At 41.8% G+C, this 57,671-nt stretch carries 38 protein-coding genes, 1 tRNA gene and 1 pseudogene (1 of these 40 running past the window's edge); 27 read left to right on the forward strand and 13 right to left on the reverse strand.

All coding sequences use genetic code 11. The features are described from left to right. The 5 genes from zipA to KO512_RS05870 form a co-directional block, all read left to right on the forward strand. On the forward strand, positions 1-1,068 hold a 1,068-nt coding region (zipA, locus tag KO512_RS05850), incomplete at its 5' end, for a cell division protein ZipA (RefSeq protein ID WP_215951399.1). A gap of 19 nt (positions 1,069-1,087) precedes the next feature. Next, the gene (ligA, locus tag KO512_RS05855; protein ID WP_215951400.1) at positions 1,088-3,118 is read left to right on the forward strand and encodes an NAD-dependent DNA ligase LigA; all 2,031 of its coding nucleotides are present in this window, start codon (positions 1,088-1,090) and stop codon (positions 3,116-3,118) included. 13 nt (positions 3,119-3,131) lie between these two features. Beyond that, positions 3,132-3,719: a hypothetical protein gene (locus KO512_RS05860; RefSeq protein WP_215951401.1), complete on the forward strand. Its 588-nt coding sequence runs from the start codon at positions 3,132-3,134 to the stop codon at positions 3,717-3,719. Between the two features lie 2 nt (positions 3,720-3,721). Next, positions 3,722-3,934: a YheU family protein gene (locus KO512_RS05865; RefSeq protein WP_215951402.1), complete on the forward strand. Its 213-nt coding sequence runs from the start codon at positions 3,722-3,724 to the stop codon at positions 3,932-3,934. A gap of 17 nt (positions 3,935-3,951) precedes the next feature. Then, positions 3,952-4,611, forward strand: a complete 660-nt coding sequence (locus KO512_RS05870) for a DUF4126 domain-containing protein (RefSeq protein ID WP_215951403.1) — start codon at positions 3,952-3,954, stop codon at positions 4,609-4,611. A 13-nt stretch (positions 4,612-4,624) separates the two neighbouring features. Here the strand turns inward: KO512_RS05870 and KO512_RS05875 are convergent, their stop codons facing one another. The 7 genes from KO512_RS05875 to KO512_RS05905 all read right to left on the reverse strand — a co-directional run bounded on the left by KO512_RS05875 (position 4,625) and on the right by KO512_RS05905 (position 13,671). After that, positions 4,625-5,302 carry a CBS domain-containing protein gene (locus KO512_RS05875; RefSeq protein ID WP_215951404.1) on the reverse strand — a complete coding sequence of 226 codons (678 nt, stop codon included), beginning with the start codon at positions 5,300-5,302 and terminating at the stop codon, positions 4,625-4,627. 35 nt (positions 5,303-5,337) lie between these two features. Then, positions 5,338-7,314, reverse strand: coding sequence for a bifunctional tRNA (5-methylaminomethyl-2-thiouridine)(34)-methyltransferase MnmD/FAD-dependent 5-carboxymethylaminomethyl-2-thiouridine(34) oxidoreductase MnmC (gene mnmC, locus KO512_RS05880; RefSeq protein WP_215951405.1), 1,977 nt, complete (start codon positions 7,312-7,314; stop codon positions 5,338-5,340). A gap of 65 nt (positions 7,315-7,379) precedes the next feature. Beyond that, positions 7,380-8,345 carry a glycosyltransferase family 2 protein gene (locus tag KO512_RS05885; RefSeq protein WP_215951406.1) on the reverse strand — a complete coding sequence of 322 codons (966 nt, stop codon included), beginning with the start codon at positions 8,343-8,345 and terminating at the stop codon, positions 7,380-7,382. After that, the gene (locus KO512_RS05890; RefSeq protein ID WP_215951407.1) at positions 8,338-9,393 is read right to left on the reverse strand and encodes a polysaccharide pyruvyl transferase family protein; all 1,056 of its coding nucleotides are present in this window, start codon (positions 9,391-9,393) and stop codon (positions 8,338-8,340) included. Before KO512_RS05890 ends, KO512_RS05885 begins: the two co-directional genes overlap by 8 nt. Positions 9,394-9,398: 5 nt before the next feature. Next, positions 9,399-11,138 carry a thiamine pyrophosphate-binding protein gene (locus KO512_RS05895; protein ID WP_215951408.1) on the reverse strand — a complete coding sequence of 580 codons (1,740 nt, stop codon included), beginning with the start codon at positions 11,136-11,138 and terminating at the stop codon, positions 9,399-9,401. Between the two features lie 97 nt (positions 11,139-11,235). Continuing rightward, positions 11,236-12,114, reverse strand: a complete 879-nt coding sequence (locus KO512_RS05900; protein WP_215951409.1) for an SDR family NAD(P)-dependent oxidoreductase — start codon at positions 12,112-12,114, stop codon at positions 11,236-11,238. A 30-nt stretch (positions 12,115-12,144) separates the two neighbouring features. After that, positions 12,145-13,671, reverse strand: coding sequence for a hypothetical protein (locus KO512_RS05905; RefSeq protein ID WP_215951410.1), 1,527 nt, complete (start codon positions 13,669-13,671; stop codon positions 12,145-12,147). Positions 13,672-14,036: 365 nt separating this feature from the next. Here KO512_RS05905 and KO512_RS05910 point away from each other — a divergent pair, with 365 nt between their 5' ends. The 22 genes and pseudogenes from KO512_RS05910 (at position 14,037) to KO512_RS06015 (ending at position 43,323) form a co-directional block, all read left to right on the forward strand. Beyond that, complete coding sequence (locus KO512_RS05910; protein WP_215951411.1) at positions 14,037-15,152, forward strand: glycosyltransferase; 1,116 nt, start codon at positions 14,037-14,039, stop codon at positions 15,150-15,152. A 39-nt stretch (positions 15,153-15,191) separates the two neighbouring features. Then, the gene (locus KO512_RS05915) at positions 15,192-15,965 is read left to right on the forward strand and encodes a glycosyltransferase family 2 protein (protein ID WP_215951412.1); all 774 of its coding nucleotides are present in this window, start codon (positions 15,192-15,194) and stop codon (positions 15,963-15,965) included. After that, a complete protein-coding gene (locus tag KO512_RS05920) occupies positions 15,965-16,930 on the forward strand; it encodes a UDP-glucose 4-epimerase family protein (protein ID WP_252734870.1) in 966 nt (321 codons plus the stop codon). The genes KO512_RS05915 and KO512_RS05920 overlap by 1 nt, the downstream gene beginning before the upstream one ends. Next, positions 16,927-17,475: a sugar transferase gene (locus KO512_RS05925; RefSeq protein ID WP_215951413.1), complete on the forward strand. Its 549-nt coding sequence runs from the start codon at positions 16,927-16,929 to the stop codon at positions 17,473-17,475. The genes KO512_RS05920 and KO512_RS05925 overlap by 4 nt, the downstream gene beginning before the upstream one ends. A gap of 22 nt (positions 17,476-17,497) precedes the next feature. Next, entirely contained in the window at positions 17,498-19,405 is a 1,908-nt protein-coding gene (locus KO512_RS05930) for a polysaccharide biosynthesis protein (RefSeq protein WP_215951414.1), read from the forward strand. A 493-nt stretch (positions 19,406-19,898) separates the two neighbouring features. Beyond that, positions 19,899-20,309: a DVU3141 family protein gene (locus KO512_RS05935; RefSeq protein WP_215951415.1), complete on the forward strand. Its 411-nt coding sequence runs from the start codon at positions 19,899-19,901 to the stop codon at positions 20,307-20,309. Positions 20,310-20,523: 214 nt separating this feature from the next. Continuing rightward, positions 20,524-22,131 (forward strand): polysaccharide biosynthesis/export family protein, encoded by a 1,608-nt coding sequence (locus tag KO512_RS05940; RefSeq protein ID WP_252734857.1) that lies wholly within the window; start codon positions 20,524-20,526, stop codon positions 22,129-22,131. Continuing rightward, on the forward strand, positions 22,131-22,925 hold the full coding sequence (locus tag KO512_RS05945; protein WP_215951417.1) for an ABC transporter permease: 795 nt from the start codon (positions 22,131-22,133) through the stop codon (positions 22,923-22,925). The genes KO512_RS05940 and KO512_RS05945 overlap by 1 nt, the downstream gene beginning before the upstream one ends. Continuing rightward, positions 22,922-24,043, forward strand: a complete 1,122-nt coding sequence (locus KO512_RS05950; RefSeq protein WP_252734858.1) for a chain-length determining protein — start codon at positions 22,922-22,924, stop codon at positions 24,041-24,043. Before KO512_RS05945 ends, KO512_RS05950 begins: the two co-directional genes overlap by 4 nt. A gap of 19 nt (positions 24,044-24,062) precedes the next feature. Next, positions 24,063-24,896 carry an ABC transporter ATP-binding protein gene (locus tag KO512_RS05955; protein WP_215951418.1) on the forward strand — a complete coding sequence of 278 codons (834 nt, stop codon included), beginning with the start codon at positions 24,063-24,065 and terminating at the stop codon, positions 24,894-24,896. After that, positions 24,880-29,559 carry a glycosyltransferase family 29 protein gene (locus KO512_RS05960; protein WP_215951419.1) on the forward strand — a complete coding sequence of 1,560 codons (4,680 nt, stop codon included), beginning with the start codon at positions 24,880-24,882 and terminating at the stop codon, positions 29,557-29,559. Before KO512_RS05955 ends, KO512_RS05960 begins: the two co-directional genes overlap by 17 nt. After that, complete coding sequence (locus KO512_RS05965; protein ID WP_215951420.1) at positions 29,552-31,168, forward strand: aldolase catalytic domain-containing protein; 1,617 nt, start codon at positions 29,552-29,554, stop codon at positions 31,166-31,168. The genes KO512_RS05960 and KO512_RS05965 overlap by 8 nt, the downstream gene beginning before the upstream one ends. After that, on the forward strand, positions 31,165-31,917 hold the full coding sequence (locus KO512_RS05970; RefSeq protein WP_215951421.1) for a 3-deoxy-manno-octulosonate cytidylyltransferase: 753 nt from the start codon (positions 31,165-31,167) through the stop codon (positions 31,915-31,917). The genes KO512_RS05965 and KO512_RS05970 overlap by 4 nt, the downstream gene beginning before the upstream one ends. Then, positions 31,907-32,542, forward strand: coding sequence for an HAD family hydrolase (locus KO512_RS05975; RefSeq protein WP_215951422.1), 636 nt, complete (start codon positions 31,907-31,909; stop codon positions 32,540-32,542). Before KO512_RS05970 ends, KO512_RS05975 begins: the two co-directional genes overlap by 11 nt. Positions 32,543-32,935: 393 nt before the next feature. Continuing rightward, positions 32,936-33,095: pseudogene (locus KO512_RS20625) on the forward strand (DapH/DapD/GlmU-related protein); the annotation flags it as partial. Between the two features lie 228 nt (positions 33,096-33,323). Next, positions 33,324-35,498, forward strand: coding sequence for a tetratricopeptide repeat protein (locus KO512_RS05985; RefSeq protein WP_215951424.1), 2,175 nt, complete (start codon positions 33,324-33,326; stop codon positions 35,496-35,498). A gap of 55 nt (positions 35,499-35,553) precedes the next feature. After that, entirely contained in the window at positions 35,554-36,258 is a 705-nt protein-coding gene (locus KO512_RS05990; RefSeq protein WP_215951425.1) for an acyltransferase, read from the forward strand. Between the two features lie 82 nt (positions 36,259-36,340). After that, entirely contained in the window at positions 36,341-37,270 is a 930-nt protein-coding gene (locus KO512_RS05995) for a KpsF/GutQ family sugar-phosphate isomerase (RefSeq protein ID WP_215951426.1), read from the forward strand. Positions 37,271-37,556: 286 nt separating this feature from the next. Beyond that, entirely contained in the window at positions 37,557-38,831 is a 1,275-nt protein-coding gene (gene kdsB / locus KO512_RS20455) for a 3-deoxy-manno-octulosonate cytidylyltransferase (RefSeq protein ID WP_215951427.1), read from the forward strand. Positions 38,832-38,856: 25 nt separating this feature from the next. Then, a complete protein-coding gene (locus tag KO512_RS06005) occupies positions 38,857-40,863 on the forward strand; it encodes a capsular polysaccharide biosynthesis protein (RefSeq protein WP_215951428.1) in 2,007 nt (668 codons plus the stop codon). 143 nt (positions 40,864-41,006) lie between these two features. Then, a complete protein-coding gene (locus KO512_RS06010; protein WP_354667737.1) occupies positions 41,007-41,753 on the forward strand; it encodes an SDR family NAD(P)-dependent oxidoreductase in 747 nt (248 codons plus the stop codon). Beyond that, on the forward strand, positions 41,743-43,323 hold the full coding sequence (locus KO512_RS06015) for an LTA synthase family protein (RefSeq protein ID WP_215951429.1): 1,581 nt from the start codon (positions 41,743-41,745) through the stop codon (positions 43,321-43,323). Before KO512_RS06010 ends, KO512_RS06015 begins: the two co-directional genes overlap by 11 nt. A gap of 8 nt (positions 43,324-43,331) precedes the next feature. On the opposite strand, the gene KO512_RS06020 is transcribed toward KO512_RS06015, so the two are convergent. From KO512_RS06020 to dnaG, 6 genes are all read right to left on the reverse strand, one after another. Continuing rightward, positions 43,332-44,582 carry a capsule biosynthesis protein gene (locus KO512_RS06020; RefSeq protein WP_215951430.1) on the reverse strand — a complete coding sequence of 417 codons (1,251 nt, stop codon included), beginning with the start codon at positions 44,580-44,582 and terminating at the stop codon, positions 43,332-43,334. Between the two features lie 20 nt (positions 44,583-44,602). Next, positions 44,603-45,925, reverse strand: a complete 1,323-nt coding sequence (locus KO512_RS06025; RefSeq protein WP_215951431.1) for an aminotransferase class I/II-fold pyridoxal phosphate-dependent enzyme — start codon at positions 45,923-45,925, stop codon at positions 44,603-44,605. Next, positions 45,922-53,457 (reverse strand): type I polyketide synthase, encoded by a 7,536-nt coding sequence (locus tag KO512_RS06030; RefSeq protein WP_215951432.1) that lies wholly within the window; start codon positions 53,455-53,457, stop codon positions 45,922-45,924. The genes KO512_RS06025 and KO512_RS06030 overlap by 4 nt, the downstream gene beginning before the upstream one ends. 896 nt (positions 53,458-54,353) lie before the next feature. Beyond that, positions 54,354-54,430, reverse strand: a tRNA-Ile gene (locus KO512_RS06035). Positions 54,431-54,573: 143 nt separating this feature from the next. Next, positions 54,574-56,379 (reverse strand): RNA polymerase sigma factor RpoD, encoded by a 1,806-nt coding sequence (gene rpoD, locus KO512_RS06040; RefSeq protein ID WP_215951433.1) that lies wholly within the window; start codon positions 56,377-56,379, stop codon positions 54,574-54,576. Positions 56,380-56,593: 214 nt separating this feature from the next. Next, a protein-coding gene (gene dnaG / locus KO512_RS06045; protein ID WP_215951434.1) for a DNA primase crosses the window boundary here: on the reverse strand, positions 56,594-57,671 show its 3' portion. Its footprint extends 869 nt past the window's final position; the window shows 1,078 of its 1,947 coding nt (coding positions 870-1,947); the start codon falls outside the window, past its right edge; it ends in the stop codon at positions 56,594-56,596.

Here is a 57,671-nt window from a genome sequence, read left to right on the forward strand (position 1 = left end):
GAGCCAGAGCCAGAGCCAGAGCCAGAGCCAGAGCCAGAGCCAGAGCCAGAGCCAGAGCCAGCACCATTAGTCAGACCGGTTGAAGCAAAGCATCAGCCTGATATTGATGATATGTTCTCTGCAGAGCCCGTTGTTGAGCGTAATCGTTCTGCATCCTACTCCGTAGAGGAGGACGATCTGATCGATTCGTTGCCGGATGGTTTTCGTCTCGACACTCGAGAAGATATCGCAGTTGATGAAGATGAGCATGAATTTGATTATACCCGCCCAGTAAGCGAGCTTATGCGGCCGAAACGGGATGATAATCATCAGTTGCAACAGACCATGATGGATCTACCAGAGCATCAGGATCAAACCGCCTTAAGAGAGGCGGAGTCTTCTGCTCGGCCGAAAACTGCCTATACACAACCGTTAGAACCCGCTCATTTTTCGGCTATCGATGATGAGCAAACTGAGCTGACCGGCCTGTTTACGGATGAGCAACCTGTTGCAGCGTCAGCACCAGCGCCTACAGCAAAACCGATACCTCAGCCGCCTGCGGCTAAAGCTAAAGAAACGGTCGATGCAGACAGTAAGGCCGATCCGGCTATTGGCATCAAAGGCCAATCGCTTCAGAAAATCCCAGAAGCCGATAAAGTGTTGGTGATCTCTGTCGTAGCAACCGAGGGAGAGCAAAGTTTTTCTGGTCGTAGCCTGCTGCAAATTTTACTGGCCTGCGGTATGCGCTATGGCGATATGAAAATCTTTCATCGCTATGAAGACGGCATCGATAAAGGGGCAATTCAGTTCAGTATGACCAACGCACTGGAGCCGGGCTATTTCGATATCGAGACGATGGACAGCATAGAAACCCGCGGTGTTACCTTCTTTATGTCGATGGAAGAGCCTCGCGATGTGATGAACGCTTACGAATGTATGTTAGCGACGGCTTCGGCGGTTGCGACTAATCTAAACGGTGTTCTTCTGGATGAAAATCGTTCCACCATGCGTGACCAAACCAAAGAACATTATCGTGAACGTATTCGTAAATTTGAAATGCGTAAGCTGAAAAAAACGACAACCGCCTGATAGTCCCAGATAAAAGCCGATGAAACCTGATACCTCTATGACGCAGTTGCTTGAGCAGCTGCGCGATCAATTGCGTCACTACAACTATCAATATTATGTACTCGATGATCCTCAGGTGCCTGATGCTGAATATGATCGAGCCTTTCGTCAGCTCAAAGCGCTTGAGGATGAGCATCCGGAACTGATCACCTCAGATTCTCCTACCCAGCGGGTGGGCGCAGAACCTCTGGCGGCCTTTACTCAAGTGCGGCATGAGATGCCGATGCTGTCACTGGATAATGCTTTTTCTGCCGACGATATGTATAGCTTTGAAAAGCGACTGCGTGATCGCCTCAAACTGAGCGATGAGATACCGCTGGAGTTCGCTTGTGAGCCGAAACTGGATGGTATTGCCGTCAGTCTGTTGTATGAAAATGGCCAGCTAATCCGTGGTGCAACCCGTGGTGATGGCAGCACCGGTGAAGATATTACCCTCAATGTCAGAACCGTTGAGTCGATTCCGCTACGGTTGATAGGCTCCGGTTATCCTGAGCGGCTGGAAGTCCGGGGTGAGATCTATATGCCCCGAAGAAGCTTTACGCGGCTCAACGAAGAAGCGTTGAAACGTGGTGACAAACCCTTTGTGAATCCCCGTAATGCCGCCGCGGGCAGTCTGCGTCAGTTAGACCCTAAGATTACTGCGCAGCGGTCATTAGAGATGTGTTGTTACTCGGTGGGTATTGTCAGTGGTGGAGAACTGCCGAATAGCCATGAAGCGATCTTGCGTAAACTGGCGACCTGGGGATTGAAAATCAATGCGGAAATGGCGGTGGTGCAAGGTGCTGAAGGTTGTCTGGAGTATTTCGAGGCGCTCTCAGTGCGGCGTAACCAGCTTGCTTATGAAATCGATGGGATAGTATTCAAGGTTAATGATATTGAGCTACAGCAGCGCTTAGGCTTCGTCTCAAGGGCGCCTCGCTGGGCGATTGCCCATAAGTTTCCGGCACAGGAAGAGATTACCATCGTGAATGCGATTGAGTTTCAGGTGGGACGCACCGGTGCGATCACGCCCGTGGCTCGCTTGGAACCGGTCTTTGTCGGTGGTGTTACCGTGAGTAATGCCACACTGCACAATATGGATGAGGTGGAGCGTCTCGATATTAGAGCCGGTGACAGCGTGATTATTCGTCGGGCCGGTGATGTGATCCCGCAAGTGGTATCGGTGGTGTTGGAACGTCGCCCCGCCGACACAGAGGCCGTTCAACTACCGCAACGCTGCCCTGTGTGTGATTCTGAAATTATTCGTGTGGACAGTGAGGCCGTAGCGCGTTGTTCGGGAGGGCTGAGTTGTGCCGCCCAGCGTAAAGAAGCCCTCAAACATTATGTGTCACGTAAAGCGATGGATATCGATGGGCTGGGGGAAAAACTGATCGATGGCTTAGTCGAGAAAGAGTTAGTTCATAGCCCTGCGGATCTTTATCGGTTACACCATCTGCAATTAGCCAGCATGGAGCGGATGGGGGATAAGTCAGCCGCTAAACTGTTGCAGAGTATCGAGAAGAGCAAGGCGACCGAACTAGCCAACTTTATCTATGCCTTGGGCATTCGTGAAGTAGGCGAGGCCACCGCAAGAACCTTAGCCATGCATTTTGGCTCGCTTGAAGCGGTAATGAGTGCCGACGAAGAGCAGCTACAGGCAGCACCGGACATCGGCCCAATTGTGGCGCAGTATATCGTTAGTTTTTTCCATCAGGTGCATAACCGAGAAGTAATCGAGGCGCTGCGTGCTGCGGGCGTTCATTGGCAGGATGTTGAGGTAGATCATCATGAGCTGCCATTAGCGGGGCAAACTTGGGTGCTGACGGGTACACTCGAGCAGATGCCACGCAGCGAAGCTAAAAAACAGTTGCTGGCGTTAGGGGCCAAAGTGGCCGGCAGCGTCTCGAAGAAAACCGATTGTGTGGTGGCAGGTCCCGGGGCCGGCTCTAAGTTACAGAAAGCCGAAGAGCTTAATATTCCAGTAATGGATGAGCAGCAACTAATAGCATTGTTGGCGGAATATAACCAATAAGAGAGATAGACCCATGCGCAGATCGACGTTTAACCGATCAATCCCTTTGTGTTTGCTGAGTGCCTTGTTGTTGCAGGGCTGTAGTCAGATTGCTGACGTCGTGCCGGAGCGGTTTGCAAAGCCCGATAATCCATTTTGTCGCGGGCTCTATCAGGATAATGATTGGCTCGATGCTGCGGTGGCTACTGAAAGCCGCTGGGGGTTACCACTGCATATTGCCTTGGCCGAGTTAAATATGCCGGTGGGTACCGTTGCGAGTGAATATATCCACCCGCCCTATGCCGATTGGGAAGAGTATCGTCTAGCGAGCGAGAACTGGTCAGGATCGGTTGCCGAGATCGATACTGCGCTGGATTATCTCGGCTGGCATGCGCAGATGGCCAGTCAGCGCAACGATCTAGCAATGAACGAAGCGGGTAAGCTCTATATCGCCTCAAGAATTGGTCATGGCGGGCTACGTCGGTTGGAATATCACCCTGACCCTGTGTTGATCCATCAGGCTGAACAGGTGGAGCAACGGGCCGAGCAATACCGAGAAGACTTGAAGTCTTGCCCCCGTATACGAGAGCGTGCCGATAGCTTCTTTCGCTGGCCTTGGTAAGCATGATTATTCCTTGGGAACAACTACAGCCCGACACCTTAACTAGCCTGATAAAAGAGTTTGTTACCCGTGACGGGACAGACTATGGCTTTAATGAAACCAGTATTGATACGCGCATCGATCAGGTGAGAGCTAAACTGAGAAGCGGTGAAGCCGTGGTTTTGTTCAGTCAGAGTACAGGCCTGTGCAATATAGTGGCTCGTGAACGTTTATAGTTGAACGAGGTATCGTCATGGATCAGTTAGAACAGATTACCGCATTGATCGCGCTGACCATGGGGGTCGGCTGGGCCAGTGGTATCAATCTTTATGCCACCATTTTGATGCTTGGGTTAGCGGCGAATATGGGCCATTTTCAACTGCCTAGTGGGTTGGAGATCGTTGCCGATCCTATGGTGTTGATGGCGGCTGGTTTTATGTACTGTGTTGAGTTCTTTGCCGATAAGATTCCCGGCGTTGATACCGGCTGGGACACCTTACACACCTTCATTCGTATCCCCGCAGGGGCTGCATTAGCCGCCGGTGCGATGGGTGATATGAACCCCGCGGTGATCGTTGCCGCAGCCTTAGTCGGTGGCTCTCTGTCGGCGACCAGCCACGCATTCAAAGCGGGCGGACGGGTCATGATCAATACTTCACCTGAACCGGTGAGCAACTGGGCCGCATCAATCACCGAAGATCTAGCCGTTTTTGGTGGTTTATGGGCTGCGCTAAACTATCCCATTGCCTTTCTTATCGCACTGGTATTGTTTATTGCGCTAGTGATCTGGCTACTGCCGAAGATTTGGAGAGGTATTAAAAAGGTTTTTGCCTTTTTAGCCGGTTTGTTCGGTGGCCGAGATGATGCTATCCAGCTCAATGAGGAAAGTGCCTTACCCCATCGTAAACCGTAATAGAAGGGGGTTGTTAGCGGCTGTCTAGCCACTCGTTGTTAATCAGCGATTGGAGTAGATCGGTACGGGTGATAATGCCTTTCAAATTACCGTTATCCTCCACAATAGGAATGCAACTCAGGTGGTGTTCCACGCAGCTGACCGCCAGTTGTCGAATATTGGTATCGGGAGTAGCGGTGATCACTTGAGTGGAATAGCAGCGTTCGATGGTGTCCTCAATGGTATGTTCTTGCGCCCCTTGATAGCTCAGGTATTGCAGCAGAAGTTTTTCCGTCACCACTCCCATGAGCCGTCCTGTCCCAGATAGCACCAGCAGGTGACTGATCGAATACTGCTTCATTTTGTATAGCGCCGACTGAATTTTACTGCCCTCTAAGACCGTTTGTATCGGATAGGACATGATCAGCGAGGCCGGTATATAGGCGCGCGGATGTTCTAGGCTGGTGCTGCCACCACCGGTTTGGCTATAAACAGACGCAGCTTTACGGGCATTTCCCTGAGAATGTCCTTGGACGGTTGGCCCGATCTCATGATGTTGTGACTGGTCGATCATCTCTTTCTCGTGATCTCGCTCACCACCGGCAGGGGCCGTATGGGTAGACGCACCGAGTTGTTCTACTCCGCGAGGAGCAAACAACGATTTAACCGGTGTCTTGATGCGGTATCCCTGGTCGTAAATAACCAATGCCATGACAGTTCACTACGCCTTATACTGAATGATTCATATTATATCGCCCGCCTGATCAAATTCTTGATGATAAATCGTGCTGGATTGAGTTTATCGATGAGTTCTTTTTCCAGCGGTAACGGTTCGTTTTCAAGCATAGTAGCGATAAGCTCTCCACTAATAGGACAACTAATCAGCCCTTTAGATCCGTGGGCGAGGTTAACGAACAGTCCAGGGTAGTGTTGTGGTGCGGTATCGATTACGGTTTTTGCATCGTGCCGTAGCCGAGCATAATCCTCTATGAAAGTGCTAAAAACTGGGGCTGGGCCGACAATCGGCAACTTATCCGGCGATGCGCAACGAAAACCCACACGACCGCTTAGAGGGTTGTGTACATGATACTGTGCCAGTGCTTCGCCGAGATTGGGCGCCATATTGGTGATTTTTGTAAGGTTATGCTGGTGGCCAGATTCGCGGATATCCGTTGCTGGGTCTTTAAGTTCGAAGGTCGCGCCGAAGCAATAGCGCCCTTGTTGGGTGGGGGAGATATAACCCTCACTACATAGGACGGTATCGAGCGCAGGTAAGTCAGCATTTTTAGCGGTGATAGACACCTGGCCGCGAATATTCTGTACCGGAAGATGGTTGGTCTGCTCAAAGGCCACACTATCGGCGGCTGAGGCGATGATTGTCACCGCTGCAGTCAGTGCTTGCCCATGTTGGGTATAGCAGTGCCACTGGTGATCATCCCGAACGAGTCGCTTGATCTGAGTGCTAGTTATGACTGTAATGTTAGGGTGTTCGCATAACCACTCACACAGCAATGGTGGCGTCACCCAGCCAGCTTCAGGAAAAAACAAACCACTGTTGCTAACGGCAGTGCCTGCAATCTTAGATGCTTCGGTTTGCTCGACATAGCGGACCACTGAGCGAGGGTAGTTACCGGATTCAGCCAGTTTTTGATGCTTCGTTTTTTCTTTGTCATGGGCAGCCAACTGTAATAGGCCACAGGGTGACCAGATATCGTTGCGATCAGCTAAGTTTTGCGTAAGAAAATGACTGCTATAAAGAAAGCCCGACAGATGGATGCGACTGGTGGGGATTGGCTCTATCGGCAGCTTTGCATACAGAGCACCTTGATGATTGCCTGATCCTTCAGCGGCAATCTTTGAATTCTTATCCACAAGGGTCACTTTCCAACCACGCTTAGCCAGTGAGTGGGCTGTCGAACACCCTGCGATACCCGCACCAATCACGATAGCCGTTTTGTCACCCGTATGTTTGTAGGGTAGTTGAAACCAGCTAGGGCCCTCTGCAGGTGCCGATCGAGTTTCGACCTCAGGGGAATAGGTGCCAACGAGCATTTCACGTTTGCGCCCAAAGCCCGCCACCTTCTTGACCGGAAAACCGACATCCCGTAAGCCGCGTTTAACAATCCCTGCACAGGTAAAGGTGGCAAAGGTTGTATCCGTGTGACTCAAACGGCCAATCTGTTGAAACAGCTCGGCACACCACATTTCCGGATTTTTTGATGGAGCAAAACCATCGAGAAACCAGGCATCGACTCGAGCTTCCAACTGACGATAGCAATCAATCGCATCGCCCAGCATTAAGGTAAGCATTATACGACCGTCATCAAAAGAAAGTTGATGAAACCCCGGCGAATGACATGGATACTGGACAATCAGTTGCTCCGAGAACATGCTAAGCTCTGGCCATAGAGCGAGGGCTTTAATCAGATCATCTAATGCGATAGGGTATTTCTCAACACTGATGAAATGTAGCTTGGCCGATGCAGGTGCTTGTTCACGAAACAGCTTCCAAGTGGCGAGAAAGTTAAGGCCCGTACCAAAACCTGTTTCGGCAATGGTAAAGGTGCTGGCTGTGGCAAAACGCTCTGGCAATTGATTGCTATCGAGAAATACGTGGTTGGTTTCGGCCAAGCCGTCATCGATAGAGAAGTAGATGTCTTCGAAGAGGGGAGATGTCGGGGTGTCAGACAGCCAATTGAGGGTAGATGAGGAAAATTTAGGCATAATGATCATTGCTGATGGGTTTGGGTGTTATTATAATGATTTTGACTGCATTATTGTAATTATTATTAATACCTAAAAATCTTTTTTATTAACCTTGTTATTAGCTCTTTTATTTCTGTTTTTGAAGCAGTTAAGATTGGTAATGCTATAGGATAGTTTTTTAAAATAAGAATTGATGCTTTTTTTAGTTCAGCATCATATTGTTTTAATAGAGCTTTGTTATTTACATGATAGCAACTCCAAGAAAACTGTTTTTGATACATTTTTATTATTTCATATAAAATATAGTCATCATTTTTGTTAAAAATACTGACAGCTAGGGATAGTGATTTATATAATTCGACGTATGCTTTTACTTTGTTGATCTGTGATGTAATGCTTTTTCTATTATAGACGTACTCATGTAATGAGTCACTTAATAGGTAAATACTTTTGGCCTGATAATAGCAGCCAATGTTTAAAATTAAATCTTCGTTAATGCTCTGTCGCCAAGGGAATTTTAGATTGAAATAAGGTTCTATAACTTTTCGATTATATAACTTATTCCAAAGCATTCCCGTACCGAATTCAAAAGCACAAAATTTCTTGAATATATCATTTTCAATTTTCTTTGATTTTCGAAATTTAATTTTTGACGCTATAACTTTACGTTTTTCTGTTACTCTATCTGAACCACAGACGACAATGTCAACATTGTTTTCTTCTGCAGCAGATAGTAATGTAGAGAACATTTTAGGACGAGCAAAATCATCTGCGTCCAAAAAACCAATCCAAGGTGCGGATGATATTTTTAAGCCTGCTAATCTTGCTTCATGAACACCTTTATTTTCACTGAAATTAACAGTGACTATGTTTTTATGTTTTTCAGCTAATAGTTTGATTATGTCGCCTGAGTTATCCGTGGATGCATCATTAATAATAATGATTTCTAAGGTTTTTAATGTTTGATGTAAGAGTGAGTTAATAGTTTTTGTTAATCGTTCGCCCATGTTATAAACGGGAACTATTACTGATACTTGTGGCTTATTCATTGTTATTATTCATGAGAGAGTTGCATTTGATTAAGAAATTTCGGCTTTGGGTTAGTAAAGGTTCCAATGTTTTTTCAATATTAGTGTAATCCGTTCTTGGGGTATGACCTGCGGATAAATAACCTTTGTCAACTAGGCAGCCTGATAAATCGAGGGATTTAAGTAGGTGCTTAACTTTTTGCTTATGTCTACCATAACAAATGAAATTCTTTTTATACTTGATTGAAAAAATAGAGCCATGAAAAGTATCTGTAATTACGTATTTAGCATTCTTTATAAGTGAAAGAAACTCAAACGGTGAACAAGGTTCGTTTATATCAACCCATGAGTGATAAAATCCAGCAGAAACTAAGATAAGATTGTTGTCAAGGGCGAATTTTTTTATTTCTTCTGTAATGCCTGTTTCAAAACCATATGTATAAATAAGAATATAAGATTTTTCTATATGGAAATCTACTTCGTGAGGCGAAAAGTCATGTAAAAAGGTTGGGTCAAGTACAACGGTCACATCATTGCTAGTAGAGTTTTTAACAATATTCAGTGACTCTCTATCTCTAACACTTATCAGGTCAAAACTATTAATGCCTGCTATATAATCAGGATGACGTAGCATGTCTTTAACTTCAGAATTTCCCACACTAGGAGCATAAGAAAATGTTAATAATCCTGGAAGGTTCAGGCCGAAGAATTCAGGGACACTGTTAAATGTTCCATTAGTAACACTCCATATTTCATCGGATCCAATAAAAGCTACTTTAAAACTTGAAATGTTACCTCGACGAACCATTTTAAGTTTTTTTTCTGCAGACCTAAATGAAAATATTTTTTTAATATTAAAGAAAATGCTCATAAAGTTTTTTCGTAAACCTCGGAAAAAAAACTTGTATCGTTTAATGTTATTTTCTATGTCATATATATCTAAAAATCTTACTTTATATCCATACTCACTCAGTATTTCTTTTAATGCAAAAGCCTGAAGGTATGCACCATAGTTCGGAGATTTGCAAAGTGTGACTATAATGCAGGGTGTTGTTGATTTTTTATTCATAATATTTACTCAGAAAACAACCTTTTAATGATATTTAATTTATTTTTTCTAAGTAGTCGTTTAATGATGACTTTGAGATGCTGTTTTTTTTCTTTTTTTATATTTCGAATGACTTCCAATGCTTTGCTTTCTTCTTCACTGTCCGTAAATACTTCAAATACGATTGAGCCGTTCTCAACCCCCTTAGCAAGAAACTGATTATAAACAGATTCATACTCCTCTTTTGAAGAAGCGCTAATATAATTAAAGCCGAGATTTTGTGCATAATGTTTGATTAAGGTAGTAGATTTATTGCCGTAATGGCCTGATGCTGCGATAAACTCATCAGCTTGATCTCCAACTTGAGCAGCAACACTATTGTATTGCCTAAACTCGGTTCCTTTACCGTTATTGACCACCATAATCCGCAGATTGTTACCAACATGCCTATTACCTAACGCATTCATATCATAGAAAAAGGCCAAATCACCAATAATACAAAAGCAGAGTTGGTCTGACTTGGCCAATGATGCCCCAAGAAAGCTGGAAAGCCCACCATCGATGCCAAACCCACCGACATTTGATATTGACCTAACAGAAGAAGGCAAATCATAGAAGTTCCAAGATCTTAAACTATTCAGAATACCAAAATGAATAACCGAGTCGTCAGGGATTTTATGCGCGGTACGTGCTGCTATCCAGATATTAGAAAAGGGAATATCTGGTAGCTCAGATCTGATATCAGCCAATGTTGCTTTACATTGTTTTAAGTACTTATCGGATAACTCTCTAGATGAGTCGGTATAGCTCTGAAAAAACGTTTTTTCATCCATCTCGAACACATATCGTAGTTTGCGAAAGGTATCGCGTATTTCGCCATCGTCACTAACACGCCAGACTTCTTCTCCTACCATTTCCATAGTCGCATAGTCGCCAGAAACTTCTCCTATATGAATGGTGATATCCGGTTTGTCCGCCTTCTGGTTCGTTAAATCTTGGCTGGCTGCAAGAGAATAAAGTAAGCTATATTTGCCTTTATACCCACTGGTATGATCACAAAAAACTACTGCATCATTAGCACTACAAAAATCATCTAGAATCCTTGTATCTTCTACCGAAAAATCTCGGTGAGCACCAATAAAGACAGCAACACGTCCTTTTAGCTTAGGCAACTTATCCGTTGCCGTGAATCGATCCATTACCCGACATGTCGGCAGCGCTTTCGTACCATAAGACTGGCTGTAACGAGTTGGCAGATTAATATGTACCGGACCTCCACCAGCCCGCTTCAATTCAAGGATAGCTTTGTTGACTTCTATCTCACATTCCCAAAAATCATCAGCATCTTTCACTATAGGAAGAGCAACACTAAGTCGCTGGGTATCATTAGGCTTGTTACTTCGATCCGTCACCTGTGCTATATGGTGACCTACTCTTGCAACAGATTGTGTTGATGTAATAGCAAGCACGGGAAGTTTCCGATAGTAGGCTTCGGTCATACCGGGCATGTAATTTCTTGAAGAGGTAGCCCCCGTACAACTTATAACAACTGGCTCACCTGACTCATGCGCCAAGCCACATGCCATATAGGCTGCAGAACGCTCGTCCACAGCAGAATACACTTCAAAAAATGAATCATTCTGAACACTTGCAACAAATGTCACATTAGTTGCTCCTGGTGAAGCAATAACCTTTCTAATGTTATTTGCTTTTAATAGAGCAATGATAATTAGGACATTCTTTTCGTCAGTATAAAATCTACTCATAACTTCACCAGAAAACATTAACATTATAAAAAAACAAAGATGAAATTTACATTCTATTTTCAACGAATTAAAAATAAAATTTCGATTACAATATTGTTCACTTTATTGAATATCCTCCATCGCATATAATGGTCTGCCCAACAATAAAGTTCGAGGCATCACTAATTAGAAAAACACCTAACTCTGCAATTTCTTCTGGAAGAGCGAATCTTTTCAATGGATTATATGGACTGAAAATATTGTTATTTTGTTCTAAAGTCATCGGCTGCATTTTTGTTGATATAATCCCGGGAGCTATTCCATTAACCAATATACCTTTCTCACAGAGATTAACTCCCAAACCCATTGTTAATCCAGCGACATCCCATTTACTCATCCTATAGGGATAAGTAGCTCCTACAAAGCCTCCCTGAGATGAAATATTAATAATTTTCTTTGTTGATTTATTATTATCAATCCAAAAACGACAGACCGCTTGCGTTAAAAAGAACAACCCTTTCGAATTAGTAGAATAAACTTTCTCCCATTGACTTTCAGAAACATTCAAAAAATCAGTTGTATCAATAACACCGGCATTATTTACAAGTACATCTATATTACCGCCTAGCAATTCAATACAACTTTTCAATCTACTTCCTGTAATGGATACATCACTTACATCCCAGACCAACCACTGAAGACGAGGATTATTTATTTTCAAGACAGCTTCACTTAATTTTTTTTCATCCCGGCCTGTTATTATAACCGACGCTCCCATAGTTACGCATTTATTTGCCAGCGCATAACCTATGCCAGACCCTCCGCCTGTTATCAGGATTTTTTTACCTTCTAAAATATTTCCATATTCAATCTGAGCAATAGAATATGTTGAAACTCCCCCATACTTATATATTTTTGCCAGCGTTTCAAAAATCAAAGTAGTTTTAACAAAAAAGCTACGTATTTTCCTGAAAAACACACACAATAAATTATTCATAAAATCAACCTAATAGAATAAAAAATCATTTCAATTAAAATAAATTTTTGATGAGATTTTATTTTTTATAATTTTTCGCCATCTTTCATCCAACCCAATACTATACATAGCAGCGGTAATAAAAATAACAGAAAAACAAGAAAAACAAAAAACTTCAAAAAAACCATTTCCGCTATATCCCCCTATCGTGAACAGAAAAAAAGAAGTAAAAAAAATCATATATAAAATAGGAATAACAGCCTTCCTAATATACAAAAAAACAGGAAATTCTATCAACATTCGCAAGAGATAAAGCCTTACAAAAAACATCACACAATTAGCAATTATAGCAATAACAAAAACACTATACGCAGGCAATCCAAAACCAACAGCGATCCATGACGAAAAGAATAGAACCAATTGAATCGAGCCCATTATAAGCTCATAAGCTTGCATTTTACCAGGAGCTCTTGCAGCTGTTGTCAGAGGTAAACTAACTGCAAGTATTAATGCTTCTATTAATGAAAGTTGTGCAAAAATAATGGTATTTACAGGAACATTTGTAAGCCAAAAACCGAGAATACTTTCCATTTTAATAAGCATTGGCAGCGCAAAAACCCACAAAAGAAAAAAAGTAATTTTTGAACCACCAATAATTAACTCAAACATTTCCTCTTGCTTTTCTGCCGCATAATTTTTAATTATCGGTGGATATAAGCTTGTATTAAAACTCGCTGCAAACATATTCACACTATTAGAAATTTGTACGGAAAGAGTTCTAGCTGCAACAACCGCTGGACTGTAGTTTTGATTCAAAAGCAAAGTAATTGCATGAGTTCTTGCTGCATTCGTTATCTGACCAAAAACAGTCCAGCCAGTAAAACCTATAATTTCTCTCAATAAGGAAGAATCCCAGTAGATTTTTCTTAACTGACACTCGTCATATCGGTATAGACAAACCCCAATATAAATCATTGCATTGACAACACCCACACATAGCACTAAAAGCCCGTATAGTTCGAGCTTGTCCCAAGTAATGTATTGCAGCAAGAACACAACACCCAGCTTCATAAAAGCTTCAAGGATAGATATGTAAGCATAAAGTTTCATATCTTCGTGGGCCATAATAATAGCCATAAAGGGTGTAGTGAACACACTCACTAAGAATGTCAGTGTCGCGTAATGGTATAGTGTTTTTGCTGCCTCAAACCGACCATCAGGCACCGCTAGTTGGGTATTTACAAACCAGAGACCAACCGTTTGTAAAATAGCAAAGGCAATTAATGCTACTGCACTGTAAAGTGCAAGGTTGACGGAAAAGGTTTTGTTTAGTCGATCTTGATTTTGTTCGCCTAATGCAAATGAAAAAAAGCGCTGCGTTGCTTGTGCCAATGAGCCAGGCAAGAAAGCACTCAAAGCAACTAAGCCAGCCACAGCACCATAGACACCATAGTCGTCAACCCCCAATTCATCAAGGATAACTCGAATGGTGTACAAGCTAACAAATAATATTAACAACTGACGAAAGTAAAGCATCAGAGTGTTTTTCGCTATTCGTTTATTTAATTCTGGTGACATGTAAGCTCGGACTTTGAGTTTTCTTTATTTTGTCTTTGACTAATTATAACATTGAAGCGGGAGTCGATATAGGTAACAATAGTTTATTTTTGATGATGAGATTGAGTTGTCTGAGTATGTTTTATATTTTTGCGGCTAGTTTTTGGGTAGTAACTTATATTTTTATGGGTTGATAATGGAAATTGGCAGTATTTTAGCTGTGGTTTATAGAAATGATATTTTGGTATGTGCTTAGAGTGATTATTAATTATATCTTTTTTGTAGATTGTAAGATGTAGTGTTTTTTAGTAGTGTTTTGGCTTCTGTGGTTAGTAGTGTGTTGATATATTATTTTAAATAAAACTAGATGTAGCAAAGAGGAATGCATGAAAGTCGTTATTTTGGCAGGAGCGTCATCTATACATACCATTCGATGGGCTAATGGTTTGTCTGCAGCGGGCATTGATGTACATGTTATCTCTCAACATCCAGAGATAGAAGCATTGAATGAAAATGTTCATTTGCATCTGCTGCCTTTTCACGGTTATCTTGGTTATTTTACTATTGTTCCCCAAGTTAGGCGATTATTAAAAAAAATCAAACCTGATTTGCTCAATGTACATTATGCGAGTGGTTATGGTACAACGGCTCGTTTAGTCGGTTATTCGCCATGGTTACTCTCGGTCTGGGGAAGCGATGTTTATGATTTTCCTGAAAAAAGCTTTGTTCATAAATGGCTTGTGCGGAAGAACCTTCTTAGTGCCGATGCTGTCGCATCGACGAGTAATTGTATGGCAGAACAGGTTCGAACGATTGTTCCTGAGTTAGGTGAAATTTCGATTACACCTTTTGGTGTGGATATGCAAAGCTATAAAGACAAGGAAGGCGCTTCATTTGTGAGTGAAAAGGCGGCTGGAGAGTTATGGGTCGGTACTGTAAAAGCTATGTCTCCAAAGTATGGTGTTGATACATTAATCAAAGCATTTGCTATTACCCGTCGACAATTAATGGAGGAAAATCCTAAGCTAGGTGCTTGTTTGCGTTTACGCTTGGTTGGGGGGGGAGAGCAAATAGATGTCCTTAAAAAGTTAACCGTCAGTGAAAAGGTCGCTGAGGTAACTTCATTCCTAGGACCGGTTCCGCATAGTAAGGTCCCTTCTGTATTATCAGACTTGGATATTTATGTTGCGTTGAGTCGGGCTGATAGTGAAAGCTTTGGTGTTGCAGTTATAGAGGCTGGGGCGGCTGGGTGTCCTGTCGTTGTTTCTAATGCTGGAGGGCTACCCGAAGTTACATTGGATGGGGTTACTGGGTTTGTCGTGCCGCGTGAAAATCCTACTGCTGCTGCAGACGCTATATATAAATTGGTTCTGGATTTTAATTTGCGTGTTAAAATGGGCAGGGCGGGGGCGAGTCATGTTGCTGAAAATTATGATTGGCAGACTTGTGTAGAGATAATGAAAAGCCTATATAGTAAAGTAATAAAAGAGTCTAAGGTGTAGTTTTTTGTTATGTAATTATCAGCTAGGAGTGTTGTTTTTATGCCGACTGTTTCTATAATTACTCCTATGTATGATTGTGAAAGATATGTTTCTTTATGTATAGAGTCTGTTTTGAAGCAAACTTTTTATGATTGGGAGTTGTTGGTAGTTGATGACTGCTCTACGGATGCTAGTTATCAAATTGTAAAAAGTTTTTCTGATCATAGGATTAAGCTTTTTAAGCTAGACGAAAATTCAGGGGCTGCAGTTGCTAGGAATTATGCAATTAGAAAAGCATCAGGGCGTTTTATTGCTTTTCTTGATAGTGATGATTTATGGTTGCCATGTAAGCTTGAGAAACATATAAACTTTATGCTAAAAAAATCTATTGCTTTCAGTTATAGTTCTTATTATAAAATAAATGATAATGGTGATATGTTAACTGAAATTTCGGTTCCTTTGTCGGTTTGCTATTCTCAGTTGCTTAAAACTAATGTTATCGGCTGTTTGACAGCTGTTTATGATACAAAAGTATTTGGTAAAGTGGAAATGCCACAGATCCGTAAACGTCAGGACTTTGGGTTGTGGTTGAAGTTACTTAAGAGAACTGGTGAAGCTGTTGCGATTGACGAGTCCTTATCACTTTATCGCACAAGGGCTAACTCAATTTCTAATAATAAATTAGATGCTGCTAAATATACATGGCGTTTATATCGTGATGTTGAAAATTTACCCTTGTTAAAATGTGTTTATTATTTTTGTTTTTATGCTTTAGGTGGTTTTCTTCGATCTCGTTATCCTAAATTAGCTAAAGCTCTCGGTTTTTTTTGTTGATGATGGAAATGACTATTTTAAATACAAATATTTTTTTGACTGGTGCTAATGGTTTTGTTGGTCGAAAAATATATAACCTATTATCCGCTAGTCACAATGTTCATGTCTTGGGGTCGATAAGGTGTACAAATACAAGCCAAGGTTCGGAATTCGTTGAATGTGGTGATATAAATGCTGCTACTGGCTGGTCTAGGTTAATATCAGGATTTAATGTTGTTATTCATGCTGCTGCATTAGCTCATGTTAATTCAAAAGTTAATGTTAATTCCCTAGAGACATTTAAGTCTGTCAATGTTGATGGAACTCTCAATCTGGCCCGGCAAGCCGCTTCTGCTGGTGTTGAGCGTTTTATTTTTATTAGTTCTATCGGTGTTAACGGTAATCAGAATCAAGTTCCTTTCACTGCTGATGATGTCCCTGCACCTCAAGAGTCTTATGCGCGATCTAAATATGAAGCAGAGTTGGGTCTAATCGCGCTGTCTAAAGAAACTGGTATGGAAGTTGTCATTATCCGACCTCCGTTGGTTTATGGGCCTAATGCACCGGGTAATTTTGGCAGGTTGGTTCGGCTAGTTGAAAAAGGAATCCCATTACCTCTTGGTGCCATCCATAACAAGCGTTCATTTGTGGCGCTTGATAACTTGGTGGATCTCATTGTGACTTGCATCGATCACCCTGCGGCGGCGAATCAGGTGTTTCTGGCGGGTGATGGCGAAGATCTTTCTACTTCTGAACTGTTACGAGGCATCGCTACTGCGATGGGCAAGCCTTCACGGTTGTTGCCGGTTCCTGAAAGTTGGTTGCGTTTGGGTGCTAATTTACTGGGTAAAAGAGAAGTGGCTGATCGTTTATTAGGTTCTTTACAGGTCGATATCAGTAAAACACGTGATATGCTTGGTTGGAAGCCGCCCATCTCTGTTGATGAAGGACTGAGGCGGTGTTTCGATACGGAGCGTGATGGGTGATTCGTTTTCTCGATATTGTTTTTTCAATGATGGGGCTGATTGTTGGTTTTCCTTTGCTGTTGTTGTTGGCGCTGTTAGGGTTGTTGGATACAGGCTCTCCTCTGTTTCTTCAACAGCGAGTGGGGCGCGATAAGCAGCCTTTCACATTGGTAAAGTTTCGTACAATGAAATTGGATACCCAATCTGTTGCCACCCACCTTGCTAATCGGACTTCAATTACCCGTTATGGCCATTTTTTACGTCGGACTAAACTGGATGAGCTTCCTCAGCTGTGGAATGTGCTGAAAGGTGATATGAGTCTTGTGGGGCCGCGGCCAGGATTATTTAATCAACAGGCACTTACCTCGGCTAGGGATAAATTGGGTATCTATGATGTTCGCCCGGGAATAACCGGTTTAGCACAAATTAATGAGATTGATATGTCGACACCTGAGCGGTTAGCAGAATGGGATGCTCGTATGATTAGCACATTATCTCTCAAAAATTATTTTCACTACCTCCTATTAACGGTGGTAGGGCACGGCTCAGGTGATCGAGTCCGATGATTTCACAATTTAGGGACTAATTGTGCTGCAACTATTGCTTAACTCTACCCGCAAACAAAAAAAAGCGGTGTTTGTTCTTTTTGATTTACTAGTGCTACCGGTTTGTTGCTGGTTTAGCTATGCCTTACGTTATGGTGATTGGACTGCCGTCAATTTTGTTCACTGGCCTGCGTATCTTCTAGCGCCGGTGATCGCGATTCCTATCTTTGTCAAAATGGGCATGTATCGGGCCATCATCCGTTATATTGGTTATCGAGCCCAGTGGACAGTTATCAAAGCGGTATCGTTGTCGGTGCTGATTTGGGCGGTGGCCGTGTATATGCTGGCGCTGGATTATAATACCCCCCGATCGGTTATTTTGATTTTTGGCTTGGTCGCTGTGCTGGTCATTGGCGGTAGCCGGATGTTTGCTCGGTGGATTATTCTTCATCAGTTTCCCGGTGGTGATAGTAAAGCGCAGAAGCATGCCGATCGTGTACTTATTTATGGTGCAGGTTCGGCAGGCAGGCAACTAGCGACGGCACTTGGTGAGTCGGGTGAGTTTTCGGCAATCGCCTTTGTAGATGATGATAAAACTCTTCGTGGCATGGATATTAATGACCTGCGAGTCTATCAGCCTGATGAAATTGCTGGGCTTATTGAACGTTATGATATTGATTCAGTTTTACTGGCGATTCCCTCTGTTTCCCGCTTGCGGCGAAAAGCAATAGTTGATTCTCTTAGCATCTTCAATCTGCGAGTGCTAACACTGCCTGCTTTATCGGATATTGCCGGTGGTAAGGTGAGTATGAGCGATGTGCGCGAAGTGGATATTGCCGATCTCCTTGGTCGTGAAGAGGTGCAACCAGATAAAGCATTGTTAAGCGCCTGTATCTTGGGTCAGAACGTGTTGGTAACGGGTGCTGGCGGATCGATCGGCTCTGAATTATGTCGTCAGATTGTTAATCAGCGCCCTTCGACATTAATTCTCTATGAGCAATCAGAATTCGGGCTTTACAGCATTGAGCAGGAATTAAAGCAACTATCTCTTGAAGGTGTTGATGTGATTCCTGTGTTGGGTTCAGTGCTGGATTTTCCCTACCTTGAACGTGTTCTCCGCCAGTACCATGTGAATACGATCTATCATGCGGCGGCTTATAAACATGTGCCATTGGTTGAAGCCAACATGATTGCAGGGGTGCGTAACAACCTGATGGGTACTTGGAATACTGCTGAAGCGGCTATTGCTTGTGGTGTTAAAAACTTTGTTCTCATTTCTACCGACAAAGCAGTACGTCCAACCAATGTCATGGGTGCTAGTAAACGGTTTGCTGAGCTGGTATTACAGGCTCTCAGTCAGCGAGAGAAGAACCGCGGCATTCGCTTTGCCATGGTCCGCTTTGGCAATGTGTTAGGGTCTTCTGGCTCTGTAATTCCATTGTTTCGTCGACAGATTAGAGAGGGCGGCCCTGTCACTGTTACTCACCCAGAGATTACCCGTTATTTTATGACCATTCCTGAAGCTTCTTCGCTGGTAATTCAAGCTGGATCGATGGGTTCTTCCGGTGATGTGTTTGTTTTGGATATGGGTAAGCCTGTAAAGATTAAAACGCTAGCTAAGCAGATGATTAACCTGACAGGGCTATCAGTTAAAGATATCAACCATCCTGACGGTGATATAGAAATTAGTTATACCGGTCTGCGTGATGGCGAGAAGCTCTATGAAGAGTTGTTAATCGGCAGTAACGTGCAAGCGACGGATCACCCAATGATTATGCGTGCAGGTGAAGCGATGCTTGAATGGGATGAGCTTAAGCCGATTCTTGATCAGATGATCGAGGCCTTAAACCGTTACGATTACATTAAGGTGCGTCAGTTGCTGCTGGAAGCTGTTGATGGTTATGATCCTCATCATGAGATCGTCGATCCCATGTATTCCTCCATCACATAATCTTTCGTAGGGTGCTAGTGAGCTTGGCCGGGTATTGCATTATTGGTGCAGTTCGTCCCTCACTGCACCCTACGTATCTAAGCATGGCTCTAAACTCCCTAGGAGTCGCCTTTAGTAGCGATATTGCAGCCGGATAAAATAGCGTGACTGGTAGGGTGCAAGTGAACTTGCGAACTGCACCATTTGGTTATTGCATTACTGTTTGGGATTTGTTTTTATAGAGCCGGAGTTGTTGGTGCGCATAACTATTGATCAAGATCGACAATAACAATGGTGCGGTACATTCTTCATCAACATTCTACGTAAAATGGAGCTTAGTTGGCATTTTAGCACTAGATTGGTGTTTGATTTCTCTCTGCAAAGGGTGGCTCGATTTTTTCCTTTTATGTCAACATAATGGGTATCAAAGAGACCTTCTTACGGGTGTTATTTTATGACTGCTGTATTAGAATATATAGAACTTTAAGTAATGATCATCGTAGGGAGTCGCGAAGTGCGAACAATCAAGGATAGTCGGGTTCAGTCTTTAGCTTGTCGCATGATTCATAGTACAGCTAAGAGCATAGTTGTAATGTTTGCCGTTGTTGCTATGGTCGCATGTTCGCCTATCCAGAAAAAAGCAGAGTATTCTCTATTTTCCCCTTCTGAAAACCAACTCATATCAATAGATGTTTCTGAATTTCTTAACCATTCAGCACCCAGTAGTTCAGCCTTTTTCGCAGAGACTCTTTGGGGGCAGGATGTCACCGTTTTTGCTGAAGCACCTTATTTTTCAGCCAGTGGCGCTAAGTGTCGTCAGCTAGTAATTGGTAGCACGGCAAGTAAGCAAACTGGGTTGGCGTGTACTCATAATAATCAAGATTGGTATAAAGCACGCGTTCTTAGTGTTGTCGCTACGCAGTAATTGGTTCTTTTTTAGCTAGGCTTTAATATCATCAGAATAGTGAAATAATATGTATTCAACGGCACTGTATTCATCTCTTTTGTGTTCAAAAACATCTGTCTTGCGACACTCCCACAAAAATAATTTGCTGGGTAGTGTGTTAGCCACGCTATTAATGTCTATTCTCACAGTTGGCAGTGCACAAGCCGTTTCTATAAACACAGGAACTGGAGGTTTGGATTCGCAGGATCAGGCTGCAGCATTGGCCGAATCAGCAGTCGATACTCCGAATACAAATTGGAAAACGGGTACTTATGGCTCAAATATAAAAGGATTAAAAAAGCCATCACTTTCTAATGACTTAATGCCCTATGGTGAGCACCTCTTTACCGGAGGCTTTCGTGGCATGCGTGCCGATGGTCTTAACCCTGATTATAAAATAGCCCCCGGTGACTTAATTACATTACGCCTCTGGGGCGCGGTTGAAATTGAGAAAGTGTTGCCGGTTGATGCCCAGGGTTACATCTTTATACCCTCCGTTGGTCCCGTAAAAGTACAAGGTGCTTCGCAGCAAAATCTCAATAGCAAGGTTAAGTCTGCTGTTCAGTCTATCTATCCTGAAAACGTGAATGTCTATACTAATCTGCAAGGTGTACAACCCGTTGCTGTGTTTGTCACCGGTGAGGTGGAAAATCCTGGTCGCTATGCAGGAACACCAAATGATTCGGTTCTGTACTTCATTGATCAAGCCGGTGGTATTGATGCGCAACTAGGTAGTTTTAGATCGATTCGCGTTATTCGCAATGATAAAACTATCATAACTGCTGACTTATACCGCTTTCTCAAAGAGGGGGAGTTGCCTACACTGCAGTTTCGCGATGGTGATACGGTTGTCGTCGGGCGTCGCCAGTCGGCAGTGAGTGTAGCGGGTGATGTCGAGCGAGAACTGCAGTACGAGTTAACTAATAAAGAAAATACCGGACAAAGCTTACTTCAATATGCACGTATTAAACCCGGTATTACACATGTGTTGGTGCGAGGTGTACGCGACAGTGGGTTATTGGCCGAATACTACACACTGTCTGATTTTCAAAAAGTGCATTTAAAAAATGGTGATGAAGTACTATTTAGTGCAGACCAGAAAGATGAAATCATTGTCGTTCAAGTAGAAGGTAGCTATTACGGCCCGTCGCGCTATGCGGTACCTAGAGATGCTACGCTGACTGAACTGCTGAATAATATTCAGGTGCCTGAAACATTAACCGACACCAATAGCATTTCGATTCGGCGCTTGAGTGTAGCTGAGCGTCAGAAACAATCTTTACAAGATAGCCTGCGCCGATTGGAAACAACCTACTTAGGTGCACCATCGTCCACTCCTGATGAAGCTTCCATTCGGATCAAAGAAGCAGAATTGATCTCTAATTTCGTTAAACGTGCATCGCAAATAGAGCCTAATGGTCGAATGGTTGTTGCTAATAACGGTAAAGTAGCTGATATTCGCTTGCAGGATGGCGATATTATTACTATTCCTGAAACATCAGATTCATTGCTAGTGAGTGGCGAAGTGTTAGTGCCGCAGGCAGCTGTATTTACGGAAAGCAATAATGTGATGGATTATATCGAACGTTCTGGCGGTTTTACTCAGCATGCGGATGCCGAGAATATTCTGGTGGTACGTCTAAATGGAGAAGTGCGTCAAGCTACCGATGTAGAGTTGCGGCCAGGTGATGAGATTTTAGTATTACCTGTCGTGCCGACTAAAAATCTACAGTTAGCGACTAGTTTGACACAGATTATTTATCAACTGGCTATTGCGGCTAAAGTGGCGATAGATCTTTAATGAATTATAAAGTCAGAACATCATGGCAGGTCACATGGTCAGTTTGGCACGCAATGTTTATGCGAGAGATTTTGGCTAGAGCTACTGGTAATCGTATGGCATGGTTTTGGATGCTTTTTGAACCAATAGCTGTGATTGGGTTGATGGTTTCCATAAGAACACTTGTATTAGGACGCGAACAGGTTGTTTTAAACGCAGAGTTTATCCCATGGTTGATCATTGGCTTAATGGGATTCTTTCTTTTTAGAGATAATATGATGCGGCTTATGGGCGCTGTGGATGCAAATAGAGGGCTATTTGCTTATAGGCAAGTTAAGCCTATCGATTCCGTTATTGTTAGATCCTTGGTCGAAGGCTCGGTACGCTCCTTTGTTTTTTTGCTCTTTATTGCTGCAGGTATGTTACTTGGGATGGAAATGAATCCAGATACACCCTTACTGGCAATATGGGCATGGTTTTCATTATGGATGTTTGGCTTTGGAATTGGTTTAACTCTATCCGCAGTCAATAAGTTAGTTCCTGAGTTAGGAAACATTGCGCGGCTTCTTTCTTTACCTTTATTATTAGTTAGTGGTGTGATTATTCCCTTTTCTGTTGTTCCATATAATTTACGAGAGTATTTTTTATGGAACCCTATCCCTCATGGGTTAGAAACTCTTCGAGAGGGGTTTTTTAGTAGTTATCCTGTCGCTGACGGAGTTGATCTTTTATATTTGTGGTACTGGATTCTGGTGACGCTAGTACTTGGACTAATACTGCATCTTCGATATGAAATGAGATTGAAAGCGAAATGAAAGAAAAATTAGAAAATAAACGCTCTTTTGTTGAAATATCAAGAAGTTATCCTGTCTGGTTTATGGCCGGTTTTTTTATTCTTATGATGACTATTTACTGGGGGGTTATTGCAACTGATCGATATGTATCTGAAAGTAGTATTGTTTTAGATAGTCCACAAATAAACAGTCCTAGTCTTAATTTTCAGACATTGCTTACGGGTGGAGGCTCTGCTGCTCGCAGTGATATGCTTTTATTGCGAGATTATATGCTTTCAGTCGATATGTTAAAAAAATTGGATAAAGAACTGGATATTCGTAATCATTATAATAGCTCAGAGATTGATTGGTTTTCTCGATTGAAAGATAAGCGCAATTCAATTGAGGAGCTGCATGAATATTATATTAAACGAGTAACAGTAGATTTTGATGACTATTCTCAACTATTGCGTATAAAAGTAGAAGCCTTTAATCCCGAAATGGCATTTGAAGTAGGAACTTTTCTTATTAATGAGGGTGAAGCTCATATGAATAAGATGGGCCAGCGGCTAGCGACAGAACAGGTAGATTTTCTTGAAAAACAAGTTAAGGTGTTGAGAAAAGGATTTGATGAAAATCTGGCTAAACTTATAGATTTTCAGAATGAAAGTGGATTAGTTTCAGCGGAAGGCGAGATAGAGAGTGTAGGGTCATTAATTGCTAGCCTACATGGACAATTAGCGAGTTTAACAGCACAGCGAACCGCAGCCTTGACATACCAAAGTTCTAGCTCGGCAGAAATTATTCGTTTACAAGCAGAAATTGAAGCGCTTAACGATGAAATTAATGAGCAAAGAGCCAGTTTGGCGAAAAAATCAGGGGGTGCACTTAATGTTCTTTCATCTGAATATCAAATTTTGGATATGAATGTTCAATTTTCTAGAGAGAGTTACTCTAGTGCATTGGCTGCACTGCAGTCCACTCGTATTGAGGCCGCACGCCAGTTAAAACAGGTATCAATAATACAGAGCCCTACTCAACCAGAATATGCGGTTGAGCCAAGGCGTATTTATTCAATCATAGTCATTATAATAATAACTATGCTGATAGCTTTGATTTTACAAATGGTGGTAATGATTATCCGAGATCACCAAGACTAAAACCTGGATAATAAGTAAAATGATAGAGATCAAAAATCTTTATAAGCGCTATCATAACCATCATGGAAGTGACTGGGTGTTAAAGAATATCAACCTAGTTATACCTAAGTGTGTAAGTGTTGGTCTGATAGGGCGTAACGGTGCAGGTAAATCAACTTTACTGCAACTAATAGCGGGGATGGATACGCCTGATAAAGGAGAAGTCATTAGGCATAGCCGCGTTTCTTGGCCGGTGGGTTTGAGTGGTGGTTTTCAAGGAAGTATGACCGGCCGGCAAAATGTTAAGTTTGTGGCGCGTGTTCAAGGGGGGAGCAGGCAAGAAATTTTAAGAGTCATTGCTTTTGTTGAACGCTTTGCAGAAATAGGTGATGCTTTTGATGAACCTGTAAAGACATATTCGTCTGGTATGAGGTCACGTTTTGCGTTTGGATTGTCGCTTGCTTTTGATTTTGATGTCTATATTTCTGATGAGGCAACAGCTGTTGGTGACCGGTTATTTAAAGAAAAAGCTCGTGAAGCCTTTGCAGAAAAAGTAGGTCAATCAAGTCTTATTATGGTTTCTCATAGTGAAGGGGTTTTAAAAGAACTATGTGAGGCTGGAATATTTATTAACGATGGTGAGGCTCAGTGGTATGATGATATTAATGAGGCTATTGATGCGTATCACAATTCTTATCCTGTGGTGGCTCCCATTAACGATTTAGAAAAATCAGTTGATTCGTTTGATTTTAGCGGTTTTGTAAGTGCTAAAAAAGAAATGGAAAAGGCGAGAATAAATTATCAGCAGAAACGTGATAAATATGCTCAATTGCGCGATATTAGAAATGAAAGGTTAAATGACGGTTATGCATAGCTTGCCAAAACAGGTAAATAAATTAGTACGCTTTTTGGGGAATAAAAAGGCGGTAAAACCAAAAGGTAAGCGAAAAATATTCGTTATTGGCTTTAGTACTTGGAAAACTTATCTGAGAAAATATTTCGATGAATATGAATTATTTTTTTTACCCAAAGATGTTAGTGAAAAACAGTTCAAAGCTGAATATCGACGAGAAATATTAAAGTATAGAAAGTCTTGTCAGGTCTTTATATGGGGTTTTAAGGCTCCAAATTTTATATTTGATTTTTTGAAGGATGAAAAAATCGCTACTAAATTTGTTGAAGATGGTTTTGTACGTTCTATCAAGTTAGGGGCGACTAAAGCACCACCGATGTCTTTATGTCTAGATTCTGTTAGCCCTTATTTTGATGCTACCAAACCAACTGACTTGGAGATGTTGCTAAATAGCTTTGATTTTACTGAAGACTCAAGCCTATTAAAACGTGCAGAAGCGGGAATAAAGTTAATTTGCGATACAGGTATTAGTAAATATAATAATAGCCGCCCTGTAGATATAAGTAAATTCTATGGGAAAAAAGTAAGCAGACGTATTCTGGTATTAGGACAAGTAGAAGATGACGCTTCGATAAAATTCGGTTGCGAAAAAAATCTAACCAATAATGATGTTGTACGGTTGGCTGCTGAAGAAAATCCTGACGCACAAATAATTTACAAGCCTCATCCCGATGTATTAAATGGGCATCGAGTTTTTCAATCAAATCCACAAGAAGTCGCTGATATTTGTTTAGTGTTGACAAAAGATATTCCATTGGCTAATGCTTTAGAAACTATTGATCATGCTTATACCATTACATCGCTAGCTGGTTTTGAAGCGTTGATGAGAGGGGTCAAGGTCACGACATTAGGTTGTCCATTTTATTCTGGTTGGGGGTTAACAGATGATAGACAAGCAAACGAACGACGTCAGAGAAAGTTAACCCTCGAGCAATTATTTAGTATCTCTTATCTTTTATATCCTAAATATTTTGATATATATAGTGGTGCGGAATTGGCTTTTGAAGATATAGTTAATTCTATTTATGATGAAAAAAATACCAATAGCATATTAACCAACGTAAGTATTGATAAAGTAGTAGGTGTTGAAGTGGCAGTAGAAGTTGGTAACGCAGTAGAAGATGATAAGGCTGTAGACATTGATAAGTCAGTAGAAGTTGGTAAAACAGTAGAAGTTGATAGAGTAGTAGAAGGTGAAATTGCAGTTAATATAAAAGAAAAAGAAGGTAGTAAAGATTTACTGGATAGTGTCGATACAATAATAATTCAAGATTCATCGCTCTTTAATGTTATTGAAAGTTATTTTAGTGATTTTAAATTTTTGAAATTACCATCGAACATTACGGCGCAAATTTATAAAAATGAATATAAAAAAATAGTTGAAAGTGTATCTGGAAAAGCAGCTTTTTTTTCGTGGGGCTTTAAATATAGAGGCTATGTTAAGCGTCATATGGATAGTCTTGGGATTGAAACAATTTACTTGGAAGATGGTTTTCTTCGGTCTGTGAGCTTAGGGCGTAGTGGTGATAAGCCTGTGTCTTTGACTTTAGATTTAAGAACTCTATATTTTGACTCGAATATGGAATCTGACCTAGAAAGGATGTTGCTAAAAACAAAGTTTGACGACGATATTATTTCTCGGTCAAAATTGGGTATAAAGAAGCTGTTAGGTAATGGGTTAAGTAAATATAATAATTCAAGCGTTACAAATATTGTTGATATTTATGGCCCTAAGGATAGAAAACGAATTCTCGTTATAGGTCAAGTAGAGGATGATGCGTCAATTAAGTTTGGAATGGCGCAAAAAATGTCTAATAATGATTTGGTAAGGTTAGCTCACAAAGAGAACCCTAATGCTCAAATTATCTATAAGCCACATCCTGATGTGCTTGCTGGTCACAGGGCCAAACGTAGTAACCCAGAATACGTTTCTGATATTGCCTTAATTCTAGTAGAAAATGTATCTTTAGCCTCGGCGTTCGAAACGATAGATCATGTATATACTCTAACTTCACTAGCCGGTTTTGAGGCACTGCTAAGAAAAATTAAAGTTACTGTATTAGGATGTCCATTTTATGCAGGGTGGGGCCTTACCGATGATCGTCAATTTAACCCACGAAGAAATAGAACTTTAACTATCGAAGAAGTATTCGCGGCTGCCTATTTATTATATCCTAGATATTTCGATCCGGAATCATGCTCACCAATTAGTTTTGAAGATGCTGTTAAATATCTAGAGGAGCGTTTAACTTATAAAAAAATTGGAGAGTTAAAGGCACATGGTGATTATGAAGAGTGTATTGCATTGCTAGATTCTGCGTTGAATCCTAGGAATATAGAGCATTTGGCATATAAAGCTGATTTTTTAATTGAAATTAAAGAGTTTGAAAAGGCGTATGAAACTTTAAAAAATCTTAGTTATCTTAAGCCAAAGGCGGACGTTTTTTATAAAATAACGCATGTTTTACGCCGTTTGGGGCGTTTTTCTGTTGAGATTGAAAAGAACTTTGAGAAGTGTATTTGTATTAGTAAAGGCAGTTTAAATTATATCTATCATTATATTAACTACCTTTGGGAAAAAGACTCTGTATCCATCAAGTTGCTAAATAAATTGGAATATTACCTTTCTAATGTAAATCTGGAAAAGAGAAAAAGTATACAGTATGGAAAGATAAAACTGTTGCAGGCAGCTTTTTATGCAGATTCTGGTAATTTGTCTAAAGCTAAGGCCGCAATGATCAGTGCTAAAAAAACAGGAGCAAAATATAATAATTTTATGTTTTTGAGATATTATCTCTATAAGAATGGTTATAGCGATTATTTAGATAAAGATTCTTATGATACTTTTTGTCGAATTAGAAAAAGCCAAACAAAGTTGAAAGAGCTTATTTTAATGTCAGGCGGTTCTGTATGTATAGTTGGTAACTCACCATCATTGTTAGGTAAAAAGCTAGGGGGGGAAATTGATAATACTAAACTTGTTATTAGGTTTAATAATTATTCAACTGACTATCCTTATTCTGAGGATTATGGTGTTAAAACAGATGTTTGGGTAAGGCTGCCTTTTGATTCTTATGTAAAGAAGGATTTTCAAAAAGAGCATTCTCTTACTGTTTTTACCGGATGTAATAGATACTCTCGACCGTACTCGGAGTGGGAAGCTATTTTTAATTTAGTAAATGAAGGCTATCCAATTGCTTTTTTTGATGCTTCATTATTCTATGAGGCACAAACAATATTATCTGCTCCACCTTCCGCAGGTATTTTGATGGCTTATCAGTTATATAAGTTAATTGGACCTTTATGCCAGAATAATTATTATGGGTTCTCATATTTAGATGATAACTGGTTGGCTGAAATGAAAACAAATTATCATTATTCAGATAAGCAGGCTTTTTCTAGCGATAGACATGACTGGATTAAAGAAGCCGAGTTTTTCAGAACACTGCTTTGCGATAATGATCATCAGAAAACGCCTACTAGGATACAGCGTGTTTATGAAAATAAAATAACAAGCTCTACTGATATAGCAACGCGATCCGGTCCAAATTTAGAGCATCCTGTTGGTTCATTAATCTCTATTTCTCCAGGTCTTAAGGATTATGAAATTTTTGGCAGTGACATTTCTGTCGTATCTTCTAAAAATGCTGAAAATTATATTAAATATCTAGACAGCGGTGGTGTTGAAGGTCAATGCGATAAAATACTTGCTAGACTTGGGCATTCGGATATTTTATTTGGGTTTGGTCGAGGAAGAACTGGCGAGATATCAAGGAAACTATCAGAAAGACTAGATATTAAAAACTATCTAGTTGAATATGGATTTATTTCGTCAATGTATTTACCTAGTGAAAAAAGATTTAATTTTTCATTGGTTTTGGATGATGTTGGGATTTTCTACGATACAACTAGGCCTTCAAGGATTGAGAGTATTTTGAATGGCAGTGACGATATACTTTCTGCTCATAGTGATATCCGGGCTAATGAGTTGATGACTAAAATTGTTAATAACAATATCACCAAATATAATAATTCAGCTGATGCATTGCTGCCCAAGAAAAAAGCTTTACGCCGTATCTTGGTGATAGATCAGACAGCAAATGATAATTCCATATTGCTTGGTCAATGTGAAACTTATCAATTCGGGGATATGTTGCAGTATGCCCTCGATCAACCAGATTCTGAAGTTTTCTTGAAGCTTCACCCCGAAACGGTTGCGGGTGCTAAGGATGGTAATTTGGCAGAAATTAATAAGCATCTTGATAACGATAAGCTCACGCTAATTGACGTGCAATGTAATATCATCTCGTTGATTAAACAGGTTGATGAAGTTTTTGTTATGACTAGCGGTGTCGGTTTCGAAGCTTTGATGGTTGGAAAGCCTGTACGCTGTTTTGGCGTTCCGTTTTATGCCGGTTGGGGACTAACATCAGATATGGTTTTGGTTAAAAACCCTCGACGTTGTTTATCTATTGAGGCGTTGTTTGCGGCAGTCTTTTTTCATTATAGCATTTTCTTTAATCCTGAAACCCAAGAACCATGTAGTATGGAAGAATGTATTGACTGGATAGTTAATAATAAGCCGTCATTACCTTTGGTTGAAATAGGTGGGCAGCATGTCTGAAGTAATGATTTTGGATTGTACGTTACGTGATGGAGGCTATTACAATAAATGGAACTTTCCTCTTGATGTTACTAATAACTACCTTACTGCCATGCAAGCTTCTGGTGTTGATATTGTAGAGTTAGGGCTACGCTCCTTAAATAATCGAGGATTTAAGGGGGCGAATGCTTTTACTAGCGATAGTTATATTCGTTCATTGACCTTACCGTCGGGGCTCGATATTGCAGTCATGATAAATGCGAGTGAGTTGTTAGGGGACTTACCGCTTACCTCTGCTTTAGAAAAGCTTTTTCCTAGTGATGCAGAATATTCGCCTGTTTCAGTAGTACGTATCGCCTGTCATGTGCATGAGTTTGTTAAAGCACTCCCTGCTTCTGATTGGTTAAAAGCGCGTGGTTATATTGTTGGTTTTAACTTGATGCAAGTCGCTGATCGCTCACAAGAAGAGATTGAAGCATTATCTCTTGAAGCTAGTAGATATCCGCTTGATGTACTTTATTTTGCTGACAGTATGGGGAGTATGGATCCAGTTCAAACTTCACTGATTTTGTCTTGGTTACGTAAGCATTGGCAAGGTGCTATGGGTATTCATACTCATGACAATATGGGGTTGGCACTGCCCAATACGTTACAGGCTGCAAAAGAAGGTGTTACTTGGCTCGATGCGACAGTAACAGGTATGGGACGAGGGCCTGGTAATGCCCGCACAGAAGAGCTAGTTATCGAAGTTGCCGATCTTCGCAGTCAATCAATCAATATGGTTCCTTTAATGGGGGTAATAAAAAAATATTTTCAACCATTAAAAAATAAATGCGGTTGGGGTTCAAATCCTTATTATTATTTATCTGGAAAGTACGGCATCCATCCTACTTACATACAAGAAATGCTCAGTGACTCTCGGTATACAGAAGAAGATATTCTGGCGGCTATTAGTCATCTAAAAGAGGAGGGTGGTAAAAAATTTAGCATCAATGATCTTGATGCTACTAGGTGCTTTTATCAAAATGAGGCCAAGGGAGATTGGGCACCAGCAGGGCTTATCGAAGGCCGTGAAGTTTTAATCTTAGGAGGAGGCCCTGGGGTGGCTGAACATAAGGCAGCAATAGAAAATTATATTAGACTAAAAAAACCTATTGTTATTGCACTGAATACACAGTCATCAGTTGAGCAGACACTTATTGATATTCGTGTAGCTTGCCACCCAATGAGGTTGCGTGCAGACTGTCAAGTGCATACTACGCTATCGCAGCCACTTATTACTCCAGCGTCAACATTACCCGAAGATGTCGTGAATTCACTTGAAGATTGTGTATTGTTTGATTTTGGCTTAACTGTTAAGTCGGACACATTTAGTTTCGGCTTAACTAGTGCAGTAGTACCAAACTCGCTAGTAATCAGTTATGCCTTAGCAATAGCCACTAGTGGCAGAGCAGAGCGCATGTTGCTTGCAGGTTTTGATGGTTACGGTGCAGGAGACCGAAGAACATTAGAAATGCAAAAGTTGTTGCAGACTTATAGTGCTGTTTCAAGTAAAGATATTTTTTCTGTTACACCCACTATTTATAATATACCAACAATATCAATTTATGCCATGCAGGAAAACACATGAGAGCCGTAGTACTAATCCCCGCACGATATACGTCAAGTCGTTATCCTGGTAAGCCGCTTGTTCCTTTACTTGGAAAGCCAATGGTATTGTGGGTAGCGGAGTTATCAGCTAAAGCCGTTGGTGTAGAAAATGTATATGTAGCAACAGAGGACCAGCGTATCGCTGATGTTGTAACTGCGGCTGGGTTTAATGCGGTTATAACTACGAACACCTGTTTAACGGGCACGGATAGGCTAGCAGAAGCCGCCTTGCAAATAAATGCTGAGATATATGTCAATGTACAAGGTGACGAGCCTCTAGTTAATCCAGACGATATTCTCTTAGCAATTAAGGCTAAGCAACATAACATGGAAGAAGTTATCAATGGTTACTGCTGGATATCTGAAGATGAAGATCCGGATAGTTGCAATATTCCTAAGGTGATTACTACGGAGGATAACTTATTAGTTTATATGTCAAGAAAGGCACTGCCCGGCTATAAAGATATTAAATGTGCGCCTAAACGTTATAAAAAGCAGGTATGTATTTACGCCTTTACTTCTGAAGAGCTATCTTGGTATAAATCTTTTGGTCGTAAGAGTGAACTAGAGTTTAGTGAAGATATAGAGATTTTGAGATTTCTGGAAATAGGAAAAAAAATTCGAATGTTTGAGACTCAACCAGGCAGTCTTGCAGTCGATGTTCCTGAGGATGTTGCTGCAGTTGAGGCCGCATTAAAAGTGAATAAGGTGCACTATAATGCTAAATAAATATAAAACGTTGGTGTTTGATTGTGATGGCGTTGTTTTGAATTCTAATAAGGTCAAAACTGAAGCATTTTATCAAGCAGCACTACCGTATGGGCAGCCTGCTGCACAAGCACTTGTCGACTTTCATCTAGAGCGTGGAGGGATTTCCCGTTACGAAAAATTTGAATGGTTTTTGTCCACGGTTGTTCCCGGAGTAGAAGGTCCTGATTATAAAACTTTATTAAAGAGTTATGCTGAAGAAGTCATGCATGGGTTGCTTCGGTGTGAAGTAGCAGATTTAGCTTTGTTACGTAAAAAAAACTTAGATGCAAATTGGCTTATCGTTTCAGGCGGTGATCAAGATGAGCTTAGAGATATTTTTAATAAGAGAAATTTAATATCATTTTTTGATGGCGGTATTTTCGGAAGCCCTGATAATAAATCTGAAATTTTAGAGCGAGAAATAGCTGCTGGTAATATCAATTATCCGGCACTTTTTTTAGGTGATAGTCAATATGATTTTGAATCGGCAAAGCAGGCAAAGTTAGATTTTATGTTTGTTAGCGGTTGGAGTGAGTGGGGGAATGCTTTAGATAGTCAAAAGTTTTTTACTTTCGCAGTAGGCTCATTATCTGAATGTATATAGTAAAAAACAGTAAGTTGTTGGACGATTTATAAAATGAAAATTGATGACGAAAAGAATATTGATATTTGCTTTGGTAGATGCAAGATAGCTAAAAATAAAAAAGTATCAATTGAATATCCCGTAAGACTTATAGGTGGCGTGATTAATTGTAATTTAAAAATCAGGGCTTACTCATATTTAAGGCAGGCCCAGATTAGATCGCTTCGTAGTATAGGTCGGTTTTGCTCTATTGCTCCAAACTTAAGGGTTGGCGATGGCGAACACTCTTTAACTTACTTGTCGACTCATCCTTTTCAATATAATGGGAATGACTTTAGTTTTGCACAGGAATATAAAAAGTATTTAGAATTGTCGCCCGTAATAGAATCTCCAGTTCAAAAAAAATCAGGTGTTATTGGACATGATGTCTGGATAGGAGCAAATGTCACTATTATGAGGGGAGTAACTATAGGCCATGGTGCTGTGATTGGTGCAGGAGCTGTTGTTACACGAGATGTTAAGCCATATGAAATAGTTGGCGGAGTCCCCGCTAAAACAATTCGTTATAGGTTTGAACCAGAACTTATTAAGCGACTACTAAAGCTAAAGTGGTGGCAGTATTCGCTAGAATCGTTAGCTGGAATCCCATTTTATGATCCTGTTAAAGCCTTAGATGAGCTAGAGCGTAGATCTATTGCAAGCGAGCTAGTTGTAAGGCCTGATGCTATGTTCGCTTATCTTAACGGGATAGTAACTAAAATATCGTAGACGATATGGTACCAGTATTAAGGATTTAAAATAAATGGGTAAAGATATTAGTTATAGTAATGCAGAGGACTCCTATAATAAAAAACAATGGCCATTAGCATATGAGCGGTATGCAGCGTTATTAGAAAAACCTGATTGTGATAAGCGTTTAGTGTTGCTCTTTCTCGCGGATATCGCCGAAAAGCTAAATGATTATTGTTTGGCCATTAAAAATTATAAAATATTAGTCAGTTGCTTTGAACCTGATATTTTATGGTTTTTTCGTATGGCTGAAAATTATAGGTCTTTAAATGAGTGGGAAAAATCTATCCTAGTTTATCAAAAAGTTATTGAGGCTAAATCTACACATTTAGGTGCTCTTTTTGGTTTGAGTAAATGTTATTATTCACTAGGTAAGTTTAAAAATTCTCTAATTTCAATAGAAAGTGCCATTGATATTAAATGTAATTCCCAATATTTTGCACAAAAAGGCCTGGTACTGATGAAACTGAAAGAGTGGCGAAAAGCCGCTTCTAGTTATCAGGAAGCTATCGATTTCGAGCTTGGAATAGGAAAGTCTATTTGGTTTGTCCGACAGGCACAGTGCTATGCTAAATTGCATGATTATAGTAATGTTATTAGATGTTATCTTGCTGCCTTGAATAAAGAACAAGAAAAGGGAACACCAGCTTGGTATGCTGAATTAGCTTCTGCTTATTTAAAAAGTGGACAAAAAAAACTAGCTATTGGCGCATATCGTAGAGCTGTTGAATTAGATGATAGCCATGTTAATTGGTACGCAGAGCTTGGTCGCTTACTTGCTGACTCAGACAAGAAAGCGGCAATAGAAGCTTATCAACGAGCTGTTGACTTAGGGTATACCTCTTTAACCTATGAAGTAGCTATATTGTCATCCGACAGTAGTCATTTGAGTTATGTTGCGCCGGAGGTACTTATGTCTCCGTGGCGCTTCGATTTATGTGCGAAAATTTTATATGCACGGTTCCTACTTGGATTTACATCTAGTCATTCAGGTGTCGATATAGAAGGTTTGTATTTACGACATATTTACCTAAGAACTAAAGGGGATGAGCCGGGTAACCTAGCAAAGATGAGTTTACAAGATTATCGAGAAAGCTTTATTCAGTTAGTAGCTTCAATAGAGGAACATGGTTTTTATGATAACCATGCAATACCGCTGGGGCAAGACGCTGTATTGATGAATGGAGCTCATCGTAGTGCTGTCGCTATGGCACTAAACTTACCAACCGTGCCCGTTATGTTTATGGATAAGCCGGTTGGAACTCGCTGGGATTTTACTTGGTTCGTCCAGAGAGGCTTTGATCTTAATGAGCTTAATGAATTAATGTTATGTTGGCTAGAGTCTACGCAGAACAAAAGCCACATTGTTATTTTGTGGCCAGCTGTGATTGAATATTGGGATGAGATAACAGAAACTATAGCTAGGGATGTAAACTTGGTAACACAACGAGATATACTGTTTACAGAGCCCGGAATGTCTGAATTAATCAAAGATATTTACAGCATTGATAAAGTAGCCGAATTTATGCCTAGTATAATGGCTAAAGTGGAGCGTTTAGCAAGCTATTCGTCTAAGGTGAGAGTGTTGGTGGTAGGTTGCGATACTGCAAGAGTTAACACTTTAAAGACGGACATTCGGCAAAAGTATGAAGCCGTCATGCCGGAGAGTTGTTTTTGCACTTTGCATACTTCCGATAATTTTAAGGAAACTATGCATCTAGCGCGAATTTTTTTCCACGCTCCTACTTTAAATATGCTGCGTCAAAGAAAAAAAACTTTATCTCCTCATTTGAGTAAATGGATAGCTCAAGTTAAAGCTGAATTGTTGAAGCGTGGGGAAAGTATTCTTGATGGCTGTGCTGTTGGGGGAGCTGTTCTGGATGCCTATGGAATTAGGCAAGCTGACGATTTAGATATTACCGTTACTAACTCTGTGCGCGAAATGCATTTTTCAGATAAAGCAAGTGCTTTAACAGAGTCAGTAGATATAGTAAATAAGAATTATGCGAAAGATGTTACAGGTATTATAAGTGATGATACTCTTCTTTCTGATAGGGCCTTGCATCTTTATATTCGTGGCTTTAAGTTTGCTAATCTCGATATTGTTCGAAAGAGAAAAACATACTCACAAAGAGATAAAGACCTTGACGATTTAGAAAAAATTGGTCGCTATTTTTTAGATATGTAATTTCTTTAAATATATTATTAATAGGTGTTTTATTTTGAAATGGTTGAGGATGTTGTTGAAGGGTAAGCCAACGGTCGAGACTGAAAAAAAAATAGTCGATATTATGCCCGTAACTCCGGCCAGAAAAAAACCTAAATTGATGAAGTCTTTAAGTGATAATAATACAGTTGATATAGACTCTGCTCTTGATGTTCGTGGAAGTATTATTGTGAAAGGTACTGGGAATCATATATATTTTGGGCCTGGTATGAAGTTTAATGGCGACTTAACTATCCAAGGGGATAACAATGAAGTTGTGTTAAGTGAAGCCTGTATTGTACGTGGACGTATTTTAATTAAAGGTAAGGGCCAACGAGTGAGTGTCGGTGAAAAAACAACTTTTGGCTCGGTATATATGCTTTGCCAAGAAGGTTGTAATATTGATATTGGGCATTGGTGCATGTTTTCTCGAGATGTGGAAATACGTACCACTGACGCGCACTCTGTAATTAATCTAAAAAATCGTCGTCGTATAAACATGCCTGCTTCGATTATAGTTGGTGATCATGTTTGGGTTGGTGTTGGCGCCCTGTTGAGTAAAGGTAGCGAGATCGCGTCGGATAGTATTGTCGGAGCCTATGCTTTCATAAATGATTCATTTAATGAATCCAATGTTATTGTTGCCGGAACACCTGGGAAAGTCGTCAAACAAGATGTGACGTGGAATAGAGGACGAAAGTCTAAATTTACAGAAGATGAAATCAATCATTGGCGTAAATAGTAATTAAAAATTAAGCATAAGTAATACATTTTAGTTGTTACAAATATGTATCTGAATGTTCATTAATTTAAAGGGGATTTTCTTGAAAAGCTTTATCGATTTAGCAAAAGATGTTTTTCAAATAGAAGCAAGTGCAGTGTTGGTACTAAAAGATAAGCTTGACTGTGATTATATTAAGTCAATCGATGAAATAATAGCGACAAAAGGAAAAGTTATTATTTCGGGTATGGGGAAGTCTGGGATTATTGGAAAAAAAATCGCTGCTACATTGGCGAGTACTGGTACACCGAGCTTTTTTATGCATCCGGGTGAAGCTTATCATGGTGATTTAGGTATGGTAACCAGTGATGATATTTTTATTGCTATATCCAACTCGGGTGAAACAGAAGAAGTTGTTAAATTAATTCCTTTTTTAAAAGATAATAATAATTTCATAATAGCGATGACGGGTAATCCTAAGTCGACGTTAGCACTAGCCGCTAACACACATCTTGATGTTGGAGTTGAAGAAGAGGCTTGTCCGCTGCAGTTAGCACCAACGGCATCAACTACGGCAACACTGGCAATGGGAGATGCACTTGCTGTAACGCTAATGAAAGCAAGAGATTTTAGGCCAGAACATTTTGCGAGATTTCATCCAGGTGGATCTCTAGGACGTAGATTACTTTCTAGAGTTGAAAATGAGATGTTTACGAAGAACCTTCCATTTATATCAAGCTCCAGCTTATTACTTGATGTGATCGGTGTAATGACCACAAGCGGATTAGGAATAGCGATTGTTAATGATATTGAAAATTATGGAATAGTAACTGATGGAGATATAAGACGACTGATAAAAACCCATCAAAGTGAGGTTTTTAAAATGAATGTTTCTGAGTTTGTGACAAAAAATCCATTGTCGGTTAATGTCGGTACAAGAGTTGAAGATGCATTGATTTTGATGGAAAATAAAGGAGTCGGCGTTTTGCTTATCAAAAAGAATGATGAAGTCGTTGGCGTGTTTAAGAAATAAAATACTCTTTGGTTTTTGCGAAGTTTTTCAAAGATTATTGTTTATGAATTTGTAAGTTTTTTTATTAGAATTAATGTTTTTTGTGGTTTGGAGTTTGTTTTTTGTTTGATAGTATTTTGCTAATGTTTGTTGGTGTTACGTGCTTTCAATAAATCATATACAAGAAATAAAACTGCTTCCTATGAGTTTAACTTCTAATGAAGTGTAGTTGATGATTAAAGCCTGTTTGAAATGTTTTTATATTAGTTAAATGAATGTACGTTGTTGTATATACGGGATAATAGAAATGAAAGTGGTCATCATAATACCAGCTCGTTATGGTTCTTCAAGGCTACCTGGTAAACCACTTGCCGATATTGCAGGCAAGCCAATGGTTCAGCATGTTTATGAGCGGGCATCAGCCGTACCAAATGTCGACCGTGTTGTAGTCGCAACCGATGATAGTAGAGTATTAGATGCGGTTGAGTCATTTTCTGGCTGTGCACTTATGACATCCTCTGAGCATGCTTCGGGTACTGATCGTTTAGTAGAGGTGATGAATCAAGTAGATGCGGATGTTTATATTAATGTTCAGGGTGATGAGCCTTTGATTAGGCCGGAGGACTTAAATGCATTAGTAAACCTTATGCAAGATGAAACAATTGATGTAGCAACATTGTGCCATGCTATAGATTCATCTGAGTCGAAAAACCCTAACACTGTGAAAGTGGTTAGAGCGCATGGTGGGGAGGCTTTATATTTTAGCAGGTCACCTATCCCTTATCCTCGAGAAGCGTCTTATGATAAATATTTCAAACATGTTGGGGTATATGCCTACAGAAAAGCAGTATTGGAACAGTATTCAGACCTGCCCGACTCTGATTTGGAAACGGCAGAAATGCTCGAGCAATTACGCATGTTGTCAGCGGGTATTCGAATCAATGTGTTAGAAGTTCAACGAACGGGTCCAGGGGTTGATACACCTGAATGCTTAGAAAAAGTGCGTGCTATTTTTCACGGAGTCGCGCACACAGCAAAACCTGAAAATCCTTTGAAAAATATTAGGCTTGTCATTACAGATGTTGATGGTGTTTTGACGGATGGATCTATTTTTTATGATGTATCAGGAGAGTGTATTAAGCGTTTTCATGTTCGCGACGGTCTGGGTATCAGAATGCTTGAGGAGTCCGGCATTCGTGTGGCGGTTCTTTCAGGACGTGACTCTGAAACATTACGTAAACGTATCCAAGATTTAGGTATCTCCATGTCGTTGCTAGGTGTTAAAGATAAATTAGCTGCTTGCGATGAGTTAATGCTGCAGGCTGAGGTCATTCGTTCTGAAACGGTTTTTATCGGTGATGATACTATTGATCTACCTGCGTTTTTAGCATGTGGTTATTCATTTGCTGTTGCAGATGCGCCAGATTACGTGAAAAATAAAGCTTCTATGGTCTTAAGCAAAGCCGGTGGGGATGGCGCATTTCGTGAAGTGTCAGATTTGATTTTAGATGCACAAAATAAGTCTGATGTTTATAGTACGGCAGAAGGTTTTGCTACTGTTATGTCGGGTGCCGCACAGTGAGTATGCATAAGGATATATAATTAATATGATTGGTTATGTATCAAAAGGCATTGCGAAAATACCTTTTCTTGAGTCATTTACTGGGATGCCTTGCTCATTATTGACACACAATGTTACACAAGATGTCTCATATATAGCGGGTTGGGGATTAAAATCCTCAGCTAAAAAGGCTCGAAATTTGGCGCTAAAGTTTCACTTGCCATACCTTAGCTTAGAGGATGGGTTTATTCGTTCTTTAGGACTGGGTGTTGATGGTTCGCTACAGCATAGTATGATTATCGACAAATCAGGAATCTATTATGATGCTACTCGTAAAAGTGATTTGGAAGATCTTATCTATGGCTTAGATAAATTATCTGCTGTTAATGATATTCGTGCTCATCGCTGTATTAGCGATTTAAAACGTTACCAACTTTCTAAATATAATCAGTCTTCTGATAAATTCTTATGTTCTTTATCTTCGGGTAAACCGGTTGTTTTAGTGGTTGATCAAACGTTTGGTGATGCTTCTATTGAATATGGCATGGGTTCTGAAGACTCTTTTAAAGAGATGCTTGAAACTGCTATTGAGGAAAATCCTGATGCTGAAATTCTAGTAAAAATTCATCCCGATGTTTTAGCTGGCAAGAAAAAAGGTTATTTGCTAGAAGTAGCAAAAAAATATAATTGTCAGATTTTAGCTGAAGATATAAACCCTTGGTCAGTCTTAGATGTTGTTGAACATGTCTATGTTGTTACCAGTCAACTTGGTTTTGAAGCGTTAATGGCAGGTAAAAAAGTCACCTGTTTTGGGATGCCTTTCTACGCGGGATGGGGGCTTACTGATGATCGACAGACTTGTAATCGACGTGGTGTATCACGTTCATTAGAGCAGGTATTTTATGCTGCCTATATTCAATATTGCCGTTATATTAACCCTTATACAGGTGTGCCTTGTCAGCTTGAAGATACGATTAAATTGATTGCTCACCAGAAACAACACCTAGAAAGGTATCGTGGGAGCTGGTTTGCAAGCGATTTTTCTAATTGGAAGATTAAATTTATACCTCATTACTTAGGGTTAGGTGCAGCTGTTACTTTTACAGAGAACCTTGAAAAGGATATTAATAAATTACAGTCGGGTGATAACCTCCTTATTTGGTCTAGTCGAATAAGTGATAGAGCTGAGCTGCTTTGTAAACGGAATAATCTAAAGCTATGGCGTATGGAAGATGGTTTCATTCGCTCAGTGGGCTTAGGTACTGATCTTGTACCACCACTTTCCTTGGTGATCGACTCCTGTGGTATCTATTATGATTCGACTAAACCGAGTGATCTTGAGAATATATATAATACCTATACATTTGATGAGAGTTTATTGCTACGGGCTGAAGAGATTTGTAACCGATTAGTAGAACTTAAACTATCTAAATATAATGTTGGCGTTTCAACCCCTCTTGTATTACCTAGCGATAGAACAATAATTTTGGTTCCTGGGCAAGTAGAGACTGATGCCTCTATTGCTAAAGGCTCTCCCGTTATTAAAACAAACCACGCTCTATTAGATGTGGTTAGAAAAGAAAATCCTGATGCTTTTATTATCTATAAACCTCATCCTGATGTTTTGAGTGGAGGTCGCTTTGGTGATCTGCAAACCACAGCAGAGACCCTATATGATTTGATGGTTACAGATATTTCAATTACTGATTTGTTCGATGTTGTAGACGAAATTCATACCATGAGTTCATTGTCTGGGTTTGAGGGCTTATTGCGGCAGAAGAAGGTTCGCACTTATGGAATGCCGTTTTACGCTGGGTGGGGGCTTACTAATGATTATTTATCGTGTGAGCGTCGCAACAAAAAATTGACACTGAACGAGTTAGTTGCTGGAGCACTGATTTTGTATCCTATTTATGTTGACTCTGAGTCAGGCGACGTTATTGATATTGAGACGGCTATTGAGCTGCTTAGTAAAAAATTGGGTAGCCCGCAACGCCCTAGTATTAAGACACGAATATATAGAGTTATCAGAAATAGATTCTTGAAAAGATGAAAAATTATAGTAACAAGTAATGTCGTCATTGTTTTTTCTCTTCGTATTTTCTATTTTAAATAACGTGGACTTTTGTCCTGTATTAGAAAATAAATGTATGCTCAGAAAGTTATTTAATATGGGGCTGTAGTAAATTGAAAATAGTGATCACTGGTGCAACGGGGTCAATTGGTGGGGCGTTAGCGCGTACCTATGCAAAAGACGGCTGCTCTTTAGTTTTACAGGGGCGTAATGCAGATCAACTGGCTTTGTTAAGTAAAGAATGTATTGCCTTAGGTGCTGATGTATCGGTCGTTAGTTTTGATTTAAGTGATTTGGAAATGACGCAGCGTTGGTGCGGTGAACTTGTTGCTGGCGGTGTGCCTGATATTGTTATTGCTAATGCAGGTATAAACATTAATACAGGCGCAGAGCAGTCGGGAGAACAATGGTCGCAAATGGAGGATTTGCTCAATCTGAATGTTAAATCAACTATGATGTTAATTCATCATATGGCACTAGCGATGAAGCAACGAAAAGCTGGTCAACTAGTCTTAATGAGCTCGCTTGCTGCTTATTATGGTTTGCCTGTTACGCCGAGTTATAGTGCTAGTAAAGCAGCACTTAAGGCGTATGCGGAAGGGATTCGAGGTTGGTTAGCACCGCATAATGTCGGTGTTACGGTGGTTATGCCTGGTTATGTTTCCTCCGATATGTGTCATGCGATGCCGGGTCCGAAACCATTTATGTTGGCACCCGAGCGAGCAGCTAAAGCTATTAAGCAGGGTGTGGCTAAAAACCGTGCTCGTATTAGCTTTCCATTTCCGCTTAATTTTGGCTGTTGGTGGCTGGCTGTGTTGCCATCAGCTATTTCGCAACGCATTGTAAAATGGATGAATTATGGAGGCTAATTCAGTTTTTTTAGCATCAGGGTTGTCATTATTGACTGCGCCGCTATTGGTTGGTCTGTTTCTCTCTTTTGCTATGGAATGGTTGTTACAGCCTCGCGCTATTGTTTTTTGGAGACGACCATTCCCTCTTTTATGCTTACACGTGGGAAGTTTTATACTGCTGTTCAGCTTATCTCTTTTAGTATTTTGGCGTCCTTGGTTTGCATTGGGAGTTGTGTTGGCATTTCAGCTGCTACTTGTGCTGGTCAATAATGCTAAATATCACTCGATGAGGGAACCCTTCCTAATTTATGATTTTGAGTACTTTACCGATGCGATTAAACATCCACGGCTGTACTTACCTTTTTTTGGTATTTATAAGGCGATCCTAGCTGCTATCGGTTTTCTCGGCGTTGTAACGCTAGGGTTAAGCCTAGAAACTTCATTATTGGATACAAGTGATTGGCATTATGGATTGGTCATATTTTGCATTATAGTGATTTCATCTGCGCTGATTGTTATAGGGGTTGTCTCAAATAAAGTAAAAATGACGCTATTACCAGAAGAGGATTTTTTGAGGGTCGGCCAGGTCGCTTTTTTATGGCTTTACGGCATGGAGCATCTTTTTTTTAAGCCCTCTCAAGCTTCAGTTCGGATGAGTCTTACGGATGACAGTCTGCATGAGAGGCTCTTACCCTGTTCATCTTTACCAAATGTGGTTGTGGTGCAGAGTGAGTCTTTTTTTGATGTACGTAAAGATTATGATCTTCTGAAGCTTGGGGTGTTGGCTCAGTTTGATAATATCTGCCAAGAGTCGGTGCAGTTCGGTCGGTTGTCGGTGCCTGCTTGGGGGGCTAATACGATAAGAACAGAGAGCGCCTTTTTAACGGGCTTGCCTGCTCGTTTTTTTGGCGTTCATCAGTTCAGCCCTTATCGTTATTTTATGAAGCATCAGCCGTTTACTTTGGCGCATGCGTTAAAAGAACAGGGTTATCGTACCATTTGTATTCACCCCTATGAGGCGAGTTTTTATTTTCGAGATCGGTTATATCCACAGTTAGGCTTCGATGATTTTATTGATATCAATGCTTTTTCTAGCGACCAAAAAGAAGGGCAGTATATCGGTGATGTGGCACTTGCTGAGAAAGTTGCTGAGATACTTGCAGAAGCCGAACAGCCTTTGTTTGTGTTTGTGATTACTATGGAAAATCATGGTCCATTGCACTTAGAACAACCATTAGTGACTGATAAAAAATTATTTTACAAAATGGGCAAGCAACCGGAAGGGTGTGATGATTTAACTGTCTATGCTCGTCATTTACACAATGCGGATAAGATGGCGTATATGCTACATGAACAGTTGCAGCATAACGCCAGAGAAGGAGTGCTGTGTTGGTATGGTGACCATGTGCCCATTATGGCTGATGTATATAATGGGCTGGGAGAGCCTAGTGGCTTAACTGATTATTTTGTATGGAGTTCTAAGCATAATAACGCGAGTACCAATACTTTTTCTAAAGAAGGTCAGAAGATGGATGTCTCAGATCTCGCTGCTCTCGTGTTAGAACAAGTAATAGAAAAAAACATGTGACAGCTAGCTTAGGGTAAGTTAACTGGGTGTTGTTTCAATAGCGTTGCCAAGGGGCATACGGGCATGGCTAAGCGTTTAACGGCTTCCTCTACACCTAACTTAATGCCGTACGGACTAAAAAAACCGCCATTAATTTGTGTCGTATGAATAACGGTGTTTCTAAACAGCTTAAATAACTTTGCGTCTGGTTTTTCTGTATCCTGCCAAAATTTGTCGAGGCTGCACTGTGCGGTTAACCCTGGGAGGTTATATATAGGGTCAGATAAGGTTAACGTTCGACAATTATGTCCTAATGCGCTACCGCCTACAGTGCTATTAACAATGATCACCGCTTCGCAATGGTGTAGTAGAGTGGGCAGGTGCCCGCTTTCTATATAGACGGTTCTACCTTCTATCCCCATCTCTTTTTCTAAACGAGCAATGATTTTATCGAAAGTTGTAAAGCCTGTATCTAGCGGGTGGTTTTTTATGAGTAGTCTGGACTCAGCTGGCGCTGAACGTGCAAATGATTGCATCACTTGGCGTATAACATTAGCCATATTCGCAAAAGGTGAGTGCACCTTGATCTGACTGTCACTGTCCAACTGAAGAGGCAGTATATAGAAAGGTTTTTTACTCGTTAATAGGTTTTCTATTCGTTTTTTATCTCTACGTTTGTAATACGGCATCTTAGCAAAACGAATCCCCCAGCCTAATAGCTCGATTCCCGAGATGTATGGCCGATGTGTTTGGTAACCTTTATATAAAATAGGATTCAGGATATTAGGCAGGTGATAGCCAATCTCATGTATAGCTAACAGCGATGTAGGGTTTGTTACGGATTTTCCGTCCCTATAGGCGGGGATGTTTTTACTCACCTCACGATACCAGTTGGGATCACGAGGAAGGCGAGAGTGGCCATTAATTCCCTCTTCTTCCATGGTTAACCAATTAGGTCGAAAGTAACCCTCATCAAAAATATGTAAGCGTATAGCATATTTTTTTGACAGCGAAATCGCTGGAGAATGTACGGGTCGGGTATCGCCCATCATGATGATATCGGTAATCTGATAAGAGTTAAGCTTCTCTTCCAGATAGTCTGGAAATTGTGTAGCGTTTCCGCGAAAACTCCAAGCAGGTTTGTTGATCCAGTAGACTGCGTCTCCGGGGTTAAAGTTTATCCGGTGTACCTGCGCGCCCAGAGATAAAATTTTGTCTGCTAATTTGGAAAAAAACGGGCTTGTCGGCCCTTGCAGAAAGAGGAACGTCCTGTGTTTCAATGAATATCGTCCGATAGATGTTAGATAAGAGACTTGAGAGTCTCTAGTGTGTACTTAATTTGTTCTTCTGTGTGTTCGCATGATAAGAAAAAGCGCAATCGGGCACTTCTTTCGGGCACGGCAGGATAAAGAATAGGCTGCACATTAATGCCTTTTTCAAGCAGCGTCGCAGACAGATTAGCCGCTTTGACTGAACTGCCTAAAATAATAGGTATGATGGCAATACCAACGCTTTCACCCGTATTAAACCCTAGCGCTTTAGCTTGTTGAATAAAGCTTTGAGAAATGGCTCTGAGTTTCTGTATCCGTTGTGGCTCTTTGTGAATGAGTTGTAGTGACGCTAATCCAGCGGCGGCGATTGGCGCGGGTATACCGACACTGTATAAAAAACCCGGTGATAGGTAACGGAGATTTTCAACTAATGCAGACGAGCCTGCAATATAACCTCCACAGCCAGATAAGGTTTTACTTAAGGTTCCCATCCATATATCAACATCTTTACCGGCGACGCCTGATTCTTCACGTAGCCCTTTACCGGTTTTGCCTAGAACACCGAAGGAGTGTGCTTCGTCCACCATGAGAAAAGCGTGATGTTGGCGTTTGATATCAACCAAGCGTGCTAGGTCAGGGTAATCTCCATCCATGCTGTAAAGACCTTCTACTACGATAAGCACCTGTTCATATTGGTCACGGTTTTCAGACAGAAGGTTATCTAGCGCATCGAGGTTGTTGTGGCCGAAGGGGATGCGTTTTGCGCCAGAAAGTTGTGAGCCGACCACAGAGCTGTTGTGGATGTATTCATCATGAATGATCAGGTCTTTAGGGCCGAATAAGTATCCAATGGTGGATACATTAGTGGCGTGGCCACTGACATATACTAATGCGTCTTCTACTTCATAGGTGGCGGCGATCGCTTGTTCAAATTCCTGATGAATAGGGCGTTCGCCGGACACAATACGGCTGGCTGATACCGATGTACCGTATTGAGCAATGGCATCTATGGCAGCCTGATTTACATCGGGGTGTCCTGATAGATTAAGGTAGTTGTAGCTGGCAAAATTGATGACTGTTTGGTTATCGATTACTGTTGTTGCTCCAGCACAACCTTGGTGTGCCTTAAAAAAAGGACTGGGTATGCCCAAGGTTGTAGCACTACTCTTAATGATTTGAAGTTGTTTATATCCAGGGTGTTGTTCAAAGCTATTGTATTGACTTAACTTATTGTTGGCGCCTTTTTGAGGCGCCGGCTTCCAACCAGCAGATGCAGTGCTCTTTAATTTTTTATCCAGTGTTTTTTGGATAAGTTTTTGCTTTAGGCTTTGAGCTAAGTTTTTAGATGTCACTTGGGGCTATCTCCCTCTGCCATGTGTTGGCCGATGACGTGGTTGACCATATCAGCTTCTTCCTGATGTTCCCCACGTAACTGCGCCACTATGCGTGCACTTAATTTCGCTAGTGTTGGCGTTTCACTGAGGGCCATGACTGAGATAGTCACCCCCAGCAGTGACTCGATAGCAGACATCAGCTCAACACCCATTAATGAGTCCAGCCCCATATCGTACATCGAGCGGTTCATATCGAGTTTCTCTTCTGAGATCATCAATATCTGGCTTAATTTTGCAGTCAGTAAGGCTTGGATTGTATCGGTTAATTCGGCATCGGTCATAGTGAGTAATTCTGATAACTCAAGGCGGCTATCGTCTTCGTTTTCACTGTCATGACTGCTTAACGCGACTTCCCTAAATTTCTCTTGGTTTGATGTTGGCAGGAAGCGGTTTAATGGCCCCCAATCGAATTCAAGTACACCCATACTGCCTATATTATTGAGTAACATTTGCTCAAGCGTATTGAGGGCAATCTCAGAGGCAAGTGCTTTGCCACCGATTCTGCTTTGTAGAGCATCTTTTATTTTTTCGTTACGGGCAAGAAAACCTACATCGTCAATGGCACCCCAGCGAGGGCAGGTGGCGGGTTTTCCCCGTAATCTTCTATTTGCGGTTAAGGCTTCCAACGAGTGATTGGCCGCTACATAGCTGCTTTGACCCGGGTTACCCAGCAGTGTTGTCGCAGATGAGTAGAGCACAAAGAATTCAAGATCTAGGCTGTCGGTTAACTCATCCAACCACTTCGCGCCAGCAATTTTAGGGGTTAGCACACGGTCAATTTGTTCGTTACTTAAATTGGCAGCGAGACTGTCTTCAATAACGGCAGCAGCATGAACAAGTCCTTTAATAGGCGGCATTTGTTTTGCTGCTTTTGTTAGCAGAGCCGATAGAGCATCACGGTCACTGACATCACATGCTTCAGCCATAACGCTAATACCTTGCTGTTCAAATTCAGCCAGTGCAGTTAGGGCTTCATCTGAGCGAGGACCGCCACGACTGATTAAAATAAGGTTTTTAGCACCTAGTGATACCAGCCATTGTGCTGTCTTAAGACCAAAGCCACCTAAGCCTCCAGTAACAAGGTAGCTGGCGTTTTCAGATAATTTGAGTTTTTGTGGTTTTTTAACCGCTTCTTTTGGTGCTCTGGTTAGCACTTCTTGTTCATATGAAACAACAATTTTGCCAATTTGCTTCGCTTGTTGCATAAAGCGGAAAGCATCAACCACATAGTTTGCATCAAACCGTGTATAAGGCAGAGGGAAGAGTATCTCGTCCTTAAATAGTTGCATCATCTCTTGGAATAGTCGATGGGTTAAGGCTGGTTTTTCTTGCATTAACTGGTCGGCGTCAATACCGAAGTAACTGATATTATTACGGAAAGGGCGCAAACCTATTTGTGTGTTTTCATAAAAATCACGCTTACCTAGTTCAAGGAAGCGGCCAAAGGGTTTCAAAACCCTAAAGTTTTGATTTATGGCTTCACCGGCTAATGAGTTGAGAACAACATCAACTCCGCGCTCATCAGTCGCCACTAAAATCTCTTCAGCGTAGGTTAGAGAGCGAGAGTCATAGATGTGTTCAACACCCATCATTGTAAGGAAGTCGCGCTTACTATCTGAGCCAACAGTGGCATAAATTTCAGCACCAATCCATTGCGCAATTTGTATTGCAGCAATACCGACACCGCCAGCCGCACCATGAATTAAGACTTTTTCGCCTGGCTCTAAGCGACCGAGGTAGTGCATTGCATAATAAACAGTGAAGAAGGTGCTGGGTATGGTGGCTGCCGCCTCAAAGCTGATGCCCTGAGGTATATGGGCAATGGCGCTGGATTGGGTTATTACCGAGTTACTGAAGCTGGCAGGGCCAAAGCCAACGACCAAATCACCGGCTTTATAATCGGTTACGGAACTACCGACTTCTGTTACTTCACCTGCAAACTCAAAGCCTAGTGTTGGCCCTGCAAAACCGTTCTCAATGGCTTCGTCTGATAGTAACCCGAGTGTGTACATAATATCGCGGAAATTTAGGCCCGTAGCCTTAACGTTAACGCGGATATCTTGCGCTGAAAGGCTATGTGTTGGTTTAGTAAACCAGTGCAAGTTTTTCAACTGTCCGGGAAGCTCGAAGCCAAGATAGAAGTCTTGTTTATGCGCGGCGCTTAGGGAGTCGGTCTTGTTGTGTGTCAAAGACTCTTTTCTCAAACGCGGCGCATAACGGCAACCCTGCTGATCAAGAAATAGTTCATTTTCATGGCTGGGGTTAAGAAATTCTGCATGTAAACTACTGAGCAGGCTGGGTGAAGCGGGTAAAGTCGTAATATCAATCAGGCGAATGTTTACCTGAGTTGCTTCATTCATCAGTGTACGAGCAAATCCCCATAGGGCTGCATCATCTGCCGTTGTTGAGGTATTAAATTGAGCGTGTGGATCATCACATGGATAGGTGCAGGCAACGCCTTGGGTTATTACCCATAAAGTAATAGGCTCTGGAGCGCTTTGTGCTGCATTAAATAGGGTGTTGAGTGCTTTGCAACGCGATGATAAATGCTCAAAATTATTGCGTTCATGTAGGCCTGATAGGAATAAAATATTCTCAGTTTTTGCGCCATATTTTTCTATCCACGTAGACAGTAGATCTTGAGCATCAGTTTCGGCTAATGTTTTAGTTGAGATGCTCTGTTGCTGTAAAAGTGAGCTCGATTCAGTTAATGCCGCTTTGCTGTCTTCAACAAGAGCGCTCTGAACAAGCGAATTGTTTTCATCATGTATTATCAGCCATGATTGCACTTTTGTTGCTGTATTTATAGCTATCGGATGTGCTGCTACCGGTGATTCTTTAGTGGGAGCTTGGGCACAGATAATACTGACGGAGCTGTTTTCGTAACGCTCAATAGTGTGTAAGTTTTGCAGACCTGCGGTCGTAAAAATGTCTAACCACTCGTCAGCAGAGTGTTGCTGGTTATTGTTATCAGGCCACCACTGAGGATTGCCGGCCATTAATAGATCAATCCAGTCAGCCTGCTTGGGTGCAATGATAAGTATTATTGCATTACTGTCTGTGATGGACTGTAAGTGGCGCATGAAAAGGTCAAAATCAGGTTGGCAGGCACCATTCAGGTTAATAATAACGAGTTGATGATAAGTGCAATGCGCAGTATCGACATCGAGTAATGATTGGGTTCTGAGTAAGGGGTAGTCTTCTTGTAGTTGCTCTGCTTTATCGATTGCGTCTTGTTTGAGACTGCAAAACGTATAGTCGCTACGGGTAAAGTCGAGCTTAGCGCAGAGCTGGCGTGCAAACTCTGGCGATTCAATGCCGGCTTCGAGGACTCGGATTCGTTGTCCTGGCTGCTGATCTTTTAATTGCTCAATCAGTTGATACAGCTGCGAACTTATATCATGGATAATTAACGAATTTTGCCGAGCATTCAGTAGCTCTGCATAGGTCGTTAAATCAAGGTCTAAGTCATCACAAGAGCGTTCAGCCGTGAGTAACTTTTTCAGGTGTAAGCCAAACCTGCCCATTGTTTGCGTAATAAAAAAGTAGTCAGGATAATCACGCGTCATCATCTTCCAGATCACATCGGAATGAACGGTATCATCCGCACTTTGATGAACAACTTGCCACTCATCTTCTGTCGCTCTAACCATCTCCCTTTCAAGGGCGTAATGAATAATATAAGACAATAGTTGTCCTGCATCAGGACTCAACAGGCTGAGTTGTTCTTTATAAGATTGCGTGAGGTTATTCTCACACTCAAGCTCAATGAGTGTTTCATATACAAAAGCCGACCCTAGTGCCTCAAAAAGAGGCTCCACTTCTTGAGTATACTGTTGTGATTTGGCTAATGATGCTTCTGTTAAGGTGTTGCCGATCTGTGCTGTTATATCGGGTAACAGAAACCTTCCAGGAATTTGGGCGGGTACAGCTGTTAAGTGGTAATCGAGAAAGTCTACCCGTTGGGCTGCTGATTTATTGACGCGAACGGCTCTAAAGCGGGTTTCTTTCAGCGCAGCAACCTGCACACCATTCTCATCAAAGAGTGAGAATTCCGCTGTGATCGAGTGCGGCGAACGCTTTAGTAATGAGGCTTTAGCCAGGTGCAGTTTATGTGCACCAGTGCGTACAAATATTCGGCCAATTTTGGTAGGGACATAAGCAATCCCTTGGTTGGTTGATAGCTGATCTTTCAGGAAGTGAATGATTAGTTGGAACGCGCAGTCGAGTTGACCTGGGTGTAGGGTATATTCTGGGTGTAGCTGCGGCGTAAATACAGCGAGGACTTCTGTGCTGTCTACCCAGCCATGGCTGATTGTCTGAAATGCAGGGCCATAATTAAGCCCTGCTTTACGGTTGAGCTCTAGATGAGACGCCAAGTTGAAGTCAGGGTTTGTTATAGGCAATACTGGCGATTTCTCTGACAGATGCAGGCTGGTAGGCGCTTTAAGGTAGCGCCCAGTTGCATTCTCTGACCATGCTTCTCCCGTCACATATTCACGACTATTAATAGTGATATGACCAGTATTTGGGTTTAACGATACCCTGATTTTTTTGCAGCTATTATCATCGAGCAATAGTGGCGTTTTGATCTCCAACTCTTCAAGTTCAATAACAGATGTCTCTGTTTTTGTGGTTGTGAGTGCTGTCGCTGCAAACATTAACTCAGCAAAACCAGCACCTGGGAAAACTATATTGTCTCCCACGGCATGGTCTGCTAGCCAAGGGTAATCTCCGGTATCAAGGGTATTTTCCCATGTGTTTTCTATCTGCTTAACTGGATAACCAAGAAGAGGGTGCTGCTTATCACGCATTAGCATGCCGCTAGCTTCAGCGGTCGTTTTATGCCAAAAGCGTTCACGTTGCCATGGATAAGCCGGTGTTTGAATGACTTTGCCAATGGTAGGAAATAGCTGGGCTATATCTGTCGATTGCTGATCTGTTAGATTAATAATGACATTGGATAAGGTGTGTTCAATGTTCTCAATTGAGTCATTATTTCTAGTGATAGTGCCTAATACTAGACCGTCGTGATCGGTATTTTTTAAGGCATCATTTAAGTAGCTTTTGAGTACTGGGTGGGCACCTACTTCGATAAAAGTAGTAATGCCTTCGTTAATTAGGTTTTCTATTGAACTTTGGAATTGAACGGGCTTTCTAATATTATCCCACCAATAATTGGCACCTAAGTGTGTGCCTGATAGAAATTCACCCGTGACAGTGGAGTAGAAAGGGAGCGTACTAACATTAGCGTTAATCTTAGCAAGGCTATCGATCACTTGTGATTTAACACTGTCCATTGCTCGGCTATGGAATGCGTAGTTAAGGTTAAGGCGACGATAGAAGGTACCTTGCTGTTCTAATAAGCCTTCGAAGATAGATAGTTGCTCTGGGTTACCGGCTAAAGTGATGCCTCTGAAGCTGTTAATACCGGCTAACTCGACGTTGTCGAGGTTATATTCTTGTAACCATGCGGCCGCCGTGCTGGCGTCTAGGCCTGCTGCTGTCATCTCTCCTAGGCCTGCCGTAAGTCCCTGATATTTACTTCGATAATAAATAACATGGACAGCATCTTCGAGAGAGAGTGATCCACTAGCCCAAGCGGCAGCTACTTCGCCCACACTATGGCCGGTGACAGCGTTGGCTGAGATCATCTGCTCTTTAAGGATCTCAGTGATGCCGACTTGGAGTGCAAATAGTGCTGGTTGCGCTATTTCTGTTTGAGAAAAACGCTCCTTTCCATTCTCGCCTGATAGTTCACCACAAAGAGAGAAGCCTGCAAGAGGCTGGAAGATCGTATCGATTTTTTTGATGGCAGCACGAAAAGTCTCTGAGGTTTTTAACAGAGTACGTCCCATTGTTTCCCATTGGCAGCCATTACCAGAATAAACAAATGCAATATCTGAACGTGGTTTGTCGAGATAAAAAGGAGGTGTTTCTTCCACTGTCAAAGCACGAAGTTTACGTAATGCGCTTGATTTATCTTTGGCCCAAACAACATGTGCAATGGAGTGACGTTCTTTACGGAAAAAGTAATGGTAGGCCGTATCGTAAAAAGAGATATCATCGGACTCAAGCAGGGTAGCCGTTTGCTTGAGTGAGTTCTGTAGCGCTTGGCTGTCGCGTGCGCTGACAATTAATGGCAAAGACTGCGCTTTCTCGAACTCTTGTTTTAGTGTTTGTGCTTGGTTCGGTAAGGCTTGGTTAGCAGCATCTGTTTGTGGTGGCGATTGCAGTATGACATGCGCATTGGCACCACCAAAACCAAAGGAGTTAACACCAATAGTGATTAAGCCTTCGTTTTTTAAAGGCATATTTTCAGAAACAACTCGAATATTCCATTCATCAAAGTGGATGTTCGGGTTGGGGGTTTTCATGCTAATTGTTGCTGGAACTAGCCTATGCTTTATAGAGTAAAGTGCTTTGGCTAGACCCGCGACCCCTGATGCGGTCTCCATATGTCCAAGATTACTTTTTATTGAACCGATAGGAAGAGGTGTGCTTCTATTTTGAGCTAAAGCAAGGCCTATCGCACGAGTCTCTATAGGGTCGCCGACGGCAGTTCCGGTACCATGAGCTTCAAGGTAATCGATTTGCTCTACGGAGATTTCAGCATTTTGATAGGTTTTTGCCATTAATGTTGCTTGCGCATCTGGGTTAGGTAAGGTCAAGCCAGACTTATAACCGTCAGTGTTAACGCCGGAACCCGCGGCTATCGCAATGATCTCATCGCCATCTCTTAGGGCTGCCTCATAATCTTTAAGGAAGAACAGCCCGCCTCCTTCAGAACGAACATAGCCATCAGCAGATTGATCAAAAACTTGGCAGCGACCTGTCGGAGAGAGCATGGTTGCCTTTGAGAATGCAATAAAACCATAGGGGTGCAAGTGGAGGCAAATCCCACCGGCTAATGCTTGCTCTATCTCTCCGGAACGAATGGCGTTGCATGCTTGGTGAAAAGCGAACATAGATGATGAGCATGCGGTATCAATGGCAAGACTAGGGCCATGTAGGTCAAACAGGTATGATATACGGTTGGCTGCTATGCTGGTGGTGTTTCCTGTAGAAATGGATGAATCACCAATTGTTAAGTCTTCAGCAAAACGGTAGGCGTAATCTGATCCTGAAATACCTACAAATACTCCGCAATCACTTCCTCTTAAGCTAGAGGGAGTATGGCCAGTGCTTTCAATCGCTTCCCAGGCGAGTTCCAGTAAAATTCTTTGCTGTGGGTCGATTAAAGAGGCTTCTCGAGGAGAAATACCAAAAAAACTAGCATCGAAGCCGGAAACATCACCTATTGAACCGGCAGCGAATGTATAGCTTGTACCGGGATGTTTCTTATCTGGATGCTCATAAGCATCGGACCAACGGCCTTCTTCAACATGAGTAACAAGGTTTTTGTTTTCGACAAGGTTATCCCAGATAGTGTTATTGGGGGACCCAGGAAACCTGAATGAGGTTCCAATAATAGCGATGCGTTTTTCCATGACTGTAATTTGCATTCCTCTAAATTAGCTGCGCGTATTATACGTGGAATTAGTGAACTTATAAGCCATTGCTAGTTGTAGTATAAGTGTATTTACATTGGCCTGATATAAATGAAAATAGACCTCAATATTAGCCAGCCATAACGATTTTGTTTGTGCTTTGCTTGTTCATACTTTACCACTACGTGAAGTTTATTAAAGGATATATCCCTTTTGATATGACTGAGCAGTGTTAGTAAGTGTAGTCGTTTTGAATAGGTAAGCGTGTAACGAGTAAGAGAAGGATCTCGTTTGAATTTTTCAAGGATTGCGGCTATCCATGTAGCAAATGTACGAGCACATAAAATATATATCCCACGACAACAAGTTACGAGATTAACACGCATATTATCGGCATGGTTCGCTTCTATGGATCCTATAAATACGTTATGTACTTTCTCTAAAAACACTCGGTTCCATCCGGTTGTTATCTACTAAAGGAATTATCTCACTTCGATTCAGTTTTTTATATGGGTAGTGGAATCGTATTACTGTTTTTATCTCTTGTTTTTTATGAATAATTTTTTGGCTTGTAGCTGCCAGAGAGTGAGTCGAGCTTTTTCTATTGGGTGTTAAGAGAAGGGTGGGCCTTGCAGGACTTTAACACTGTGACCGATACATCTCTATTGAAGAGTGAGTCGAGCTTTTTCTATTGGGTATTAAGAGAAGGGTGGTGGGCCTTGCAGGACCTGAACCTGTGACCGATACAGCTCTATTGAAGAGTGAGTCGAGTTTTTTCTATTGGGTGTTAAGAGAAGGGTGGTGGGCCTTGCAGGACTTGAACCTGCGACCGATACATCTCTATTGAAGAGTGAGTCGAGTTCTTTTTCTGTGAGGATTATAGAGTACAGTAAAGGTGGTGGGCCTTGCAGGACTTGAACCTGCGACCGATCGATTATGAGTCGAGCGCTCTAACCAACTGAGCTAAAGGCCCCCATGGGATTTGGCTGTGATTACTTTCGTGCTAACGGTAAGTCGTATGACTGTTATGTTAACTAAGGTAAAAGCCACTCTCTGGGAGAGGACGCCCATAATACCACAGGATATTATGGGCGCAACGGTCTGATTTAAAAGATTTTAATGTTCGTCAAGGAAACTGCGCAGATGGTCTGAGCGGCTAGGGTGACGCAGCTTGCGAAGTGCTTTAGCTTCAATCTGACGGATACGCTCACGGGTTACATCGAACTGCTTACCGACCTCTTCAAGGGTGTGGTCAGTATTCATGTTAATGCCGAAACGCATACGCAGGACTTTGGCTTCACGGGCTGTTAAGCCTGCTAGAACGTCTTTAGTCGCTTCACGTAGACCTTCACCGGTGGCAGAGTCTACAGGGGAATCAATAGTGATATCCTCGATAAAGTCGCCTAAGCTTGAATCTTCATCGTCCCCGATAGGGGTTTCCATGGAGATAGGCTCTTTGGCTATTTTCAGCACCTTGCGGATCTTATCTTCCGGCATATCCATGCGTTCGGCCAGCTCTTCCGGAGAGGGCTCGCGACCCATTTCCTGAAGCATCTGACGGGAGATACGATTCAGCTTGTTGATCGTTTCGATCATGTGTACCGGAATACGAATAGTCCGTGCTTGGTCGGCAATCGAGCGAGTAATAGCCTGACGAATCCACCAAGTTGCATAGGTGGAGAATTTGTAACCACGACGGTATTCAAACTTATCCACTGCTTTCATCAAGCCGATGTTGCCTTCCTGAATAAGATCAAGGAATTGCAAACCGCGGTTGGTGTATTTTTTCGCGATAGAGATAACCAAGCGAAGGTTGGCTTCAACCATCTCTTTCTTCGCTCTACGGGCACGGGCTTCACCGATCGACATGCGACGGTTAACCTCCTTCATCTCGTTGAGTGTCAGATGGATATCTTGTTCTGAATGAACCAGTTTTTTCTGTGCACGGCGCAGTTCAATCTCATGACGTCGGAGTATTTTTGCGTAATCCGTATCAGCGTTAAGTAGATTGTCTAGCCATTCACTATTGGTCTCGTTGCCCGGAAACTCTTTGATAAACTGACGACGGGGCATTTTTGCACGCTGGGTGCAAATCTGCATAATCGTACGTTCCTGCTTACGAATCTTATCAATAGAGCTGCGCACATTCGTTACTAGCATATCGTAATAACGTGGCGACAGCTTGATTGGTGAAAAGGCACCTGCTAGTTCTTCAAAAGCTTTGGCAGCGGTTTTGCTATTACGACCTTCTTTTGCGACGGCTTTTTGGTAAGTGCTAAACGTGCTGCGCAATAGTGTAAAACGTCGCTTGGCTTCTTCTGGATCCGGGCCGCGTTCTTTCTCTTCGTCATCATCGTCATCGCTAGCCGCTTCGGCTTGCTGCGCTGCAGATGGGATTTCGACACCGTCATCAGGATCGATATAACCACTGAAAATATCGCTTAAGCGACCTTCTTCTTCAACGGTATGATCATAGGCGGCAAGGATGGCATCAACGGAACCCGGAAATGCAGCTAAACCGGCCATCACTTCACGTAGGCCTTCTTCGATCCGCTTAGCTATCTCGATTTCGCCTTGACGCGTCAGGAGTTCAACCGTCCCCATTTCACGCATATACATGCGTACAGGGTCGGTAGTACGGCCAGCGTCTGACTCCACCGCAGCCAATGCGGCAACGGCTTCTTCATCTGCTTCTTGAGCGGAGTCGCCTTCGGTCATCAGCAGGGTTTCTGCGTCTGGCGCTTCTTCGGTGACCGAGATACCCATATCGTTGATCATACGGATTATATCTTCGACCTGGTCCGGATCAGCAATATCTTCTGGCAGATGGTCATTAACTTCAGCATAGGTAAGGTAGCCTTGTTCCTTACCTCTTGCGATCAATTCCTTGAGGCGTGACTGCTGCTTTGAGGTATCTGACATAATTGCCCTTCAGTGATGACAAAAGTGAAAAAAATTAGCCCGATATTATAGCGATTTCGGGTGGGGAATTCTACAGACGGCCTAAACTTATAAGGATCATTCCCCTATAAAAGTAGACTATTTTCAATGCACTGGGGCAGAAAGGTGAAAATAAGTCTGAGTTTTCTCTGTGGATTAATTATGGGGGTGGTTTGACTAATTTCAAGGTGGAGGGCTATTTTTCGGGTGTCTTTCTTAGTCGGCTGCCGGCTTGTTGCATGATTAATTGGTTGAGACGTTGTTTATCGTCTGCGCTCAGGTGGCCTTGAGACTTGAGTTGTAGGATCTCACGGTCAAGGTGTCGCTCTTGTAATCGGTTTAGGCAATCGCTTAATACTTGCTGAGTATTACTCGAATCAATGATCGGCGTTTGGTGGGCGATCTCATTAAGTTGCCGGATGAGCGGTTTGAGATGCTCATGCTCCTGCCAGTCGACCGCTAAAATGCCCGGCGTGACGCCCGGGTGTTCTTGTAAGTAGGTCGCTAGCTGATAGAGCAATATTTCAGCACTGTCATCGGAGCTGGCAAGTATCTCAAGGTTGCTGCATTGGCTGGCCAGCGAGGGCAGGTGTAGCAAAATAGATACGGCTGTGCTGCTCGGGTTAAAGTGTACTGCTGAGCCGCCAGGTGGTGCTGGGCGGAATTTCTTATTGCCTTTGCCGAACTCTTTTTTTGACTTTCGATTCTGGCTGTTTTGGCTAAAACTGCTGTTCTCAAAGCTATTGAAATCAGGTGGTTGATCAAAATAGCCGTCGTCTTGATAGTTGGCTGCTTCGTAGGCGTAATCGGGCTCTGGCGCCGCGTGGCTGACAGTGGTTTCCTGAAGATTGTTAACGCTCACTAACTGTTCAAGGCTAAGTCCGGTGAGTTCTGAAATTTTTTCCTGCATCATCTGTTTAAGGATACCAGGCTGCATCTGATCAATCAGTGGTAGTGCTTGATTGCTAAATCGAGCACGGCCATCGAGTGAGAGCATGTCGGCCCCATCTTCCAGTGTTTTAAAGAAGAAATCAGACAGTGGTAATGATTCGCTGAGGCGCTGTTCAAACTTTTCACAGCCTTCTTGGCGCACTAAACTATCGGGGTCTTCGCCTTCGGGGAGAAATAGAAAGCGTGCCTGTTTGCCGTCCGTGATAACCGGCATCGTGGTGTCGAGTGCTCGTTTTGCTGCTTTTCGTCCTGCGGCATCACCATCGAAGCAGAAGATGACTTCGGGGACCATCTTCAGTAGTCGTTCAAGGTGTTGTGCGGTG

Origin of the sequence: Amphritea atlantica, from assembly GCF_018860855.1 — a bacterium.
In the GTDB taxonomy this organism is placed as follows: domain Bacteria; phylum Pseudomonadota; class Gammaproteobacteria; order Pseudomonadales; family Balneatricaceae; genus Amphritea; species Amphritea atlantica_A.

Bases quoted from the DNA above. Each gene is read 5' to 3' on its own strand.
- KO512_RS06030 (WP_215951432.1), bottom strand. From the start codon at position 53,457: ATGGAAAAACGCATCGCTATTATTGGAACCTCATTCAGGTTTCCTGGG.
- KO512_RS05915 (WP_215951412.1), top strand. From the start codon at position 15,192: ATGCCGACTGTTTCTATAATTACTCCTATGTATGATTGTGAAAGATAT.
- mnmC (WP_215951405.1), bottom strand. From the start codon at position 7,314: ATGCCTAAATTTTCCTCATCTACCCTCAATTGGCTGTCTGACACCCCG.
- KO512_RS05920 (WP_252734870.1), top strand. From the start codon at position 15,965: ATGATGGAAATGACTATTTTAAATACAAATATTTTTTTGACTGGTGCT.
- kdsB (WP_215951427.1), top strand. From the start codon at position 37,557: ATGAAAGTGGTCATCATAATACCAGCTCGTTATGGTTCTTCAAGGCTA.
- KO512_RS05985 (WP_215951424.1), top strand. From the start codon at position 33,324: ATGGGTAAAGATATTAGTTATAGTAATGCAGAGGACTCCTATAATAAA.
- KO512_RS05900 (WP_215951409.1), bottom strand. From the start codon at position 12,114: ATGAATAATTTATTGTGTGTGTTTTTCAGGAAAATACGTAGCTTTTTT.
- KO512_RS05905 (WP_215951410.1), bottom strand. From the start codon at position 13,671: ATGTCACCAGAATTAAATAAACGAATAGCGAAAAACACTCTGATGCTT.
- KO512_RS05875 (WP_215951404.1), bottom strand. From the start codon at position 5,302: ATGGCATTGGTTATTTACGACCAGGGATACCGCATCAAGACACCGGTT.
- KO512_RS05960 (WP_215951419.1), top strand. From the start codon at position 24,880: ATGACGGTTATGCATAGCTTGCCAAAACAGGTAAATAAATTAGTACGC.
- KO512_RS05890 (WP_215951407.1), bottom strand. From the start codon at position 9,393: ATGAATAAAAAATCAACAACACCCTGCATTATAGTCACACTTTGCAAA.
- KO512_RS05955 (WP_215951418.1), top strand. From the start codon at position 24,063: ATGATAGAGATCAAAAATCTTTATAAGCGCTATCATAACCATCATGGA.
- KO512_RS05965 (WP_215951420.1), top strand. From the start codon at position 29,552: ATGTCTGAAGTAATGATTTTGGATTGTACGTTACGTGATGGAGGCTAT.
- KO512_RS05870 (WP_215951403.1), top strand. From the start codon at position 3,952: ATGGATCAGTTAGAACAGATTACCGCATTGATCGCGCTGACCATGGGG.
- KO512_RS06005 (WP_215951428.1), top strand. From the start codon at position 38,857: ATGATTGGTTATGTATCAAAAGGCATTGCGAAAATACCTTTTCTTGAG.
- rpoD (WP_215951433.1), bottom strand. From the start codon at position 56,379: ATGTCAGATACCTCAAAGCAGCAGTCACGCCTCAAGGAATTGATCGCA.
- ligA (WP_215951400.1), top strand. From the start codon at position 1,088: ATGAAACCTGATACCTCTATGACGCAGTTGCTTGAGCAGCTGCGCGAT.
- KO512_RS05885 (WP_215951406.1), bottom strand. From the start codon at position 8,345: ATGAATAAGCCACAAGTATCAGTAATAGTTCCCGTTTATAACATGGGC.
- KO512_RS05950 (WP_252734858.1), top strand. From the start codon at position 22,922: ATGAAAGAAAAATTAGAAAATAAACGCTCTTTTGTTGAAATATCAAGA.
- KO512_RS05970 (WP_215951421.1), top strand. From the start codon at position 31,165: ATGAGAGCCGTAGTACTAATCCCCGCACGATATACGTCAAGTCGTTAT.
- KO512_RS05910 (WP_215951411.1), top strand. From the start codon at position 14,037: ATGAAAGTCGTTATTTTGGCAGGAGCGTCATCTATACATACCATTCGA.
- KO512_RS05895 (WP_215951408.1), bottom strand. From the start codon at position 11,138: ATGAGTAGATTTTATACTGACGAAAAGAATGTCCTAATTATCATTGCT.
- KO512_RS06015 (WP_215951429.1), top strand. From the start codon at position 41,743: ATGGAGGCTAATTCAGTTTTTTTAGCATCAGGGTTGTCATTATTGACT.
- KO512_RS05860 (WP_215951401.1), top strand. From the start codon at position 3,132: ATGCGCAGATCGACGTTTAACCGATCAATCCCTTTGTGTTTGCTGAGT.
- KO512_RS05975 (WP_215951422.1), top strand. From the start codon at position 31,907: ATGCTAAATAAATATAAAACGTTGGTGTTTGATTGTGATGGCGTTGTT.
- KO512_RS05945 (WP_215951417.1), top strand. From the start codon at position 22,131: ATGAATTATAAAGTCAGAACATCATGGCAGGTCACATGGTCAGTTTGG.
- KO512_RS05865 (WP_215951402.1), top strand. From the start codon at position 3,722: ATGATTATTCCTTGGGAACAACTACAGCCCGACACCTTAACTAGCCTG.